Source organism: Acidovorax sp. CCYZU-2555 (assembly GCF_018413525.1).
Classification (GTDB): Bacteria; Pseudomonadota; Gammaproteobacteria; order Burkholderiales; family Burkholderiaceae_C; genus Comamonas.
The window spans coordinates 1-54,839 of record NZ_JAHCDD010000027.1 but is presented as its reverse complement, the minus strand read 5'-3'; the positions used below and the strand labels follow the sequence as shown (position 1 = coordinate 54,839).

Sequence of the window (54,839 nt, the reverse complement as noted above, 5' to 3'; positions counted from 1 at the left end):
CGCTGGAGCTGCAAAAGCAGGTGCCGGCCGACAAGCTGCTGGTCACCGAATCGGGCATTCTGACGCCCGCCGACGTGAAGACGCTGCGCGACGCGGGCGTCAACGCCTTCCTGGTCGGCGAAGCGTTCATGCGCGCCGATGACCCCGGCCTGGCGCTCGCCAAGCTGTTCTCCTGAAACCGCGCAACTACATGCAGCAACCGTTCGACACTCTTGTGCCCGACGCCGCGACCCAGTTGCAGACCGCGAACCCGGCCGACTGGCCCGTGGCCGCGGGCTGGCAGCCGCTGGTCGACGGCTTTTTCGCGAGCGCCGGCGGCCAGCAACTGCTGGCGTTCCTGCAGGCGCGGCTCGACGCGGGCGCGGCGATCTTTCCGCCCCAGCCGCTGCGCGCGCTCGAACTCACGCCGCCCGAAGCGGTGCGCGTGGTGATTCTGGGCCAGGACCCGTACCACGGCCGCGGCCAGGCCGAAGGCCTGGCGTTCTCGGTCGCGTCCGGCGTGCGCCTGCCGCCGTCGCTGCGCAACATCTTCAAGGAGATGCAGCGCGACCTGGGCACGCCCATTCCGGCCTTTCCCGTGCCAGGCGGCAGCCTGACCAACTGGGCCACGCATGGCGTGCTGCTGCTCAACACCTGCCTCACGGTGGAAGAGGGCCAGGCCGCAAGCCACAGCAAGCGCGGCTGGGAAGCCCTGACCGACGCCGTGATCCGCCATGTGGCCGAAGGCCCGCATCCCGTGGTGTTCATGCTCTGGGGCAGCCATGCGCAGTCGAAGCAGGCCTGGATTCCCACGGACCGCGGCCATCTGGTGCTGACCAGCAATCACCCCTCGCCGCTGTCGGCGCTGCGCCCGCCCGTGCCGTTCATAGGCAACGGGCATTTCGGTCAGGCGCGCGCGTTTCGCGAAGCGCGCGGCGTGAACGGGGCCTTGGGTTCAGCGTGACTCTCTCATGCTGAGCCAGATGCTGGCCATGCCGCACAGCACCACGCCGCACATTCCCAGCAGCGACAGCGGGTCGGGCACCTGGCCGAAGAACAGCCAACCCATGGCCATGGCGAAGCCGATCTGGCTGTAGAGAAACGGCGAGATCGTCGCCGGCGTGGCGACGCGGTAGGCCTGCAGCAGCAGCAGGTGGCCCACGCCGCTGCACACGCCCATCACCAGCACCGCGCCCCAGAGCTGCCAGCTGGTCACGCTTTGCCAGAACAAGGGCAGCAGCGGGGCCGTGAGCAGCAGCGGCAGCCAGGTGGTGTAGAGCTGGGTGGTCGCGGGCTCATCGAGGCGCGCGAGCCGGCTGCCCAGCAGCTGGTAGCCGGTGCCGCACAGCAGCAGCGCCATGGGCAGCAGACTGCGCCAGCCCAGCGGCTGGTCGGTGCTTTCGGGGCGCACGATCAGGATCACGCAGGCCAGGCCTATCAGCAGCAGCACCAGGCGCATGCCGCTGATGCGCTCTCTGAACAGCCAGGCCGAGGCGACGACGATCAGCAGCGGGCTCGCGGACCAGATCGCGGTGAAGTTGCCCAGCGGCATGCTCTGGATGCAGAAAAAGGCGATGCAGGTGGTCGCCATGCCAAAGGCCGAACGGCTGAGCTGAAAGCGCGGGTGCTGGGTGCGCAATATCGTCCAGCCGTAGCGCGGCAGCACCAGCGCTGTCGTCACCAGCGCCTGGGCCAGATAGCGCAGCCAGACCACCAGCAGCATGGGCAGGGCCTGGCCGCTGAACTTGGTCGCGCTGTCGAGCAGCGCGAACAGCGCGCAGGCGCATACCGTCAAGCCTATGCCCGTCAGCGCGGCGCGCACGGATGGGGACAGTCCCGCAAACCAGGAGGACATCGCGCCCACCCTCTCTTTTTTTGAATGAATCGGCCGCGATTGCGGCTGGATATGAATTTGCGCGGCCGGATGGACCGCGCAGACAAATCATTCTAGGCCCTGTGGCGTGCGCGTTTACCCGAGCGCAGACATGGCGTGTCGCGGATGGCGCAGCAGCCATGCGGGCAACCGTGGAAAAACCATGCGTATACGGATTAACCCTGAGCTTCTGGTAGGATGCAAAATGATAATTGTTCGCAAATGGAGTGCTCGCCGTGCACCGGTGCAGCGCAGACCCTGCGGATGTTTTTTGCCGTTATCGTGTGGAAGGATTGGGGTTTATGACGTTTTCCGTGACGCGCCGTCAGGCGATGGGCCGCCTGGGTCAATGGGGTGTGGTGTTGAGCATGGCCGGTGGCACTGCCGCTGGCTGGGCGGCGCAGACCGTCACCGTCAAGGACAGTTCGGGCGAAGTCAGCCTGCCCCTCAAGCCCAAGACCGTGCTGGTGCTCGATCTGTCGGCGCTGGACATCATCCAGGCGCTGGGCGGCAACGTTCAAGGCATTCCCAGCACCAACCTGCCGCCGCTGCTCGCTGCCTATTCCGACAATGCCAAGTACCCGCATATCGGCAGCCTGTTCGAGCCCGACTATGAAAAGATCAATGCGCTCAAGCCCGATCTGATCATTGCCGGCAACCGTTCGGAGCCCAAGCTCGAGGCGCTGCGCAAGTTCGCCCCCGTGCTCGACGTCACGCTCGACAACCAGAAGCAGCTCGAAGAGGTCTACCGCAACATCCGCGCGATCGCCGCGGTCTACGGCCTGGCCGAAAAGGGCGAAGCCGAGATCAAGACCATCGAGCAGGAAATCGCGGGTCTGCGCACCCAGGCCGCCAAGCAGGGCCCGGGCCTGTTCCTGATGACCAACGGCGGCAAGCTCAGCGTCTATGGTCCGGGTTCGCGCTTCGACATGCTCTACACCGTGTTCGGCATGAAGCCGCTGCCGCAGAAGATCGAAGTCTCCAAGCATGGCCAGGCCGTGTCCTTCGAATACCTGCTCAAGGCCAATCCCGAATGGCTGTTCGTGCTCGACCGCGACGCCGCGATTGGCCGCGAAGGCCAAGCCGCGCAGAAGCTGCTCGACAACAAGCTGGTGCAGGCGACCAAGGCCTGGCGCAGCAAGCAGGTGGTCTACCTGAACGCCGCCAACTGGTATCTGCTGTCCAACGCCAGCCCCGGCGCCCTGAGAACCAATATCCAGCAACTGTCGGATGCCTTCGCGCGCAAGTAAGACCCCCGCCTTCGTTGCGGCATGGTCCGGGGCCCTGGTGGCCCTTTTTGCATTGGCGCTGTGGAGCCTGTCGGTGGGCGTGAGCGACGTGTCGTGGAACACGCTGTGGTCCTCGAACGAGGACGACATGGTCGCGCAGGTGCTGCTCTACAGCCGCGTGCCGCGCACGCTGGCGCTGATTCTCGCGGGCTCGTCGATGGCGGTCGCAGGCCTGCTGATGCAGATGCTCGCGCGCAACCATTTCGTCGAGCCCTCCACGGTGGGCACGGTCGAATCGGCGACGCTGGGCATGCTGATGATGGCGCTGTGGGCGCCCGACTGGTCGGTCTGGGCCAAGATGGGCGTCTCGGCGCTGATGGCGCTGGCCGGCACGGCGCTGTTCCTCGCGGTGCTGTCGCGCGTGAAGCTGCGTTCGGCCTGGATCGTGCCGCTGGTCGGCCTGGTGCTGGCCGGCGTGATCGATGCCGGTGCGATGTTCTTCGCCTATCAGCATGACCTGATTCAGTCGCTGCGCGCCTGGTCCAACGGCGATTTCTCGGTGGTCATCGACGGCCGCTACGAAATGCTGTGGCTGTCGCTGGGCGTGACGCTGCTGGCCTGTCTGGCGGCCGACCGTTTCACGGTCGCGGGCCTGGGCGAGTCGTTCGCCACCAATCTCGGACTCAATTACAAGCGACTGGTCTGGCAGGGCCTGGTGGTCGTGGCCGTGGTCACGGCCTGCGTGGTCGTGACCGTGGGCAGCATTCCCTTCGTCGGGCTGATCGTTCCCAATGTCGTGCGCCTGATCGTCGGCGACAACGTGCGCCGCAGCGTGCTGTGGGTCGCGATCGCGGGCGCGGGGCTCACGCTGCTGTGCGATCTGGTGGGGCGGCTGGTGATCGCGCCCTATGAAATTCCCGTGGGTACGGTGATGGGCGTGGTCGGCAGCGCGCTGTTCCTGGTGCTGATCGTGCGCCGCCGTCAACGTGCAGGCTGAAATGGAAAACACTTTGCAAACCGCCGCGCCGCGCGCGCTGTCCTGGGCCGAGCGCTGGCGCCAGCCGCGCACGCGGCTGAACCTGCTGGCGCTGCTTGCCGTGCTGGCCTGCCTGGCGTTCATGACCGTGGGCGTGCAGACCGACTGGACGTTCGTGCTCGAGCACCGCGGCATCAAGCTGCTGACGATGCTGGTCGTGGCCGGCGCGATCGGCATGTCGACCGTGGTCTTCCAGACCATCACCCACAACACCATTCTCACGCCGTCGGTGATGGGGCTGGACGCGCTGTACCTGTTCCTGCAGGCGGTGCTGGTGCTGCTGCTGGGCGCATCGGGCGTCATTGCCTGGGGCGTGCTGCCCAAGTACCTGCTCGAGATCGTGCTGATGGTGTTCTTCAGCGTGCTGCTGATGCGCTGGCTGTTCACCGGCCAGGCCAGCAGCCTGCACCTGATGCTGTTGGTGGGCATGGTCGGCGGCATCTTCTTTCGCAGCCTGACCAGCTTCGCGATGCGCATGATCGATCCCAACGAGTTCGCGACGCTGCAGGACCGGATGTTCGCCAACTTCAACTCGATCCAGGTGCAGCTGCTGTGGCCTTCGCTGGCGTTGATGCTGCTGGGCGCGGGCTGGATCTGGCGCCAGCGCCATGTGCTCGACGTGCTGGCGCTGGGCCGCGACGTCGCCGTGAACCTCGGCGTGGACTACCAGCGCCAGGTGCTGCAGCTGCTGGTGGTGATGGCCTGCCTGGTCGCGGTGTCGACGGCGCTGGTCGGCCCGGTGACGTTCTTCGGTCTGCTGGTGAGCAACATGGCCTACCAGTGGATGGGAACGCGCCGCCACAACTGGGTGCTGCCCGCGGCCGTGCTGTGGGGCTGCGTGCTGCTGCTGGGCGGCCAGGTGATTCTCGAGCAGGTGTTCGCGTTCAACACCTCGCTGTCCATCGTCGTCGAGTTCCTCGGCGGCGTGGTGTTCATTTATTTGTTGATGCGCAAGGGCAAGACATGATCGACGCACGCGATGTGGTCAAGCGCCACGGCAGCACCACGGTGCTGAACGCGGTTTCGCTGCAGATTCCGAAGCAGCAGTTCACGGCCATCATCGGCCCCAACGGCGCGGGCAAGTCGACGCTGCTGTCGCTGGTCAGCCGGCTGATGCCCCTGAGCGGCGGCGCGGTGAGCGTCGACGGCCTCGATGTCGCGACCACGGCCAGCGACGCGCTGTCGCGCGTGCTGGCCATCCTGCGCCAGGACAACCAGTCGGCGCTGCGCCTCACGGTGCGCGATCTCGTGGGGTTCGGGCGCTTTCCGCACAGCAAGGGCCGGCTCACGCCCGAAGACCTGCGCCATGTCGAGGACGCGCTCGAATACCTGCAGCTGCAGCCGCTGGCCGAGCGCTTTCTCGACGAACTTTCGGGCGGCCAGCGCCAGCGTGCCTACATCGCCATGGTGCTGTGCCAGGACACGCCCTACATGCTGCTCGACGAGCCGCTCAACAACCTCGACATGGCGCATGCCGTGGCGATGATGAAGCTGCTGCGCCGCGCGGTCGACGAGCGCGGCAAGACCGTGGTCGTGGTGCTGCACGACATCAACTTCGCGGCCTGCTACGCAGACCACATCATCGCCATGAAGGACGGCGCCGTGGCCCACGAAGGCCCGCCGCAGCAGGTGGTGCAGGACGAAGTGCTGTCGGCGCTTTACGGCATCGAAGTCACGGTGCACGAGGTCAAGGGCCAGCGGCTCTGTCACTACTTCGCCTGAACCTGCCCAAAGGCCTTTCCAAGCCCAGCGCAGTCTCAGCGCTGGCGCTCCAGCAGCATGGAGTCGCCGTAGCTGAAGAAGCGGTAGTGGTGGGCGATCGCCTGCTGGTACAGCGACATCACCTGCTCGTAGCCGGCCAGTGCGCTGACCAGCATCATCAGCGTGCTCTTGGGCAGGTGGAAGTTGGTGACCAGCATGTCGACGACTTCGAACTGGAAGCCCGGCGTGATGAAGATGTTGGTGTCGCCCTGGATGTTGCCGCTCTTGGCCCAGGACTCGAGCGTGCGCACCGTGGTCGTGCCCACGGCGATCACGCGCCCGCCGCGCTGGCGGCAGCGCTCGAGCGCTGCCAGCGTGGCGAACGGAATGTCGTACCACTCGCTGTGCATCTGGTGCTCGGCGAGGTTCTCGGTCTTGACCGGCTGGAACGTGCCCGCGCCCACATGCAGCGTCACGCTTGCGCGCTCCACGCCGCGCTCGGCCAGGCGGGCCAGCACGGCTTCGTCGAAGTGCAGCGCGGCCGTGGGCGCGGCGACGGCGCCGGGCTTGTTGGCGAACACGGTCTGGTAGCGCTGGCTGTCTTCGGCGGCATCGGGATCGTTGCCTTCGGACTGCTGGCGCTCGATGTAGGGCGGCAGCGGCAGGTGGCCGTGGCGCTCCATCAGTTCGTAAGGCGTCTCGCCCGCGGGGCCCTGCAGTTCGAAGCGGAACAGCGGGCCGTTCTCGTCGGGCCAGCGGCCCAGCAGAAGAGCGTCGAAACCACCGCCGCGCAGACCTCCGCACATGTGGATGCGCGCGCCGGGCAGGGGCTTCTTGCTGACGCGCATGTGCGCAACCACCTGGCCGCCTTCGAGCACGCGCTCGATCAGCAGCTCGAGCTTGCCGCCGCTGGCTTTCTCGCCGAACAGCCGCGCCTTGAGCACGCGCGTGTCGTTGAACACCAGCAGATCGCCGGCGTTGAGCAGTTCGGGCAGTTCGCGGAAGATCCGGTGCACCGAGGGTGCGGCACGGCCGTCGAGCAGGCGCGAGGCGCTGCGTTCGGGCGTGGGATGCTGGGCAATGAGGGATTCGGGAAGCTCGAAGTCGAAGTCGCTGAGCGTGAAGGCGCGAGGGCTGGAAGACATGCAGTTCTTGAGGGCCGGACAGGGCCCGTTCCAAGGGTCAAAAAAGGAGCTGGAATTGTCGCAAAGAAACGATATGGACGCGGCCCTTGTTGTCTTTGTGACCGGCCGCCGAACGTTCAGGCGGTGGCCGCTTCCTCGCTGGGTGCGCGCCCGCGCCACAGGGATTCAATATCGTCGAACGGCCAGTCATCGGGATTCTCATGCTTGGCGATGCGCTCCTCGCAGGTGATGGCGGCGAGATCGACGACGTACGGCGTGAGCCGCTGCTGCGTCTTGATCGCGTAGAACACCTTGACCCGCGGTGCGAGCAGCGACACTTCCGACGGCTCTATCACCACGGCGAGCAGACTGGAATGCAGCCGCACCAGCGAGCCTACGGGGTACATGCCCACGGTCTGCACGAAAGCCTCGAACAGCTTGTGATCCAGGTGGGTACGGCTCCACTGCGCCATGCGGCGTATGGCCTCGGCCGGCGGCCAGCCGCGCTTGTAAGGGCGGTTGGATGTCACGGCGTCATAGACGTCGCAGATGGCGGTCATGCGTGCCAGCAGCGGAATGCTCTCGCCCGCGAGCTGGTGCGGGTAGCCCGTGCCGTCTATCTTTTCATGGTGGTAGAGGCAGGCGTCGCGCACCGCCGGGTCGATCTCCATCGACTGCAGCATCTGCCAGCCCTTGGCCGCGTGGGTGCGCATGATGGCGAACTCGTAGTCGTCCAGGGGCCCGGGCTTGTTCAGGATCTCGGGGCTGATGCTGGCCTTGCCCAGGTCGTGCAGCAGGCCCGCGAGCGCGGCCTTGCGCACGCTGTGGTCGTCGAGGCCCAGACGCCGGGCCAGTGCCGCCATCAGCGCGCAGACCGCGAGGCAGTGCAGATAGGTGTATTGATCGGCTTCCTTGAGGCGCACCAGGCTGGTCAGCGCGCTCGGGTTGCGCTCTATCGAATCGGTGATGTCCTCGACCAGGCGGTAGACCGGGTGGATGTCTATGCCCTGGGCATCGCGCGCCTGGGTGAACAGCTGGCTGATCGCCGGATGCGCGCGCTGGCACAGGCTCGCGGCGCGCTGCAATTCCTCATCGATGCTGCTGCTGTTCGCACCGTGCGCCGAGCGCGGGCGCTCGGGCCGCGAGGAGCGCGCGTTGGGCGGGTCGATGAAGGTCGCGGTGTCGGGATCGTAGATCAGGCATTCCACTTCGGGCGGCACATCGGAGCCCTTGCGCACGTCGATCCACACCTCCTGGATGGTGCCGCTGCGCAGTTTGGCCAGCTCTTCCGCTGATTTGATCAGGAAACGGCTGCGCCAGAACGGGTGCGCGAGCCAGGAGCCGCAGAATTCGTGCAGATACATGCCCTGCGAGAGGTGCTGGACATTGAGGCGCTTGAGCATGGGAGCGGGGCGTGAAAGGTAACCTGACGAAATGTGGACCGGAGCATGGTAGCCTTTTTACTCAGGCTGTCGTGCCGTGCTGCCGTGCTGCGGTGCGCGGTTTGCGCGCAAGCGATCCCCTATTGTGCCTTTTCCATATGACCCAGATTACCAGCCGTTGATGCCTGCCCCGTCTTCCTCCCCGTCCAAAGCCTCCGCCAACAGTGCACAAAAAGCACTGCTCAAGCTGGGGCTGACGCGTGACATCGATCTGGCGCTGCATTTGCCGCTGCGCTATGAGGATGAAACGCGGATCACGCCGCTGCGCAATGCCCGCGACGGCTCCACGGTGCAGATCGAGGCCACGGTGATTTCCAGTGAAGTGCAGTTGCGCCCGCGCCGCCAGCTGGTGGTGCATGTCGAGGACGACACAGGCAGCTGCGAGCTGCGCTTCTTCAGTTTTTACCCTTCGCACCAGAAGACGTTGTCCGTGGGCGCGCAGCTGCGCATTCGCGGCGAGATCAAGGGCGGGTTCTGGGGGCGGCAGATGATGCACCCGGCGTTTCGCCTGGCGGGCGGCGAATTGCCGGCTGCGCTGACGCCCATTTACCCCACGGTCGCGGGTCTGCCTCAGCCTTATCTGCGCCGCGCGATCGCCAGCGCACTGCAGCGTGCCGACCTGAGCGACACCTTGCCGCCGCAGGCCGCGCCGCCCGTGCACCAGACGTTTGGTGCCGGCGGGCTGCAGCCGCTGTTCAGCCTGCGCGACGCACTCAGATTCCTGCACAACCCCACGCCCGACGTGGCGCTGGCCACGCTCGAAGACCACAGCCACCCGGCCTGGCAACGCCTCAAGGCCGAGGAGCTGCTGGCCCAGCAGCTGTCGCAATACCAGTCCAAGCGCGAACGCGCGCGGCTGCGCGCGCCGTCGCTGACGCTGCCGTCGGGCCTGCCGGGCGAAGTGCCGCTCGACACCCAGTTTCTGGCCCAGCTGCCGTTCGGCCTGACGCGCGCCCAGCAGCGCGTGTGCGCCGAGATTGCGGCCGACATGGCGCGGCCCGTGCCCATGCACCGGCTGCTGCAGGGCGATGTGGGATCGGGCAAGACCGTGGTCGCGGCGCTGTCGGCCGTGACCTGCATTGCCGCGGGCTGGCAGTGCGCGCTGATGGCGCCCACCGAAATCCTCGCCGAGCAGCATTTCGGCAAGCTGGTCGGCTGGCTGGAAAAAATTCTCGAGCCGCTGGGCAAGAAAGTCGCCTGGCTCGCGGGTGCGCAGAAAAAGAAGCAGCGCACGGCGATGCTCGAACTCGTGGCCAGCGGCGAAGCCGCGCTGGTGGTCGGCACGCATGCGGTGATCCAGGAGCAGGTGCAGTTCCACAACCTCGCGCTCGCGGTGATCGACGAGCAGCACCGCTTCGGCGTCGCCCAGCGCCTGGCCTTGCGGCAAAAGCTCGCCCACACCGGGCTGGAGCCGCACATGCTGATGATGAGCGCCACGCCCATTCCGCGCACGCTGGCCATGAGCTACTACGCCGACCTCGACGTCTCGACCATCGACGAACTGCCGCCGGGGCGCACGCCCATCGTCACCAAACTGATTGCCGACAGCCGGCGCGATGAAGTCATAGAGCGCATCGCGGCGCAGGTGGCTTCGGGCCGGCAGGTCTATTGGGTCTGCCCGCTGATCGAAGAGAGCGAAGCCCTCGACCTGTCGAACGCCACCGCGACCCATATGGATCTGAGCGACGCGCTGCCCGGCGTGATGGTCGGCCTGCTGCATTCGCGCATGCCCACGGCCGAGAAAAAGGCGGTGATGGAACTGTTCACCGCAGGCGTGATGGGGGTGCTGGTCAGCACCACGGTGATCGAGGTCGGTGTCGACGTGCCCAATGCCTCGCTGATGGTGATCGAGCATTCCGAACGGTTTGGCCTGAGCCAGTTGCACCAGTTGCGCGGGCGCGTGGGCCGTGGCGCGGCGGCTTCGGCCTGCGTGCTGCTGTATGCCGTGGGCGACAACGGCAAGCTCGGCGAAACGGCCAAGGAGCGGCTGCGCGCGATGGCCGAAACCAATGACGGCTTTGAAATCGCGCGCCGCGATCTGGAAATTCGCGGTCCGGGCGAGTTCCTGGGAGCGCGCCAATCGGGTGCGGCGATGCTGCGCTTTGCCGATCTGGCCACCGATACCGACTTGCTGGAATGGGCGCGCGAGTGCGCGCCAGAGATGCTGGACCGCTTTCCTCAGCTTGCCGAACGCCATGTTGCGCGCTGGTTAGGTGGCAAAGCCGAGTTTCTCAAGGCATGATATGTAACCTTCGAAATAGCAGACTTGGCAACGTCGATATCAGCACTGATGCCAAAGTGCCGCGACAATAGGCGTTCCGCATGGCCCAGGACCCCAATTCATGACCCTCACTGAACTCAAGTACATCGTTGCGGTGGCCCGCGAGAAGCATTTTGGACACGCTGCCGAAGCATGCTACGTGTCGCAACCTACGCTATCCGTGGCCATCAAGAAGCTCGAGGAAGAGCTGGACGTCAAACTTTTCGAGCGCAGCGCGGGCGAAGTCTCGGTCACGCCCCTGGGCGAGGAAATCGTGCGCCAGGCGCAAAGCGTGCTGGAGCAAGCCGCTGCCATCAAGGAAATTGCCAAGCGTGGCAAGGACCCGCTGGCCGGCGCGCTGACGCTGGGTGTCATCTATACGATTGGCCCCTACCTGCTGCCCGAGCTGGTGCGCCATGCGATCCAGCGCACGCCGCAGATGCCGCTGATGCTGCAGGAAAACTACACCGTCAAGCTGCTGGAAATGCTGCGCACCGGTGAAATCGACTGCGCCATCGTTGCCGAGCCTTTCCCCGATACCGGTCTCGCGACTGCGCCGCTGTACGACGAGCCCTTCATGGCCGCCGTGCCCAGCAACCATCCGCTGGCCCAGCAGGATTCGGTCTCGACCATCGAACTCAAGAACGAAACCATGCTGCTGCTGGGTTCGGGCCACTGCTTCCGGGACCATGTGCTCGAAGTCTGCCCCGAATTCGCGCGCTATGCGAGCAATGCCGAAGGCATTCGCCGCACGTTCGAAGGCTCGTCGCTCGAAACCATCAAGCACATGGTCGCCGCGGGCATGGGCGTGACGCTGGTGCCGCGTCTGTCGGTGCCGCGCGACGCGCTCGAAGCCCCGGTGCGCCGCCGCAAGAACGACGAACCGCATATCCGCTACCTGCCTATCCGCACCGAAGACGGCCTGGTCACGCCCAGCCGCCGCGTGGTGCTGGTGTGGCGCCGCAGCTTCACGCGCTACGAAGCGATTGCCGCGCTGCGCAACGCGGTCTACGCCTGCAATCTGCCGGGCGTCGAAAGAATTTCCTGAGCCTGCGGGCATGAGGCTGGGGCCGGCGCGGCCCTGGTCCGTCTTCCTCGCCCCGCGCCCACGGCGCGCGGGTGGCTTTTCCCGGAGCCGGGTCTGCGCTACATTGTGGACGGGGCACCGCGCCCCTGTTTCTGACTTCTACCCGCGCTGGGCGGGTGTTGCGCATGGACCCTATGTCACACATTGCCGTTTCCTCCACCGAGCGCGCTACCGCGCCGCCGCCTGAAGCACCGCGTTCGCGGCTGTCGCTGTACCTCGACCTGATTCGCTGGAACCGCCCCGCGGGCTGGCTGGTGCTGGTCTGGCCCACGCTGGCCGCGCTGTGGGTTGCGGCCGAGGGTTTTCCGGGCTGGCATCTGCTGCTGGTGTTCGTGCTCGGCACGGTGCTGATGCGCAGCGCAGGCTGTTGCATCAACGACATCGCCGATCGCGATTTCGACCGGCATGTGAAGCGCACCACGCAGCGCCCCATCACATCGGGCCAGGTATCGGTCAAGGAAGCCGTGGTGCTGGGCGCCTTTCTGGCGCTGGTCGCGCTGGGCCTGGTGCTGACCACGCGCTGGGAAGCCGTCGCCTGGTCGGTGCCCGCAGTGCTGTTCACCATCCTCTACCCGTTCACCAAGCGTTTCTTCTCCATGCCCCAGGCCTTCCTGGGCATTGCGTTCAATTTCGGCATCGTCATCGCGTTTGCCGCGGTGCTGGGCACGGTCACCGCGACCGGCTGGACGCTGTGGCTGGCCAACATGTTCCTGGTGCTGGCCTACGACACCGAGTACGCGATGGTCGACCGCGACGATGACCTGAAGATCGGCATGAAGACCTCGGCGATCACGCTGGGCCGCTGGGATGTGACCGGCATCATGGCGTTCTTTGCGCTGTCCTGGCTGCTGACGCTGTGGGCGCTGTGGCCTTATCGCCTGGGCTGGCCGCTGGCGCTGGGCATGGGCGCGGCGCTGGCGCAGATCATCTGGCATTTCACGCTGATCCGCGAGCGCACGCGCGCCGGCTGCTTCGTGGCATTCAGCAAGAGCCACTGGATAGGAGCCACGCTGTTCGCGGGCGTGGCACTGGGGTTTGCTTTGCGTTGACAGGCCAGCCGCACGTCGGCACTTGAAAGGACTCGCCATGGGCCAGAACCTGATCGTCATGCGTTTTCCCGCCGCCGACCGCGCCAGCCAGGCGCTCTACGAACTCCAGGCGGCTTCGGCGGCCGGTCGTCTGCAGCTGCTGCAGGCGGCGCTGGTGCAGCGCGATGGCCAGGGCCAGCTGCGCGTGGGCCAGGGCGGGTTGTCCGAAGCCGAAGGCCAGCACCTGCTCGATGCGCTGCTCGACGCCCACGAACTGCTGGGGCAGTCCACCGACGCCGGCATGATTTCGCTGCTGGCCTGCGTGCGCGAGTTCGCCGAACAGGAAGTCGACGGCCTGGCGCAGGAACTGGGCGTGCAGGTGCTGCGCCGCCCACTGCCTGCGTCGGCGGCACGCGCAGCGGCGCAGCGCTGACGCCCGGGGTTTTTGCGCCTGCGGCTGCGCTTCCGGTCCACGGCCTTTACAGTCCGGTGATTCATTGGGAGCGCAATTTTGCAACGCAGACACCTCATGGCCGCAGCCGTTGGCGCCGCGGCCTGTACCGCCGCAGGAGTGGGAATGACCGCATGGAATGATTTTTCCACGGCCGCAGCGCAGGCCGGAATCCAGCAGCTCAAGCCTTCGGCGCGGCTGCCCGTGCTGTTTGTGGGTCATGGCAGCCCGATGAACGCGATCCAGGACACCCATTACCGCCAAAGCTGGCAGGCGCTGGGCGCCGAGCTGCTGCAAAAGCACGCACGCCCGCAGCTGATCGTCTGCATCTCGGCGCATTGGCTCACGCGCGGCGGTTGGTTCCTGACCGGCATGGCCGATCCGCGCACCATCCATGATTTCGGCGGTTTTCTGCAGGAACTGCTCGACCAGCAGTACCCGGCTCCGGGCGCGCCCGTGGTCGCGCGCTCCCTGGCCGCGCAGCTCAGGACGCCGGGCAGCGCGGCGCCGCTGGGCGTCGATGCCGATGAGTGGGGGCTGGACCACGGCACCTGGTCGGTGCTCAAGCCCATGTTCCCCGACGCGGACATCCCCGTGGTGCAGCTGAGCATGGACTACAGCCGGCCGCCGGCCGAGCATTACGCGCTGGGCCTGCAGCTGCGCGCGCTGCGCGAGCAGGGCGTGCTGCTCGTGGGCAGCGGCAACATCGTGCACAACCTGCGCGCCATGCAGCGCTCGGCGGCGCCCAACCAGGCCTATGACTGGGCGATCGAATTCGACCAGCAGATGAAAAGCGTGATCGACGCCCAGGACCTGGCCGCGCTCGCGCGCTTCCAGGCGCTGGGCGCGCTGGCGCAAATGGCCCACCCCTCGCATGAGCATTTCCTGCCGCTGCTCTACGCGGCCGGCGCGGTGCACGCCCAGGAGTCGCCGCGCTATTTCAACGCCGACTACCAGGGCGCGGCCATCGCCATGCGTTCCGTGATCTGGGGCGCATAGCGCAGGGGCGCCCTGAGCGCCGCCGCGCCGCCCCAAGGCGCGAGGGGCCCTCCTGGAGGGGCAGCGAGGCTGCCGTCCCCCTGGGGGCAAGCGGCAAAGCCGCTCAGGGGGGCTTGTTATTTGCCGAACTCTTGCGCCAGTTCCTTGGCGCGGTGTTCGGCGGCGCGCATGGCGGCGATGAACTGCTCGGGCACACCGGCCTGCTGCATATGGCTGATGGCCGCATGCGTCGTTCCGCCCTTGCTGGTCACGCGCTGGCGCAGCACGTCGACCGGCTCGCTGGAGCGCGCGGCGAGTTCCGAAGCGCCCTGGAAGGTCGCGACCGCAAGTTGGTACGACTGGTGCGCGCCCAGGCCCATGTCGACGCCGGCCTGGGTCATGGCTTCGAGGAACAGAAACACATAGGCCGGGCCCGAACCCGACAGTGCCGTGACGGCGTCGAGCTGCTCCTCCTGCTCGACCCACAGATGCTTGCCCGTGCTGGCCACCACCGTTTCGACCAACTCCTTGCCCGCGGCATCCACGGCCGGGCGCGCGAACAGGCCCGTGATGCCCTGGCCGATCAGCGCGGGCGTGTTGGGCATGGCGCGCACGATGCGCTCGCTGCCCAGCCACTGCGCGATGCTCGCCGTGGGAATGCCCGCGGCCACGCTCAGGTGCAGCGCGTCGGCGGTATGCGGCGCCGCTGCGGCGGCCGCGTCCTTGAAGGTCTGGGGCTTGACGGCCCAGACCACGAGCTGGGCGCGTGCCAGCGCGTCGCTGGCTTCGGCGCGCGCCGTGATGCCGAACTGGCTTTGCAGCGCCGCGCGCGCGGCTTCAAAGGGCTCGACCACTTCGATGCGGTCGGCGGTCACGCCCTGGCGCAGCAGGCCGCCGATGATGGCGCTGGCCATATTGCCGCCGCCGATGAAGGCAATGGTCGTGGACAGGGGAGAGGTGGTGCTCATGGTGTTTCGCTGAATGATGAAAGGGGTGGGCGTCCAACTTATTGTCGGGCTGCACTGCGACTTGGCATGCACCAGCGCGGGGGCACCGAGCAAGGGCCGCCCCGCAGCGATGGTGCCGTCCCCCTCCACCGAAGGTTGAGAGGGGGAAGCGCCGAAGGCGCTCAGGGGGTGTAGTCCAATGATGCCTGGGCCACGGCATGTTCCCAGCGGGCCATCAGTTCCTTGGCGCGCGACGGGGGCAGGGTGGGCATGAAGCGCCGTTCGGCGACCCACAGTTCGGTCAGTTCGTCGGTGCTTTGATAGACGCCCGACGACAGGCCGGCGAGATAGGCCGCGCCCAGCGCCGTGGTTTCGACCACGGCGGGCCGCACCACGGGAATGCCCAGCAGGTCGGCCTGGAACTGCATCAGCAGATTGTTGACGCAGGCGCCGCCATCGACGCGCAGCTCGCTCACGGGCGCGCCGCCGCTCTCCACCGCGTCGCGGCTCATGGCCAGCAGCAGGGCCGCGCTCTGGTAGGCAATCGATTCCAGCGCCGCGCGCGCGATATGCGCCAGCGAGCTGCCGCGCGTGAGGCCGGTGATCGTGCCGCGCGCATCGGGCTTCCAATAGGGCGCGCCCAGGCCGGTGAAGGCCGGCACCAGCATCACGCCGCCCGAGTCGGGCACGCTTTCGGCCAGCGACTGCACCTGGCCGCTGTGCTCTATGGCCTGCAGGCCGTCGCGCAGCCACTGCACCACGGCACCGCCGATGAACACGCTGCCTTCGAGCGCGAACGCGCGCGTGGCGCCGGTCTGCGCGGCGCTGGTGGTGAGCAGGCCGTTGTGCGAAGTCTGGAAGTTGGCGCCGGTATGCATCAGCATGAAGCAGCCCGTGCCGTAGGTGTTCTTGGCCATGCCGGCCTTGAAGCAGGCCTGGCCGAACAAGGCGCTTTGCTGGTCGCCGGCGACGCCGCCGATGGCGATGGCCGCGCCCAGCACGTCGGTCGCGGTCTGGCCGAAGTCGCTGGCCGAAGGCAGCACTTCGGGCATCAGCGACCTGGGAATGCGCAGCAGCGCGAGCAGCTCGTCGTCCCATTGGTTGCTGTGCACATTGAACAGCATGGTGCGCGAGGCATTGCTGACGTCGGTCACATGGCGCTTGCCCTGCGTGAGCTGCCAGATCAGCCAGCTGTCTATGGTGCCGAACGCGAGTTCGCCGCGTTCGGCCGCGGCGCGCGCGCCCGGCACTTCGTCGAGCAGCCACTGCAGCTTGGTCGCCGAGAAGTAGGCGTCTATGCGCAGACCGGTCTTCTGCTGGATGCTGTCGGCATGGCCGCCTTCGCGCAGCTGGGCGCACGCGGGTTCGGCGCGTCTGTCCTGCCAGACGATGGCATGGTGTATGGGCTGGCCGGTCTGGCGATTCCACACCACGGTGGTCTCGCGCTGGTTGGTGATGCCCAGCGCGCGCACCTGGCTGGCCGGGACGCCGGCCTGGGCCAGCGCGGCGCGCGCCGTGCTCAGCTGGGTGCGCCAGATTTCCAGTGGGTCATGCTCGACCCAGCCCGGGCGCGGATAGATCTGCGGCAGTTCGAGCTGGGCCTGGGCGACGATGCGGCCCTGGGCGTCGAAAAGAATGCTGCGGGAGCTGGAAGTGCCTTGGTCGAGGGCGAGCAGGTAGGTCATGTCGGGATCCGGGGAGTCAAACGGCCACGGTGCATTGCACGCCGGCTTCGGCGAGCAGCGGGACGATGTCGGGTGGCGGTGGGGCGTCGGTGAACAGGCGGTTGATCTGGGCCAGCGTGGCCAGCTGTACCATGGCCTGGCGCTCGAACTTGCTGTGGTCGGCGGCGAGCCAGACTTCGCGCGACTGGGCGATGATGGTCTGGGCGACCTTGACTTCGCGCAGATCGAAATCGCGCAGCGAGCCATCGGCCTCAATGGCCGAGATGCCGATCAGCGCGATGTCTACCTTGAACTGGCGGATGAAATCCACGGCCGCCTCGCCGACGATGCCGCGGTCGCGCGAGCGCACGACGCCACCGGCGACAATGACTTCGCAGTCGGTGTTGCTGCTCAGGATGGCGGCGACGTTGAGGTTGTTGGTGATCACGCGCAGGCCGCGGTGCTGCAGCAGCGCTTGGGCGATGGCTTCGGTGGTGGTGCCGATGTTGAGAATCAGCGAGCAGCCATTGGGCACGGCCTGGGCGACGGCACGCGCGATGCGCGCCTTGCCGTCGGCATGCAGGCCCTGGCGCTGCGGGTGGGCCAGGTTCTCGACCGTGGCGCTGGGCACGCGCACGCCGCCGTGGAAGCGCACCAGCAGACCGGCATCGGCGAGCTTTTGCACATCGCGGCGCACGGTCTGCAGGGTCACGCCGAGGTCGACGGCCAGTTGCTCCACCGTGGCGGATTGCTGCTGGCGCACGGCGTCGAGCAACTGGAGTTGGCGGGGGTTGGAGTGGTTCACGCTGCTTCCTGGTGCGAATTTGGCTGTAGGTTAAAAACTAATTTCGAATCAAAACGCGCTCATGTGGACATGTTATTCACAAAAACGAAACAAAAAGAGCGAAAATTACGCCATTGATTGTGACGCACATTGTTCCCGCTGCTGTTTTGCCCTCGACGGGCGCGCGGCGCCCACGGTCTGCGCCGCCCGATTTTCACCCAACCTCGCTGGTAAGCCCGCTTATGACAACTTCTTCGCTTCCCCTGGACACGGACCGCGCCGCCTTGCTGGCGCGGCTGGCCGAGCCTTGTGTCTACGACCTGGCGGTCATCGGCGGTGGCGCCACGGGCCTGGGCGTGGCGCTGGACGCGGTGGCGCGGGGCTTCAAGGTGCTGTTGCTCGAGTCGCATGATTTTGCCAAAGGTACGTCGTCGCGCGCCACCAAACTGGTGCATGGCGGCGTGCGCTATCTGGCGCAGGGAAATATCGCGCTGGTGCGCGAAGCCCTGCACGAGCGCACGACGCTGCTGCGCAACGCGCCCCATCTGGCGCAGCGCCTGGCCTTCGTCATGCCGTCGTACCGCCTGCTCGACACGCCGTTCTACGGCGCGGGCCTCAAGATGTATGACGCGCTCGCCGGCAAGGCCGGCCTGGGCGCGACCGAGTTCCTGAGCCGCGACAAGACCGTTTCGCTGCTGCCCACGGCGCGCACCCAGGGCCTCAAGGGCGGCGTCAAGTATTGGGACGGCCAGTTCGATGATGCGCGCCTGGCGCTCGCTTTGGCGCGTACCGCCGCGGCCAAGGGCGCGCTGCTGGTCAATTACTGCCCCGCCAAGGAACTGCTGCACGAAGACGGCAAGGTCACGGGCGTGGTCTGCGAAGACGCGGAAACCGGCAAGGTCTATCGCGTGCGCGCCAAGTGTGTGGTGAATGCCACGGGCCCCTGGGTCGATCTGTTCCGCCAGCTCGACGGCAAGGCGCTGGGTCGCGAAGTCAAGCCCATGGTCGCGCCCAGCCAGGGCGTGCATGTGGTCGTGGACCGCGAATTCCTGCCCACCGACCACGCGCTGCTGATTCCCAAGACCGCCGACGGCCGCGTGCTGTTCGCCGTGCCATGGCTGGGCAAGGTGATCCTGGGCACGACCGACACGCCGCGCAACGACCTGGCGCGCGAGCCGCTGCCATTCCCCGAGGAAGTCGACTTCATTCTGTCGGAAGCCGGCAAGTACCTGGTGCGCCAGCCCACGCGCAACGATGTGCGCAGCGTCTGGGTGGGCCTGCGCCCGCTGGTCAAGCCCCAGGACGACGATGGCGAGAACACCAAGAAGATCAGCCGCGAGCACACGGTGATGAGCAGCCGCTCGGGCCTGGTGACCGTGACCGGCGGCAAGTGGACCACCTACCGCGCGATGGCCGAAGATGTGCTGAGCGAATGCTTTGCCACGGGCCAGTTGCCCGAGCGCGCGGGCGGCGTCACGGTGAATCTGCCTTTGGTCGGCGCTCCGGCGGCCGGGGAAGTGCTCAAGGGCATGAACGCGCCCCAGGGCCTGCACTCGTACGGCACCGAGGCTGCGGCCGTCGCCGCGCTGCCCGGCGCCGATGTCTGGCTGGTCGAAGGCCTGAGCGAAGCCATGGTGCGCTTCGCGGTGCGCCATGAATATGCGCGCAGCGTCGAGGACGTGCTCGCACGCCGCAGCCGCCTGCTGTTCCTCGACGCCCAGCGCGCGGCATCGATCGCACCGCGCGTCGCGGCCCTGATCGAGGAAGAGCTGGGCCGCGATGCGGGATTGACCGCATTCCAGTCGCTGGCGCACCAGTATTTGCCACGTCCGCAGTGATGTCAAAAATGTGAGCGCCTCAAGTTCGATGGATTTGAGATGCTCACTTTATGCAATCGGTCAGCAAGGCTGGACAAGCCTTGCAAGCTACTGATTTCATAGCGTTTTCGCAGTCTGCAGAGGTCGCCGCCGGCCTCTGTTGCATTTGCGCCGCACATGTCGGTGCCGACCCGCAACTTTGGGCCGGCAAAATGGGCTAAGCGGTTGACGTGCAAAGGAAATCCTGCGAGAATCGAATGCTTCACGTTTAATGCGTGAGGTTTCTGCCCAGCGGGAAGCGTCGCAAAATGGTTTGCGGCGTGGACGACGGGCCCAAGACTGACTGGCTGGTCGCAGCCCTTGAGAAGTACTCTGGGGCTGTCCAAGCTGGTGCAAGTTGGGAATATTGAAATGATCCAAACAGAATCTCGGTTAGAGGTTGCCGACAACACCGGCGCTAAGTCCGTCCTGTGCATCAAGGTGCTGGGTGGTTCGAAGCGTCGCTATGCAAGTGTTGGCGACATCATCAAGGTGAGCGTTAAAGAAGCTGCTCCACGTGGCCGCGTCAAAAAAGGCGAGGTTTACAGTGCAGTGGTCGTGCGCACGGCGAAGGGTATTCGCCGCGCTGACGGTTCGCTCGTTAAATTTGACGGCAATGCAGCAGTTCTGCTCAACGCCAAGCTTGAGCCCATCGGCACTCGCATCTTCGGACCCGTGACGCGTGAATTGCGTACCGAAAAGTTCATGAAGATCGTGTCCCTGGCACCTGAAGTTCTCTAAAGGAAAGTGCAATGAACAAGATTCGCAAGGGCGACCAAGTCATCGTGCTGACTGGCCGTGACAAGGGCAAGCAAGGCGTCGTGGCGCTGCGCAAGGACGATTCTTACGTGTTGATCGATGGCATCAACCTCGTGAAGAAGCACGTCAAGCCAAACCCCATGAAGGGCACCACTGGCGGTATCGTGGAAAAGGCTATGCCTATTCACCAATCCAACGTGGCTATTTTCAATGCAGCTACTGGCAAGGCCGACCGCGTGGGCATCAAGCTCGGCGCAGACGGCAAGCGCGTTCGCGTGTTCAAGTCCAGCGGCGCTGAAATCAAGGCGGCCTAAGGGGTAAAACATGGCACGACTGCAAAAACTCTATCGCGAAAAAATCGCGGCTGAACTCAAAGAAAAGTTCGGCTACACCTCCACTATGGAAGTGCCCCGTCTGACCAAGATCACCCTGAACATGGGTGTGAGCGAAGCCGTGGCCGACAAGAAGGTGATGGACAACGCTGTGGCTGACCTGACCAAGATTGCTGGTCAAAAGCCCGTGGTGACCAAGGCCAAGAAGGCTATCGCTGGTTTCAAGATCCGTGAAGGCCAAGCAATTGGCTGCATGGTGACCCTGCGTGGCGTTCAGATGTACGAATTCCTGGACCGTTTCGTCACCGTGGCTCTGCCCCGCGTGCGTGACTTCCGTGGTATTTCGGGCCGTTCGTTCGATGGTCGCGGCAACTACAACGTTGGCGTCAAAGAACAGATCATCTTCCCTGAAATTGAGTACGACAAGGTCGACGCACTGCGCGGTCTCAATATCAGCATCACCACTACTGCGAAGAACGACGAAGAGTGCAAGGCACTGCTCGCCGCTTTCCGCTTCCCGTTCAAGAACTGAGGTAGCGCATGGCAAAAGTAGCATTGATCCAGCGCGAACTGAAGCGCGAAAAACTGGCAGCCAAGTACGCTGCCAAGTACACCGAGCTGAAGGCCATCGCCGGCGACGCAAAGCGTAGCGACGAAGAGCGTGATGCAGCCCGCCTGGGCCTGCAAAAGCTCCCGCGCAACGCAAACCCTACACGTCAACGTAACCGCTGCGCAATCACCGGTCGCCCACGTGGCACGTTCCGCCAATTTGGTCTGGCACGCGCAAAGATCCGTGAACTGGCTTTCGCAGGCGACATCCCCGGTGTCACCAAGGCCAGCTGGTAAGCAAGCAGGAGAGATTAAACATGAGCATGAGTGATCCCATCGCTGACTTGCTGACCCGCATCCGCAATGCACAAATGGTCGCAAAGACCACCGTGACGGCACCTTCTTCCAAAGTGAAGATTGCTATCGCACAGGTGCTGAAAGATGAAGGCTATATCGACGGTTTCCAAGTGAAAACCGAAGACGGCAAGGCTGAACTCGAAATCACCCTGAAGTACTACGCGGGTCGCCCCGTGATCGAGCGCATCGAGCGCGTGAGCCGTCCCGGCCTGCGCGTGTACAAGGGCCGTGATGCAATTCCACAAGTCATGAATGGCTTGGGCGTGGCAATCGTTACCACCCCCCAAGGCGTGATGACCGATCGTAAAGCACGTGCTACCGGTGTCGGTGGCGAAGTGCTTTGCTATGTGGCCTAACGTGACATTGAAGGAGAAATACTGAAATGTCTCGCGTAGCAAAAATGCCTGTGACCATCCCCGCTGGCGTGGATGTGTCCATCAATGATGCACAAATCAGTGTCAAGGGCACTGGCGGCACTCTGTCGCTGGCCCAAAACGCACTGGTCACTGTGACCAATGCCGACGGCAAGCTCTCTTTCGAGCCCGCCAACGACTCCCGTGAAGCCAACGCCATGAGTGGTACCCAGCGTCAGCTGGTGAACAACATGGTCAACGGCGTGACCAAGGGTTTCGAGAAGAAGCTGACGCTGGTAGGCGTGGGCTTCAAGGCCGCTGCCTCGGGTTCCAAGCTGAACCTGGCCATCGGTTTCTCGCACCCCGTGAACTTCGACATGCCCGCCGGCATTACGGTGGCTACCCCGATCCCGACCGAAATCGTGATCAAGGGTGCTAACCGTCAGGTCGTGGGCCAAGTGGCCGCTGAGATCCGTGCTGTTCGTCCACCCGAGCCCTACAAGGGCAAGGGTATCCGCTATGCGGACGAAAAGATCACGATCAAAGAGACCAAGAAGAAATAAGGAGCTGCAATATGTTGACCAAGAAAGAGCAGCGTCTCCGTCGTGCACGTCAGACCCGCATCCGCATTGCACAGCAAGGCGTGGCGCGTTTGAGCGTGAACCGCACGAACCTCCACATCTACGCCAGCGTGATTTCTGGCGACGGCACCACGGTGCTGGCCAGCGCTTCCACTGCCGAAGCCGAAGTGCGCACGTCGCTCGGCGGTTCGGGCAAGGGTGGCAACGCGGCCGCAGCGTCCCTGATCGGCAAGCGTATTGCTGAAAAGGCAAAGGCTGCTGGTGTCGAGAAGGTTGCATTCGATCGCGCAGGTTTCGCTTACCACGGCCGCGTCAAGGCTTTGGCCGACGCAGCCCGTGAAGCTGGCCTGCAGTTCTAAGCGGAGCGGATAAAAATGGCTAAATTTTCCCCCAAAGTGCAAGACGAAGGTCGTGACGACGGTCTGCGCGAAAAAATGATCGCGGTCAACCGCGTCACCAAGGTTGTGAAGGGCGGTCGTATCCTCGGCTTCGCTGCACTGACCGTGGTTGGCGACGGTGACGGCCGTGTTGGCATGGGCAAGGGCAAGTCGAAAGAAGTGCCTGCTTCCGTGCAAAAGGCGATGGAAGAAGCTCGCCGCAACATGATCAAGGTGTCCCTGAAGAACGGCACGATCCATCACATGGTTAACGGTCACCACGGTGCCGCTTCCGTCATGATGGCTCCCGCTCCCAAGGGTACCGGCATCATTGCTGGCGGCCCGATGCGCGCTGTGTTTGAAGTGTTGGGTATCACGGACATCGTGGCCAAGAGCCATGGTTCGTCCAACCCTTACAACATGGTTCGCGCCACGTTAGACGCCCTGACTCGTTCCACTACCCCCTCGGAAGTGGCATCGAAGCGCGGCAAGTCGGTCGAAGACATCTTCGCCTGATTGGAGTCCACATGACGACGCAACAAACTGTCAAGATTCAACTGGTGCGCAGCCCTATCGGCACCAAGGAATCGCATCGCGCCACCGTTCGCGGCCTGGGTCTGCGCAAGCTCAATAGCATCAGCGAGCTGCAAGACTCCCCAGCCGTGCGTGGCATGATCAACAAGATCAGCTACCTGGTCAAGGTCCTCTGAAAGGATTGATGATGGAACTCAATAGCATCAAGCCTGCAGACGGCTCCAAGCACGCCAAGCGCCGCGTTGGTCGCGGTATCGGTTCCGGCCTGGGCAAGACTGCCGGCCGTGGCCACAAGGGTCAAAAATCGCGTTCGGGCGGCTACCACAAGGTAGGCTTCGAAGGCGGTCAAATGCCTCTGCAACGCCGCTTGCCCAAGCGCGGTTTCAAGTCGCATCTGCTGAAGTTCAATGCAGAAGTGACTCTGACTGCTCTCGAGCAACTCGGTCTGGCCGAAGTCGATCTGGCTGCCCTCAAGCAGGCTGGCCTGGTCGGCGAAATCGCCAAAGTCGTTAAGGTCATCAAGAGCGGCGCAATCACCAAGGCTGTCAAGCTGAACGGTATTGCTGCTACAGCGGGTGCCAAGGCAGCTATTGAAGCTGCCGGTGGCAACGTGGCCTGATTAAGTTCTGAAAGAAGACATCCGTGGCTACTAGCGCAGCTCAAATTGCAAAAACCGGAAAATTCGGCGATTTGCGTCGTCGGCTGGTTTTTCTGTTGCTTGCGCTGGTCGTATACCGAATCGGGGCACATATCCCCGTGCCGGGCATCGACCCAGCGCAGCTGCAGCAGCTGTTCAATGGCCAGCAGGGCGGCATTCTCAATCTGTTCAATATGTTCTCGGGTGGAGCGCTCTCGCGTTTCACGGTGTTCGCACTGGGGATCATGCCGTACATCTCGGCATCGATCATCATGCAACTGATGACTTATGTCGTCCCGACGTTCGAACAGCTGAAAAAAGAAGGTGAATCGGGTCGTCGCAAGATTACCCAGTACACCCGCTACGGCACTTTGGCCTTGGCAATTTTTCAGTCCCTTGGGATTGCAGTGGCTCTGGAAAGCTCGGCAGGGCTGGTGCTCAGCCCAGGTATGGGCTTCCGCCTCACGGCGGTGGTCAGCCTGACAGCTGGCACCATGTTCCTGATGTGGCTCGGTGAACAGATCACTGAACGTGGTCTGGGCAACGGTATCTCGATCCTTATCTTTGCTGGTATTGCCGCAGGCTTGCCCAGCTCGATTGGTGGATTGCTGGAACTGGTGCGCACCGGTGCGATGAGCATTCTGGCTGCGATCTTCATTGTTCTCGTGGTGGCTGGCGTGACGTATTTCGTCGTGTTCGTCGAGCGGGGGCAGCGCAAGATCCTGGTGAACTACGCACGCCGTCAAGTAGGTAACAAGGTTTATGGTGGTCAGTCCTCGCACTTGCCACTGAAGCTGAACATGGCCGGGGTCATCCCTCCCATCTTCGCTTCCTCGATCATCTTGTTGCCTGCCACGGTGGTGAACTGGTTTAGCGCGGGAGAGTCGATGCGTTGGTTGCGTGACATTGCTGGTGCCCTGACCCCTGGTCAGCCGGTCTACGTGATGTTTTATGCAGCTGCCATCATCTTCTTCTGCTTCTTCTATACGGCCCTGGTCTTCAACAGCCGGGAAACAGCCGACAATCTGAAGAAGAGCGGTGCGTTCATTCCGGGCATTCGTCCAGGTGAGCACACAGCACGCTACATCGACAAGATCCTGGTTCGCCTGACCTTGGCTGGCGCGGTTTACATCACGTTTGTCTGTCTGCTGCCCGAGTTCATGATCCTGAAGTACAACGTTCCGTTCTACTTCGGTGGTACATCACTGCTGATTATTGTGGTGGTGACCATGGACTTCATGGCACAGGTGCAGAACTACATGATGTCGCAGCAGTACGAGTCGCTCCTCAAAAAAGCGAACTTCAAGGCTACGCCGGGCACTTGAGAAAAGGTTATGGAGGCTTTGGGCGATGCCCGGAGCCTCCAGCTCAGAGTTAGTAGATTTGTCCCACGTAGGGACGCCACGAGTTCCGTGCAGATTGGCCGGAACGGATGCAAAGTTTTAGGAGAATGAAATGAGAGTTTCGGCTTCGGTCAAGAAAATCTGCCGCAACTGCAAGATCATCCGCCGCAAGGGTGTGGTGCGTGTGATCTGCACAGACCAGCGCCATAAGCAGCGCCAGGGTTGATTGAAAGTATAGAGGACGCATATGGCACGTATAGCTGGCATTAATATTCCGCCGCATCAGCATGCTGAAATCGGCCTGACCGCTATTTATGGTATCGGTCGTACCCGCGCTCGCAAGATTTGCGAAGCATGCGAAATCGCATATTCCAAGAAGATCAAAGATCTGACGGATGGCGATCTCGAAAAAATCCGTGATGCGATTGCACAGTTCACCATCGAAGGTGACCTGCGTCGCGAAACAACGATGAACATCAAGCGTTTGATGGACATCGGTTGCTATCGCGGTTTCCGTCATCGCCGTGGCCTGCCCATGCGCGGCCAGCGCACTCGCACAAATGCGCGTACTCGCAAGGGTCCGCGTAAGGGTGCAGCGGCTTTGAAGAAATAAAGAGATTGAAAGATCACTATGGCTAAATCTCCCGCAAACAACGCATCACAGCGCGTGCGCAAGAAGGTTCGCAAGAACATTTCTGACGGCATCGCTCACGTGCACGCGTCGTTCAACAACACGATCATCACCATCACTGACCGCCAGGGCAATGCATTGTCTTGGGCTTCGTCGGGTGGCCAAGGCTTCAAGGGCTCGCGCAAGTCGACGCCTTTCGCAGCTCAAGTGGCTTCCGAAGTTGCTGGTCGTGCAGCGATTGAACAAGGCATCAAGAACGTCGACGTCGAAATCAAGGGCCCCGGTCCTGGTCGCGAATCGTCGGTGCGCGCTCTGGGCGCCCTGGGCATCCGCATCACTTCCATCTCGGACGTGACGCCAGTGCCGCACAACGGCTGCCGCCCTCAAAAGCGTCGTCGTATCTAATTTTTTATAAGCCCACCGCCACCTGCATGGCTTGGCCAAGCAGGTGGCTCCCGCAATTGTTTTGCGGCAGATGACACAAGGAAGATCACGTGGCACGTTATATCGGCCCTAAGGCCAAACTTTCCCGCCGTGAAGGCACCGACCTGTTCCTGAAGAGCGCACGTCGCTCGATCGCGGACAAGTCGAAGTTTGACACCAAGCCCGGCCAGCATGGCCGCACTTCTGGCCAGCGCACTTCGGACTACGGTCTGCAACTGCGTGAAAAGCAGAAGGTCAAGCGCATGTACGGCATTCTGGAAAAGCAATTCCGCCGCTACTTCGAAGCTGCTGATGGCAAAAAGGGCAACACGGGTGCAAACCTGCTGACGCTGCTGGAAAGCCGTCTGGACAACGTCGTGTACCGCATGGGCTTCGGCTCCACGCGTGCAGAAGCCCGCCAACTGGTGTCGCACAAGGCGATCACCGTGAACGGTAACTCGGTCAACATCGCTTCCTACCTGGTCAAGGTTGGTGACGTCGTTGCCGTGCGCGAAAAGTCCAAGAAGCAGGCTCGCATCGTCGAAGCCCTGCAACTGGCTCAACAAGTGGGCTTCCCCGCTTGGGTCGAAGTCAGCCTGGACAAGGCAGAAGGAACCTTCAAGAAGGCTCCTGACCGTGACGAATTCGGCGCAGACATCAACGAATCCCTGATCGTTGAATTGTATTCGCGTTGATTTTTCCGGCTAATTTTCGCTAAAACCGTCCCTGAACCGCGAGGCATCGCGGTTTAGGCGCTTCACCAGCCTTACCGGTGTAACGAGCCGGGGGTATTGAGAGGAAGTCTGCATGCAAACCAATTTGCTGAAACCCAAGGCAATCAATGTCGAACAACTTGGCCACAACCGTGCCAAGGTCGCACTTGAGCCGTTCGAGCGTGGTTACGGCCACACGCTGGGCAATGCCCTGCGCCGTGTGCTGCTCTCGTCCATGGTGGGTTACGCAGCGACGGAAGTCACGATTGCCGGCGTGCTCCATGAGTACTCCTCGATCGACGGCGTTCAGGAAGATGTGGTCAACATCCTGCTGAACCTCAAGGGCGTGGTGTTCAAGCTGCACAATCGCGACGAAGTCACTCTGAGCCTGCGCAAGGATGGCGAAGGCGTTGTCACTGCACGCGATATCCAGACCCCGCACGATGTCGAAATCGTGAACCCTGATCATGTCATCGCCAACCTGTCGCAAGGCGGCAAGCTGGACATGCAGATCAAGGTCGAAAAGGGCCGTGGCTATGTGCCGGGCAATGTGCGTCGCTATGGCGATGAGTCCACCAAGTCGATCGGCCGCATTGTGCTCGACGCATCGTTCTCCCCTGTGAAGCGCGTCAGCTACACGGTGGAAAGTGCACGTGTCGAACAGCGTACCGACCTCGACAAGCTGGTGGTCGAAATCGAAACCAACGGTGCCATCACCGCGGAAGACGCAGTGCGCGCTTCGGCAAAGATCCTGGTCGAGCAACTGGCTGTGTTCGCACAGCTCGAAGGCGGCGATCTGGAAGGCATCACGGGCAGCGCAGCTCCGCGTAACAACGCCAGCTTCGATCCTATCCTGCTGCGTCCTGTGGACGAGCTGGAACTGACGGTGCGTTCGGCCAACTGTTTGAAGGCCGAAAACATCTACTACATCGGCGACCTGATTCAGCGTACCGAAAACGAGCTGCTCAAGACCCCCAACCTGGGTCGCAAGTCGCTCAACGAGATCAAGGAAGTCCTGGCTTCCCGCGGTCTGACGCTGGGCATGAAGCTCGAAAACTGGCCGCCAGCCGGCCTGGACAAGCGTTAAAAAGAGGGGCCAAGGCGGCCCAGCAAATCGATAGATTTGCGCTTGAGACTAGGCGTGTTGCCGCAGACAGTGCAAATTGCACGGCAAGGCAACGCAACGACCTCTCAAGGGACGAATTGGACACTCTGAGCTATAATCTGCATCCCGCCTTTTGGTGGGCAGTGCCTCGGGCAGTACCTTATCCGGCTGCCCGATTTAATTAAATATCAAGGAAAAAGCACCATGCGCCACGGTCACGGCCTCCGCAAACTCAACCGCACTTCTTCGCACCGCCTGGCGATGCTGCAGAACATGATGAATTCGCTCATCGAGCACGAAGCCATCAAGACCACCGTCCCCAAGGCCAAGGAACTGCGCCGCGTGATCGAGCCCATGATCACCCTGGCCAAGGTTGACACCGTCGCCAACCGCCGTCTGGCGTTTGACCGCCTGCGCGACCGCAACAGCGTCACCAAGCTGTTCAACGTTCTGGGTCCCCTGTTCAACGCCCGTCCCGGTGGCTACACGCGTATCCTGAAGATGGGCTTCCGCGTGGGCGATAACGCCCCCATGGCCTACGTTGAGCTGGTTGAACGCAGCCCAGAAGTGCAAACTTCTGACGCAGCAGCCTAAATCTGCTGTACAATAACTAAATACCGCGCGATGGAGCAGTCTGGTAGCTCGTTGGGCTCATAACCCAAAGGTCGGAGGTTCAAATCCTTCTCGCGCAACCAAACATTCAACGCCCACTTTTCAGTGGGCGTTTTTGTTTTTGCGCCCCGCTTTCCTGCCGGGCTGCAACCGGTGTTCACCTTCTCTGCGCGCACTTATATTGCGGCCCTCTGATTGATGACTTCTTCGTTCCCCAGCACCCTTGGCATTGATTTCGGCACTTCCAACTCGGCGATGGCGCTGCGCGTCGGACCCAATCCGGCCCGCCTCATTCCGCTTGAAGGCGAAATGCTGGCCATGCCCACGGCCCTGTTTTTCCACGCCGAAGAACTGAGCACCCATTACGGCCGCGACGCGATGGGCCAATACCTCGAAGGCGAGGAAGGGCGGCTGATGCGCTCGCTCAAGAGCCTGCTGGGCAGCGCGCTGCTGCAGGACAAGACCGTGGTGCACGGCAACCTGGTCAGCTACCAGGACATCATCGCGCTGTTTCTGCGCCACCTCGCGACCCGCGCCCAGAAGGAATTGGGCCAGATGCCCGAGCGCGTGGTGCTGGGCCGGCCCGTGTATTTTGTCGATGACGACCCGGAGCGCGACGCGCTGGCCGAAAGCGCGCTGCGCGAAGCCGCGCACCGCGCGGGCTTTGCCCAAGTGCAGTTCCAGCTCGAGCCGATTGCCGCGGCGCTCGATTACGAGCAGCGCCTGGACCGCGAGTCGGTGGTGCTGGTGGTCGACATCGGCGGCGGTACGTCCGACTTCACGGTCGTGCGCCTGGGGCCGGACCGCATCGCGCATCCCGACCGCAGCGTCGACGTGCTGGCGACCACCGGCGTGCACATCGGTGGAACCGACTTCGACCAGCGGCTCAATCTGGAGTTGCTGCAGCCGCTGCTGGGCCTGCGCCACCATGGCAAGAGCGGGCGCGAAGTCCCCAGCCGGGTGTTCTTCGATCTGTCGACCTGGCATCTGATCCAGTGGCTGTATACGGCCAAGGCGGTGCGCGAAGCGCAAAACCTGCGCACCGATTACCAGGACGAGCGCCTGCATGCGCGGCTGATGACGGTGCTCGAAGAGCGCCTGGGTCACCGCCTGGCGAACACCATGGAGCAGGGCAAGATTGCGGTGTCGCAGACCGGCAGCGCGCAGACGCTGGACCTGGGCTGGCTGGAAAACCAGCTTCAGGCCGAGGCCACGCCCGAGGCGCTGGATCTGCATCTGCAGCCCGCGCTGGCGCGCGTCGTGGCCTGTGCCGAGGAATGCCTGCGCCGCGCCGGCGTCACGGCGCAGGCGCTCGATGCGATCTATCTCACGGGTGGCTCGTCGGCGCTGCGGCCGCTGCGCAGCGCACTGCGCGCGGCCTTCCCCGATACGCCGCAGGTCGAAGGCGACCTGTTCGGCGGCGTGGCTTCGGGACTGGCTTATACGCAGGCTTGAAAATTCAGCAGAGTGTGGGCGCTGCTGACCATTGACAGTATCGACCCTGAGCAGCCGGCCAGCGTAAAGCCACGAACCCGTCATCTGGCATGACCGGGACTCGTGACATGGCCCATGTGTTTTGCAAGATCTACCGTGTTTGTAACCAAGCATATGACCGAGATCTGCATCAGGGACTCTGCATCCATCGAGCGGCAAGGGTGCGCTGCGCGGTACAAGACGCAGCGATAGCCATAGCCATCGCGAGGATTCGAAATGACGCAGACCGCCTGAGCCCGCAGATGCACGCGATGATGGGTGCGGAGGTTCCCTAGGGAGCCTGTGCAACCAGCCAAGCGCTGGCACCAAAAATTGCCGCTATCAATTTTTCAGCTTAGAAGTCATCCATCTGTGGATTTTGCCCACTCAACTCCACCATTGCTGAGTCTGCTTGCAAATTCTCATCATCTTGTGGTATCTGATCACGTACTGGCTGCGCATTTAGAAGGACCGTTTCTTCTGAATCGGCGCTCGGTTCACTTTCTTCATTACCCTTCGTGTCGCCTGCAGCATTTTTCTGTGGATTAGCCCATTTTTCCAGGTCAGCAGCTTGCTTTAAAATAGCTGTTTTCCAAGTTTCAAATTGCCCGTCTTCGAAAGTATTGAGTTGTAACATGGCGTTGTAGCCGGATTTATTTTCTAAGTTGTTCTCGATGTCTTTGTCTTCTTCTAGAGGAGTTGTTTTGTCGAGTTTCATTTTTTTGAGAATAACTTTTTTTAGGTCTTCATTATTGGTTCTTTCCATCATGAAGTCTAAAGGTCGTGTTTGATCAATTTTTTCAGCAGTGGTTGTATTTTTGCATTTCAATCGTACAGAGTGAAGATGAATTAACCTGCTAAGATAACCGTAGTCAGTCGCCGTTATTCTCAACTCTTTGATAGCTGATTCGGGAAATCCACAAGGGTTTTTGTGACTCATGACCAGTAAGTAATCATATGAACGCCACGCTCCTGTTGGGGCGTCAGTCGACAGTGTTTGATCATCAAAAAAAATTTTTATATAAATTCTTTCAAATAGATTGAAGTTGAATTTTCTGTGTCTGTAACTGAGTTCAAATGCATCCAAAGATGTGAAATCACCAAAATAGTCTTTTGCATTCGGATTTTCAAAATGCGCTGGGTGTTTGGCAAATTTAATGTAGCTGTCTAAAAATAAACAGTGAAGATAACTAAATTTATCCGATTTGTCATCCTTATGATTCTCATTATTTGGATCCTGATAATATGCAGCCATGAGCTTGCCTAATTCCAAAAGATGAACTAGCGTTTCAGGCAAGCTCGCGTCTTCCTTCAAAGGTTTGTAAAGATCATATTTTTTCAGTTCATTGTTATTTTCAATTGCTGCATTACTGATGTCGATAATATATTTGATCTTTTCTTGCTTGATTTGTGCTTCCTGTGCTTCTAATAAATCTTTTTTCTTCATTCCTTTTTTTGAAAATTTAGTTGGTTTTTTCGCAGAATGATTTTCTGTTTCAGGTTTATTTTTATTTTCAGCATCATCGGCGATTTTTGTTGAAGTATTAAGCAGCTTGTTGTTTTCCTTGAATTCTTTTGACTTTAAGAATTCTAGGTTCAGCTTCAGATTTTTATTTTCCAAAAGTGTTTTTGGCTTATAAGGCTCGTTTTTTATTGCATATTTTCTATTGGATTGATCTTTGGAGTCATTGCCTTGTTGCAGCGAATCGTCACTTGTTTTACCCTTTACAAGTTTGGTTCGTTTAATATCCGTACTGTCTTGTGGTATAATCATCCCTGAAACCCTTCTGGATGAAAAAGAATCAGTATCTGCATTGCTATGCACTGTGATAGATATTCCGTTCTGTTGATTCAATTGGCTATTCTGCAAAATCTTTTCGTAGACATACGTTGAACTTATTCCATCGGAGTGGGAATTTTCGACTGTCTCATGGCGATTTTCGTGCCGCTTTTGATTTTCACTCAGTCGCTGATAGAAATCCAGCTCCGCCTGTTTTGGTTGCTGCTGGTTCTGTTGCTGAATCGGCTGATTCATCTGGGGCTGCAAATTATTCAGCAGGGGTGGAAGCTGTTGATGCGCTTGTTGCGCTTGATGCGGTATCAGATTTTTCTGAGTCAGTTGCTGCACAAGCCCCTGCAGCGACTGTGAAGTACCATGCGAAAAATGCGATACAGCGTTATTCGATGTCAGCCCCAAAGACTGAGTATTCATTGGCGAAGGGACTGTAGTCGGCTGCTGATGAGTCGGCTGATTCATCTGGTGCTGCTGATAAATCGGCTGATAAATCGGCTGATAAATCGGCTTATTCATCTGGGGCTGCTGATAAATCGGCTGATAAATCGGCTGATTCATCTGGTGCTGCTGATAAATCGGCTGATAAATCGGCTGATAAATCGGCTGATTCATTTGGTGCTGCTGATAAATCGGCTGATTCATCTGGTGCTGCTGATAAATCGGCTGATTCATCTGGTGCTGCTGATAAATCGGCTGATTCATCTGGGGCTGCTGAGGAATCGGCTGATTCATCTGGGGCTGGAAATTATTGAGCGGGGATGGAAGCTGTTGATTCGCTTGTTGCGGTATCAGATTATGCTGAGTCAGTTGCTGCACAGGCCCCTGCGGCGACTGTGAAGTAACATGCAAAGGCATGAAATGTGGAGTGGGCTGCTGTCCAGCGTTATTCAACGTCTGCCCAAAAGACTGAGCATTGTTTTGCGGATGGAATGTAGCCGGCTGCTGCTGGGTAAGCGCAGGCGTTAGCGTAACTGGAGGTTTTAGCGAGCGGCACAAGTCCAATGGGTTGATTGGTTTGCTATCGAAGTCAGACATGATGAATAAGAATTTAATCAAACAATTAGTTTAAATAAATTGAAATCTTATTTCAATAGGTTTTTGCTAAGATGCAAAAAATTACAATTTTCTCATTGACTTTTGGGTTTTGTTTTATTTGAAATGTGTTTTGTATTGCTCCCAGTGCCCAAGCGTTTCGCGCAGCAGCACGCTGGCGCCAGGGCTTGCAGAGATCGCCCCATGATTCACCGCCCCGCCCTGTCGCTTATCTTTAGAGATAGGAACAGGACTGTGCATATGACTAGAGCGGTTTCGCGCTGACTTGAGATACCCCTCTGATTGCGCTCTGAACCGCCCTTCGACGGGGTCGCTCAGACGGGGTCGCCCAGACAGGCTCAGGGCGAGCGGTAGTTGCGTGCTTGACGTGACACGCTGCTTCAGGTTCGCACGAAATTGCGCTAGGGAGTCAGTAGAGGCAGTGGTGACGGATCAGCGCCGCAGGTGTTGGTCCGTCGCTGAGAAGGCGGCGCTGGTGCGCCGCACCTACGAGCCAGGCATGAGCGTGTCGTTGGTTGCTCGCCAGGAAGGCGTCTCCGCTGGCTTGCTGTTCCAGTGGCGCAAGCTCGAGCGCCAAGGTGGTTTGACCGCTGTCTCCGCTGGTGAAGCAGTCGTATCGGCATCAGAGCTGGCCGCGGCCCGGGCGGAAATCGCCAAGCTTCAGCGCGTGCTTGGCAAGAAGACCCTGGAGAACGAAATCCTCAAGGAAGCCGTGGAGTACGCCGCAGAAATATTGGCACTTCGCCGCAGCCGGCGCAGGGCTGCGGTCAACCGGAGTACCCAGTCCAGCGCGATCGCACTGCGCTGGCTATTCGTCTTTGCAAGCGCTTTCGCGCTTGATTTGCAGCGCTGCCTCATAGAGCGCATTGCGCGCTGCACCGGTGATGTCCGCAGCCAGGCGCACTGCCGCCTTGGTCGGGAGTTCGGCAAGCAGCAGGCGCAGCACGCGCAGGCCTTCAGCGCTGTCTTCCTGCACGGCGACGGGATGCAGCACGACCACGAATTCACCGCGTGAGCGCTGGGGCGAGCCGTCCAGCCAGGCCGGCAGCTGGTCTGCGGGCTGGGTCACGATTTCCTCGAACTGCTTGGTGATCTCGCGCGCCAGCGTGACCGGGCGCGGGCCAAGCACGGCCAGGGCCTGGGCGAGTTCGCCTATGCGGTGCGGGGCTTCGAGCAGCACGCAGCAGCGCGCTTCCTGGCCCAGCTGTTGGACCTGGGTGGCGCGTTCGGCCTGCTTGCTGGCCAAAAAGCCCGCAAACAGAAAACCGCTGCTGGCCTGCGACGGTGCCACGGCACCCGCGACGCTCAGCGCGGCGGTGATGCTGCTGGCTCCGGGCAGGGGGATGGTGCGCAGGCCCGCGGCCTGCACCGCCGCGGCCAGGCGGGCGCCGGGGTCGCTGACGCCAGGCGTGCCGGCGTCGCTCACATAGGCCAGGCGCTGACCTTGCTGCAGGCGTGCAATTACCTGCTGCGCGGCCTCGGCTTCGTTATGCTGGTGCAGGGCCAGCAGCTGGCTGCCGGGGCGCTCCAGACCGTAGGAGCGCAGCAGGCCCTGGGTGTGGCGCGTGTCTTCGCAGGCGACGCTGTCGACGATCTGCAGCACATGCAGCGCGCGCAGGCTGATGTCGGCGAGGTTGCCGATGGGGGTGGCGACCACATACAGGGCGCCTTGCGGGTAATGTTGCGCCGAGGCTGCGTCGTGGGCAGCGCTCAGTGCAGAGGCGAAAGAGGCACTCAATGGGTTTCCTTAAAAATCCGGGCGCAGCGGGCGCTGCGCCGTCCACCACCCGGCAACTGGGCCAGGCCGGTGAAGACCAGGCGCTGCACTGTCTGCAGGCCGCAGGCCTGCGTCTGGTGGAGCGCAATTATCGGACGCCCGGGCGTGGCGGTGGCGAGATTGACCTCATCATGCGCGATGCCGAGGGCACGCTGGTGTTTGTCGAAGTGCGCCGCCGCCGCCGCGCGGGCTATGGCGGCGCGGGCGCCAGCATCGGCGCCGCCAAGCAGGCGCATATTGTGTGCGCGGCCCGGCATTATCTGCAACGCTGGCCTGCGCCGCCGCCTTGCCGCTTCGACGTGGTGCTGCTCGACGCCGCGGGCCTGCAATGGCTGCGCGCGGCCTTCGACAGCGACGGTCAGGTCGGGTAACCGTGCAATGGCAAAAGGTTTGTAGCCTCGCAGGTATCATCGGGCCTCCATGCTAGAGCAACGTATCCAACAGCATTTCATCGACAGCGCAGATCTGAAGTATCAGGCCGCGCAGGCGTTGAGTCTTCCCATCGCTTCCGCAGTGCAGGCCATGCTGGCCTGCGTCACCAGTGGCGGCAAAGTCCTGGCCTGCGGCAGCGGCCCTTCCGTCACCGACGCGCAGATGTTCGCATCGCTGTGCGTGACGGGGTTCGAACGCGACCGTCCCGAACTGGCCGCACTCGCCTTGAGCGCGCAAGGCGGGCTGCTGGGCAGCCTGCCGCTGTCGGGCGGCGGGGGCAATGCCCAGCACTATCTGGCGCGCCAGGTGCGTGCGCTGGGCCAGGCGGGCGATCTGCTGCTGGTGTTGTCTGTGACCGGCAATGATCCCTGCGCGCTCGAAGCCGTTGAAGCCGCGCACGAGCGCGACATGATGGCGGTGGTGCTCAGCGGCCGTACCGGCGGCACTTTGGCAGCGCGCATGCGCGAGACCGATGTGCTGATCTGCGTGCCGCATGACCGCGCGGCGCGCGTGCGTGAAGTGCATGCCCTGGTGCTGCACTGCCTGTGCGATGGCGTGGATGCCCAGTTGTTAGGTGAACAGGAGATGCCTTTATGAAGTTCAAGATCCGTCGTGCCGTTTGTTCCTCGCTGGCCGTTGTGTTGCTCGGTGGCGCTATGTCCGCCTGCGTTCCGCTGGTCGTGGGTGGCGGCATGGTCGCGGGCACGCTGGTGGCAGTGGACCGGCGCACGGCCGGCACCCAGGTCGAAGACGAGAGCATCGAGGTCAAGGCCGCGAGCCGCATTCGCGAGACGCTGGGCGACAAGGCACGCATCAACGTGACCAGCTACAACCGCCAGGTGCTGCTGACCGGCGAAGTGGGCAATGAGACCGACAAACAGACGCTGGGCCGCCTGGTCGAGTCCGTCGACAACGTGCGTGCCGTGGTCAACGAGGCCGTGGTCGCGCCGTTCACCGCGACGCTGAGCCAGCGTTCGGGCGACACCTTCATCACCGGCAAGGTGCGTGCGAGCCTGATGGACGCCAAGGATATTCAGGCGTCGGCCATCAAGGTGACGACCGAGAACAAGGTGGTCTATCTGATGGGCATCGTCACGCCGCGCGAAGCCAAGCGCGCGGCCGAAATTGCGCGCGGCGTCAATGACGTGGTCAAGGTGGTGCGCGTGTTCGAAGTGGTGTCGGAAGACGACCTGGCGCGCTACCAGCCCAAGCAGGCGCCGGTCACGACCGACAGTTCGCCCACGGTCGCGCCCTGATTCCCATCGCTCCAGAAAACAGCCGGCCATGCCGGCTGTTTTTGTTTCAGCCGGCGCCGGCCACGGACTTGGGCGTGCGCCCATAGTGGCGCTCGAACGCGGCGCTGAAGCTCGACAGGTGGCGATAGCCGACCCGGTCGGCCACCGTGGACACGCGCAGGCCGCACTCCAGCAGCTCCCAGGCCTTCTTCATGCGGATGTCGGTGAGCATGCGATGGGGGCTGGTGCCGAACAGTTCGCGAAAGCCCTGCTTGAGCTTGAATTCGTTGGTCCCCACCGTCGTGCACAGGTAGGCGATGGTCAGCGCCTGGCCGTATTGCTGCAGCAGAATATCGCGCGCCTGGAGCATGCGCTGCTGGTCTTGCGGGCGCAGCCGCCCCGGGGTGAGCGCCGGCGGCGGCAGCAGCGCCCGCGTCTGCGCCGCCAGCAGGCTCAGCGCGGCGATCTGCAGGTCGAGCATGCTGCCGTCGCGGCCATGCAGATGCACCAGCGTCTGCGCCAGTTGTCGGGTCGCGGCGTCGTGCCGGCCGAAGAACAGGTGCCGGGCGCGCTGGTCGTCGGCGACGCCATCGAGCAGGTGTTCGAGCCGGTAGCGCCGCAGCAGCGATTCATCGGCGATCAGGCGCAGCTGGCGCGTGCTGCGATTGGCGGGAAAGCGGCGCACGGCGCGCGCGCTGGCAAAGGCCGCCACGGTGCTGTGGCCGGCGATGAACTCGAAGCATTGGCCGTCGCTGCCGACGGTGCTCGATGCGCCCTCGAGCGCCACGGTGATGGTCAGCGCGCGGCAGTCGCGGTCTATGGCGCTGGTTTCGAGCAGGTCGTGGCGCGGGCGGTAGTCGGCATAGGCCAGCGCCAGACCGTCGTCGAGCCGGCAAAGGTCGTTGGTGCAAGGGCCCAGCGCATCGGGCAGCTGCGCGCGCCACCAGTTGCCCAGTCCCCGGCGCGCCGGGGCTGCGATGTCGGCGGCGTCGATGCGGTAAGTCATGGGTACTCCTTCGGGTGCATGGCGCGCTCCGGAGTGCCAAACAAAGAATCCGTATCGCCTAAGAAATGAATGATAGCCATTCGCGTCTGAATCTACAGTGAATCCAGGGCGAATAGGCGCCTGTCTTCCTGGAGTCATTGCATGAAATACGAAACCGAGGCGCTGTGTTGCGCCGGCCTGAAAGAACCTGCATGGAGGGGGCTGCAATGAACTTCCACGCCGCACATGAACTGCAGCCGTTCTGGGCCCTGGCTGCGGCACCGATGCAGAGCCGGGCATTGGAGCAGGCCTTGACGCTGGGCCTGTTCGAGCGGCTGCAGCAGCCGACCAGCGCCGCGGCCGTGGCCGCGCAACTGCAGCTGGATCCGACGGCGACCAGCGTCTGGCTGGATCTGCTGTGGAGCATGGAGCTGTTGTCGCGCCAGAGCGCGTTCGACGCTCCCGCCACGCCGCGCTACGCCGCTTCGCCGCTGGCTCTGCGGTATTTTGTCGCAGGCTCCGCGCAGAACTGCGCGCAGGCGTGGCTGTACCGCGCGCAGTTTCTCGAGCGCTTTGCGGGCCAGTGGGAGACGCTGCTGCGCCAGGGCTTCGACCCGCAGGGCGCGGCCGCGCCCCAGGGCAGCTGGGCGCAGGCGGCGCGCGTGCAGATCGGGCAGGAGCAGCGCGTGGTCACGGAGAGACGCTGGCGCTGCCCCCGACCGGGCGCCTGCTCGACCTGGGCGGCGGGCCCGGCCATGTGGGCATTGCGCTGGCGCAGCGCTTGCCGGGCTGGCAAGGCGTGCTCTGCGACCAGCCCGAGACCGCCGAGGTGGCGCAGGAGAACATTCTCGCGGCCGGGCTGCCAGGCCGGCTGCAGGCCTTGGGCTGCGACCTCAACACCGATTCGATCGGCGGCGGCTACGACCTGATCTGGTGCTCGGCGGTGCTGCATTTCATGCGCGACCCGCAGGCGCTGGTGCACAAGGCCTGCGCCGCGCTCAATCCGGGCGGCTTGCTGCTGCTGGCCCATGCCGAGCAGGTCGATGACCCGGCGGTGGCGGCCAGGGTGTTGCCGTTCTACGGCACGCTGGCGGTGCGCGGCAACCATCTGCCGCGCCCTGGCGGCATCGCCCGGATGATGGCCGAAGCCGGCTTTGTCGATATCCAGTCGCTGGGCCGCGTCGATTTCCCGATGGCCCCCGTCTGGGTGCATGCGGGGCGACGGGCCTGAGCGCGCCGCTTACTTCAAGCGCTTGATGAGGCTGGACGTATCCCAGCGGTTGCCGCCCATCTGTTGCACGTCGGCATAGAACTGGTCGACCAGGGCCGTGACCGGCAGGCGGGCACCGTTGCGCTTGGCTTCGTCGAGCACCAGGCCCAGGTCCTTGCGCATCCAGTCGACGGCGAAGCCGAAGTCGAACTGGTCGGCAATCATGGTCTTGCCGCGCGAGTCCATCTGCCAGCTTTGCGCCGCGCCCTTGCCGATCACTTCAAGCACCTGGGTCATGTCGAGGCCGGCCTTGCCGCCGAAAGCGATGGCTTCGGACAGGCCCTGGATCAGGCCCGCGAGGCAGATCTGGTTGACCATCTTCGCGAGCTGGCCCGAGCCGCTTTCGCCCAGCAGCGTGCAGGCGCGCGAGAACGCCATGGCCACGGGCTGGACGGTGGCGAAGGCCGCGGCGTCGCCGCCGCACATCACCGTGAGCTGGCCGTTCTGGGCGCCGGCCTGGCCGCCCGAGACCGGTGCGTCGATGAATTGCAGGCCCAGCGCCTGGGCTGCGGCATTGAGTTCGCGCGCGACTTCGGCCGAGGCCGTGGTGTGGTCGACGAAGATGGCGCCGGGCTTCATGCCCGCGAGCGCGCCTTGCGCGCCGAGCACGACCGAGCGCAGGTCGTCGTCATTGCCGACGCAGCAGAACACGATGTCAGCGCCGTCGGCGGCTTCGCGCGGCGTCGCGGCCTGGCGCGGCGCCGCGGTGTCCGCGTACTCGGCGCACCACTGCGCGGCCTTGGCCGGGCTGCGGTTGTAGACCGTGACGCGGTGGCCGGCGCGTGCGAGGTGACCGGCCATGGGATAGCCCATCACACCCAGGCCCAGGAAGGCCACGGAGCGTGAAAGAGTGGTATTCGAGAGATTAGACATAAGTTATCAAATTTCAGATGGGAAAAGGTCCGAACGTAGGCAAAGCGTATCCATAGTGCCAGGTCAGGGGCACCGAGCAAGGGCCGCCCCGCAGCGATGGTGCCGTCCCCCTCCACCGAAGGATGAGAGGGGGAAGCGGCGCCAGCCGCTCAGGGGGTGCCTTAAACGATAGCGAAATGCTCGGTGCCGGAAGACAGATCGAGGTTGCGCGCGCGCTGGCTGTTGAGCTTGATGTTGAGGCGCAGGTCGTTGACCGAGTCGGCATTGCGCAGCGCGTCTTCGTAGGTGATCTGCTGTGCTTCGAACAGATCGTACAGCGCCTGGTCGAATGTCTGCATGCCCAGGTCGCGGCCCTTCTTCATGATTTCCTTGATCTCGGCGACTTCGCCCTTGAAGATCAGATCGGAAATCAGCGGCGTGTTGAGCATGACTTCCATGGCCGCGACCCGGCCCTTGCTGTCCTGCTTGGCGATCAGCCGCTGCGAGACCATGGCGCGCAGGTTCAGCGACAAGTCCATCAGCAGTTGCTGGCGGCGCTCTTCGGGGAAGAAGTTGACGATGCGGTCCAGCGCCTGGTTGGCGCTGTTGGCATGCAGCGTGGCCAGGCAAAGATGGCCGGTTTCGGAGAACGCGATCGCGTGCTCCATGGTTTCGCGGTCGCGGATTTCGCCCATCAAAATGACATCGGGCGCCTGGCGCAGCGTGTTCTTCAGCGCCGCTTCCCAGCTGTCGGTATCGAGCCCGACTTCGCGCTGGGTGACCACGCAGTTCTTGTGCGGGTGCACGAATTCGATCGGGTCCTCGACGGTGATGATGTGGCCGAACGAGTTTTCGTTGCGCCAATCGACCATGGCCGCGAGCGTGGTCGACTTGCCCGAGCCCGTGGCGCCGACCAGGATGCACAGGCCGCGCTTGCACATCGCGACTTCCTTGAGCACTTGCGGCACGCCGAGCTTGTCGATGGTCGGCACCGTCATCGGGATGGTACGCATGACCATGCCGATGCGGCCCTGCTGGACAAAGGTGTTGACGCGAAACCGGCCTATGCCCGCGGGCGAGATCGCGAAGTTGCTTTCCTTGGTGCGCTCGAAATCGGCGATCTGCTTGTCGCTCATGATCGAGCGCGCGAGCGTCAGCGTGTGCAGCGGCGTCAGCGGCTGGGGTGAAACCTTGGTGATCTTGCCGTCGACCTTGATGGCCGGCGGAAACTCCGCGGTGATGAACAGGTCGCTGCCGTTGCGGCTGACCATGAGCTGCAGCAGATCGTTGATGAATTTACTCGCCTGGTCTCGTTCCATGGAATTCTCCGTTGACTGGGGCAGGGCCTGCGCCAGGGGGTGTTTGGCTAGGGGGCCTGCTGGCCCAGGCGGCTGCTGACGGCGCGCAGGCGCACCGAAAGCTTGCGCGCCAGGATGGCGACCAACTGGGCGGCCAGCGCGGGGTCGTGCACCAGCATGTCGTCCAGGGCTTCGGCGCTGAGCACCGCGAGTTCGCTGTCGACCAGCGTGGTGCAGCTGGAAAAGCGCTGACCGCTGTCGAGCAGCGACATTTCGCCCAGCAGATCGCCCGGCCCGGTCTGCGCCAGGCGCATGGTTTCGCCCCAGGGCTGGCGGCGATTGACGGCCAGCTCGCCGCTGAGCACCACGACCATGAAGTTACCGTACTCGTCTTGCAGGATGATGTCACGCCTGGCCTTGACGGCCGCGAAATGCAGATAGCGCTCCATGCGCGCCAGCGCGTCGGCCGTGAGCGTCGACAGATGGCGGTCATGCGCCCACAGCGCCTGCAAGGTGCGCAGCGCATCGCGCGGCGCCAGCGCCCGCGCGCCGACTTCGACTGCGCGGGCCTCCCAGGGCACAAGTGCCGCCAGGTCGCCCTGGTGCCAGGCGGTGGTGAAGAACGCCGACTCGGCGTCCTGGCGCGAGAGCTCGTTTTCCTGTGGCTGGCGCAGGCGCTGAAAAATGCGCATCACCACGGTCTCCCCGCGCTGTCGCGTGGGCGGCAGGCGCGTTGCGGGCGCGGGAGTGAAGTCATGGCAGCGGGCTCAACCGGGGAAGTTGTCCGGAATCTTGGCCTTGCCGCGCGCTTCGGCCGCGGTGATGATGTTGCGGCGCACCAGGTCGGTGAGGTTCTGGTCCAGCGTCTGCATGCCGACGTTCTGGCTGGTCTGTATCGTCGAATACATCTGCGCGACCTTGGCTTCGCGTATCAGGTTGCGAATGGCGCTGGTGCCCAGCATGATTTCGTGCGCGGCGACGCGGCCCGAGCCGTCCTTGGTCTTGCATAGCGTCTGCGAAATGACGGCCTGCAGCGACTCCGACAGCATGGCGCGCACCATTTCCTTTTCCTCGGCGGGGAAGACGTCGATGATACGGTCTATGGTCTTGGCGGCGCTCGAGGTGTGCAGCGTGCCGAACACCAGATGGCCGGTTTCGGCGGCCGTCATCGCCAGGCGAATGGTTTCGAGGTCGCGCATTTCGCCGACCAGGATGGCGTCGGGATCCTCGCGCAGCGCCGAGCGCAGCGCGGCCGCGAACGAATGCGTCATCGGCCCGACTTCACGCTGGTTGATCAGGCATTTCTTCGAGTCGTGTACGAACTCGATCGGGTCCTCGACGGTCAGGATATGGCCGTACTCGGTCTCGTTGAGGTAGTTGACCATGGCCGCGAGCGTGGTCGACTTGCCCGAGCCCGTGGGGCCGGTGACCAGCACCAGGCCGCGCGGCTTGAGCGCGAGCTCGGCGAAGATCTTGGGCGCGTTGAGCTGCTCCAGCGTCAGGATCTTGCTCGGAATGGTACGGAACACCGCGGCCGCGCCGCGCTGCTGGTTGAAGGCATTGACACGAAAACGCGCCAGGCCTTCGATTTCGAACGAGAAGTCGATTTCGAGCATCTCGTCGTAGACCTTGCGCTGGGCGTCGCTCATGATGTCGTAGATCATCGCGTGCACGGTCTTGTGATCCAGTGCGTCGACGTTGATGCGCCGCACGTCGCCGTGCACGCGAATCATCGGCGGCAGGCCCGCGGAAAGGTGCAGGTCGGATGCCTTGTTCTTGACGCTGAACGCAAGCAATTGGGTGATGTCCACGGAGGCCCTTTGTCGTTTGGTACGCTTGTCGGTGATTATGACAATGATTGGTAACAACCTCCACCAGATCCACGCGCGCCTTGACCAGGCTTGCGTGGACGCCGAACGCGCGCCGGGCAGCGTTGCGCTGCTCGCCGTCTCCAAGACCTTCGGCCCCGACGCAGTGCGTGAAGCCGCGCTGGCCGGCCAGCGCGATTTCGGCGAGAACTACATCCAGGAAGCGGTCGAAAAGATCGCCATCCTGCGCGAAATGGCCTGGCCGCCAGGCCATGCACCGCTGCGCTGGCACTGCATTGGGCCCATCCAGAGCAACAAGACGCGTCTGGTCGCCGAGCATTTCGACTGGGCGCAGAGCGTGGACCGGCTCAAGATCGCGCAGCGGCTGTCCGACCAGCGGCCCGAAGGCATGGCGCCGCTGCAGATCTGTCTGCAGGTCAACCCCGATGGCGGCGCGGCCAAGTCGGGCGTTGCGCCCGAGGAAGCGCTGGCGCTGGCCCAGGAAGTCGCGCTGCTGCCGAATCTCCAATTGCGCGGACTGATGGCGATTCCCGAGGAAGGCGCCGATTTCGCCGCGCAGTACGCGGTGCACCGCCGTATGCGTCTGCTGTTCGACAGCATCGCCGCGAGCGGCGCGCCGGGCCTGGCGGCGTTCGACACGCTGTCGCTGGGCATGACCGCCGACCTCGAGGCCGCGGTGCACGCGGGCAGCACGCTGGTGCGCGTGGGCCGCGGCATTTTCGGCAAGCGCTAGCGCCGAACTGGCCTAGCGTCGCGTGGGCCGCTGCATCTGGCAGGCGCTGGGCAGCGTCAGCTGCTCGGCGGGAATCACGGCATCGGTGTGAAAGCCCCATTGCGTGCCTTCCCAGCCCTGGGTCACGCGCTTGCCGTCGACCGGTGCAATGGTGTTGACCACCTGCGCCAGCAGCAGCTGATGGTCCTGGCCGCGCATGCGCACCTTGCCCACCGTGGTGTCGAGGGCCATGTCTTCCATCGCCAGCGCGAGCTTGAGTGGATCGGTCGATTGCGATTTCTGCATCGCCGCGGCCAGGAAGCGCACGGTCATGTCGATGCGCGGCGCGAGAAAGTCCTTGCCGGTCTTTGCCTTGTAGGCCTTGGCCTGGGCGTCTGCGGCCGGGCGGTCGGCCTGGCCCGGGTGCCATTCGGCGACCCAGGTCAGCTGGCCCTTGCCGGCCTGGGACACGGCCAGCACGGTGCCGGGAACGCCGCCCGCGCTGTGGTTGAAATAGCGGTAGTCGAGGCCGGCATCGCCCGCGGACTTGAGCAGCAAGGCCATGTCCTGGCCCCAGTTGCCGGTGATGATGGTGTCGGCGCCCGAGGCCTTGATCTTGGCGACATAGGGCGCGAAGTCCTTGACCCGGCCTATGGGGTGCAGCGTCTCGCCGACGAACGCGATGTCGGGGCGGGCCGCGCCGACCATGCTGCGGCCATAGGCGGCCCATTGCTTGCCGTGGGCGTAGTCCTGGTTGAGCAGGTAGACCTTCTTGATGTCCGGCTGGGTCTTGATGTAGTCGCTGATGGCCTTCATGCGCATGGCTGTGTTGGCGTCGAACATGAAATGCCAGAAGTTGCAGGCCTTGCCCGTGAGCTCGGGGTCTATCGACGAATGATTGAGCACCATCACTTCCTTGCCCGGATTGCGCTGGTTGTGGCGCGCGGCCGACTGCACCAGGGCCGTGACCACCGACGAGCCCGAGCCGCCCGTGATGATGGCGCGCGCGCCCTGGTCTATGGCCGCCTGCAGCGCGCTCTGGCTTTCCTGCGCCGAAAGCTTGCTGTCGAACTGCAGCAGCTGCAACTGCACCTTGCCCGGCAGCCCGCCCTGGGCGTTGATTTCATCGACGGCGAACTGGACATGGTTGAGCATCAGTTCGCCGACGTTGACGAAAGGCCCGGACAGTGGATCGATGTAGGCGATCTTGAACGTTTCCTGGGCCTGTGCGCTGGAGGCGCAAAGCAGGGCGGCAGCGGCCAGGGGGCGCAGCGAATGCAGGGGCATGGGGGGCATGGAAGCAGGTCTCCGGGAGGGTGAAAGCGTATGCCTGGGGGCGGGCGCGCTATTCGAGCGCCATGCCCTGGCTGCGGATCAGCGGGTGCCAGCGCGCGGTTTCCATGCGCACCAGTTCTTCGAAGGCCTGGGGTGTGCCCGCCACGGGCTCCAGGCCCAGATCGGTATAACGGACGCGCACTTCGGGGCGCTGCAGCGCGGCGGCGATCGCCTGCTGCAGCGTCGTCACGGTATCGATGGGGGTGGTGGCGCGCACGGCGACGCCGAGCAGGGCCGTGGCCTGCATTCCTGCCAGGCCCAGCTCTTCGAACGTGGGAACGTCGGGCAGCAGCGGGTGGCGCCGGGTGTCGGCCACGGCCAGCGCGCGCAGCTTGCCCGACTTGATGAAACCGCTGGCGGCCGCGTAGTCGCTCATCATGCTCGGAATCTGCCCGGCAATCAGATCGCTGAGCGCGGGCGCGGAGCCGCGGTAGGGAACATGCGTCATCAGCAATCCGGCCTGCTTCTTGAGCAGCTCCATTGCCAGGTGCTGCGGACTGCCCGCGCCGGCCGAGCCATAGCTGAGCCGGCCCGGGCCACGGCGCGCCTCGGCGAGAAAGGCGGGCATGTTGCGCGCTTGACTGCCCGGGCCGACCAGCAGGATCATGGGCGTGCGTGCCAGCAGCGTGACCAGCCGCAGGTCACGCGTCGGCGAATAGCTCAGGTTCTTGTAGAGCGCGGCGTTGAACACCAGCGTGCCGCTGTCGACGTTGAGCAGCGTGTGGCCGTCGGGCGCGGCGCGCAGCAGATCGGCGACCGCGACGGCACCGTTGCTGCCGGGCTTGTTCTCTATCACCACCGACTGCTGCAGTTCCTGGCCCAAAGGCTGGGCGACGACGCGCGCCATGAAGTCGGAGCCGCCGCCGGCCGGGTAGGGCACGACCCAGCGCAGCGGTTTCGCGGGAAAGTCCGCGGCCCGCGCCGCGGGCAGCGCCGACAGCAGAGCGGTACAGATCATCAGCGCAAGCGCCATTCGCTTCTTCATGGATTCTCCTCGGAGGGTGGGCCGGCGCGCAGACCGATGACGCGCAGGGCCAGCAGCAGCAGTTCCTGCTCCATGGCCTGGGCGTCGAGACGGCCGTCGGGACGGTACCAATGGTAGAGAAATCCGGGCAGGCTGCACGCGGCCTGGGCTGTTATTCGCGTTTCGCGGAAGTCGAAATGGCCGCTGGCGCGGCCTTGCTCGAGCAGCATGCACAGCTGCTGATAGAAATGATTGGCCAGCCGGCGCGACTGTGCGAGGTACTCGGGCCGGTAGCACTGCGGTTCGCGATAGGGGAAGAAGGCCGCGGGGTAATGGGCGATGGTCGCGCGAATCAGCTGGCGCAGGCCGTCTTGCACTTTCTCGTGCGCCGGGCGCTGGTCGCTTGCGGGAAAGTCGAGCACCGTGAAGCAGGCGACCGTGGGGCGCCACGACAGCGCCTCGAAGATTTCCTGCTTGTTTTGAAAGTAGTAGTAGACGAAAGGCTTGGTCACGCCCAGCGCGCCCACGATCTGCGCCATGGTGGTGCTGGCATAGCCCTGGGCATGGAAAAGCGTCTGCGCGGCCTGGAGAATGCGCTCGCGCTTGCCATCGGATTCGGCCGTGGGGCGGCGCTGGCGCCCGCCCGCGGGCAGCAGCGGATCGCGCTCCAGCGCGGCGTGCGGCGCGGCGGGAGAAGGCGGGGCAGTGATGGGGTGTCGCATGGGTGAAAGCTGGATTGGCTTTGTCATACCCAGCGGTATATATTGAAAAGACACCTGCCGGTATCGCGTCCTATGGCAAACCCTGATGCGGTACTGAGAACCGGTGAATCCAGACACCAAGGAGACAACGCCATGGCTGATTCCACTGAGCAGCAGCCGCTGCATGAATACCTGCGCGCCAACGCGCGCCACCACCCCGATGCCACGGCCTACCAATGGTACGGACAGGCGCTGACCTGGGCCGAGATCGACGCCGGCAGCGAGGCCTTCGCGGCGCGGCTGCAGGCGCTGGGTGTGGCCAAGGGCGAGCCCGTGGCGCTGTTCATGAACAACTGCCCGCAGTACGTGATGGCGCACTACGGCATCCAGAAAATCGGCGCCATCGTGTGCCCCTGCGGGCCGCTCAACAAGGAGCATGAGCTGGCCTACCAGCTGGGCGACCTGCAGGCGCGCGTGATCGTCAGCGCGGCCACGCTGCTGCCCGTGGTCGACAAGGTGCGCGCGACGACGGCGCTGGCCCATGTGTTCGTCGTGCATTACGCCGACCTGCTGCCCGAAGCGGCGACGCTGGCGCTGCCGGCCGAACTCGCGCAGCTGCAGTCTGCACCGCGCGTCGTGCCCGAAGGCTGCGAAGATTTCCTGCAGGTGGCGCGTTCCGGTGCGCAGGCCGCGCCCGTGGACATCGCCATGGACGACGTGGCGCTGATGACCTATACCTCGGGCACCACGGGCCTGCCCAAGGGCGCGATGCTCAGCTATCGCAACGCCTGGTTCAAGACCCGGGCCTCGGCCCAGACCAATGGCGTGGGCGGCGAGGACGTGCTGCTGGCGATCGCGCCGCTGTACCACATTGCCGGCATGCTGATGGGCGTGAACCTGCCGGTGCTCACGCGCGCGACCACGGTATTGCTGTTCCGTTTCGATGCGCTGGCCACGGCCCAGGCGATAGAGCGCTACCGCGTGAGCTGGTGGTACAGCATCGCGCCGATGAATGTGGCGCTGATGCAGCTGCCCGGCGTGCGCGACATGGATCTGTCATCGCTGCGGCGCAATGCGGTCACGAGTTTCGGCATCACGTTCACCGAGGCGCTGGCCGCGCAGTGGCGCACGCTCGCGCCCGACTGCATCGCCTGCGAAGCCGCCTATGGCCTGAGCGAGACGCACACCATCGACAGCACCATGCCCGCGCACGCGATCCGCTGGGGCACGCATGGCAAGCCCGTGCCCGGCAACGAGATTCGCATCATCGACAGCCTCACGGGCGAGGCCTTGCCGGCCGGAGACGTCGGCGAGATCACCATCCGCGGCCCGGGCAATTTCCTCGGATACTGGAACAAGCCCGAGGCCACGGCGCAGACCTTGCGCGACGGCTGGGTGCATACCGGCGACATGGGCTGCATGGACGCCGACGGCTACCTGACGTTCATGGGGCGCTTCAAGGAAATGATCAAGGTCTCGGGCTACAGCGTGTTCCCCGAGGAAGTCGAGACCATTCTGATTCGCCACCCGGCGATCGCCCAGGCGGCGGTGATCGGCGTGCCCGATGCCGAGAAAGGCGAAGTGGTGCGCGCTTTCATCGTCGCCAAGCCGGGCCAGGCGCTCGATGCCGCCGCGCTGGTGCAATGGGCGCGCGACAACATGGCGCCCTACAAGGCGCCGCGCGAAGTGCGCATCATCGACGCGCTGCCCGCCACGGGCGCGGGCAAGGTATTGCGCCGCCTGCTCAAGGACCTTGCCTGAACGGATGCTGCCATGTTCCACAAAGTACTGATCGCCAACCGCGGTGAAATTGCGCTGCGCATCGTGCGTGCGCTGCGCGACCTGGGCATTGCCAGCGTCGCCGTGCATGCCGACGACGACGCCGACGCGCCGCATGTGCGCGCCGCTGACCAGGCCCAGGCCCTGCAGGCCACGGGCCCGGCCGCCTATCTCGATGGTGGGCGGCTGCTGGCGATTGCGCGCGAACTGAGCTGCGACGCCGTGCATCCCGGCTACGGCTTTTTGAGCGAGCGCGCCGATTTTGCCCAGGCCTGCGCCGATGCCGGCCTGCGCTTCATCGGTCCCACGCCCGCGCAGCTCGCGCTGTTCGGCGACAAGGCCCAGGCGCGCGCGCTGGCCCAGCGCTGCGGCGTGCCGTTGATGCCCGGCAGCCAGGGCGCGGTGACGCTGCAGGAGGCCCAGGCGTTCTTCGCGGCCCAGGGCGGTGCCGGCGTGATGATCAAGGCGCTGGGCGGCGGCGGCGGGCGCGGCATGCGCGCCGTGCGCAGTGCGCAGGAGCTGCCCGCGGCCTATGCGCGCTGCCGCAGCGAAGCGCTGGCGGCGTTCGGCGTCGACGGCGTGTATGTCGAGCGGCTGATGCACAACGCGCGCCATATCGAGCTGCAGTTGCTGGGCGACGGACGGCAGGTGATGTCGCTGGGCGAGCGCGAATGCACGCTGCAGCGGCGCTTCCAGAAGCTGGTCGAGATCGCGCCCAGCCCCTCGCTCACGCCCGCGCTGCGCGCCCGGCTCACGCAGGCGGCGCTGCGCATGGCAGGCGAAGTCGCGTACCAGGGACTGGGAACGTTCGAGTTCCTGGTCGACATGGCATCCGTCGATCTGCCTTTCGTTTTCATCGAAACCAATCCGCGGCTGCAGGTGGAGCACACGGTGACCGAGGAAGTGACGGGCCTGGACCTGGTGCAGACGCAGATCCTGCTGGCCGCGGGCCAAAGCCTGGCGGCGCTGGGGCTGGACCCCGCGGCGGCGCCAGCCAGCCAGGGGTATGCGGTGCAGTGGCGCATCAATGCCGAAACGCTCACGGCGTCGGGCGAAGCCCGGCCCGGCCATGGCCGGCTCACGCGCTTCGAGCTGCCCGCGGGCCCGGGCGTGCGCGTCGACACCCACGGCGTGGCCGGCGTTGCGCCGTCGCCGCATTACGACACGCTGCTGGCCAAGCTGATCGTCAGCCACCGCAACGGCACCTGGGCCGATGTGCTGCGGCGCTCGCAGCGCGCGCTCGCCGAATGCCATATCGAAGGCGTGGCCAGCAATCTCGATCTGCTGGCCGCGCTCGCGCACCGGCCCGAAATGGCGAGCCAGGCGGTGCATACGCGCTGGCTCGAAGAAGTGCTGCCCGAGCTGCTGGCCCAGGCCCAGGCATGCGCTTCGGCGCGGCGCGTGGAGCAGGCGGTGCACAGCGTGCCGGCCGCAGCGGCGCGCGCGCCGCTGGTCAGTGGTTCGGTCTGCGCGCCCATGCCTTCGCGGCTGGTGCAGTTCAGCGTGGCCGTGGGCGACGAAGTGGCCGCGGGCGCCGAACTCGCGGTGCTTGAAGCGATGAAGATGGAACATGTTCTGCAGGCGCCGCATGCGGGCCGCGTGACGGCCTTGCCGGTGGGCGTGGGCGACTACCTGGCCGATGGCGAATGCGTGCTGGTGCTGGAGCCGCTTTCGGCGGCCGCTGAACTGCAGGCCGTGGTCGGCGCAATGATAGATCCCGATGCCATACGCCCCGACCTGCAGCGCCTGCGCGAGCGCCAGGCGCTGACGCTGGACGCGGCCCGGCCGTTGGCCATGGACAAGCGCCACGCGCAGGGCGGGCGCTCGGCGCGCGAGAACATTGCCGACCTCTGCGACGAGGGCAGCTTTCTCGAATATGGCGCGCTGGCGATCGCCGCGCAGACGCGCCGGCGCAGCGTCGCCGATCTGGTGGCGAACACGCCGGCCGACGGCATGGTCACGGGCGTGGGCAGCATCAATCGCGCGCTGTTCGGCGCCGAGCAGTCGCGCGCCGTGGTCATGGCCTATGACGCGACGGTGCTGGCCGGCACCCAGGGCGCGCGCAACCATGCGAAGACCGACCGCATGCTGGGCGTGGCGCTGGCGCAGAAGCTGCCCGTGGTGTTGTTCGCCGAAGGCGGCGGCGGGCGCCCCGGCGACACCGACATGCCCGTGGTCGCGGGCCTGCATGTGCACACTTTTGCCGCCTATGCGGCGCTGTCGGGCCAGGTGCCGGTGGTGGGCATCACGGCCGGGCGCTGCTTCGCGGGCAATGCCGCGCTGCTGGGCTGCAGCGACGTGATCATCGCCACGCGCGCCAGCAATATCGGCATGGGCGGGCCGGCGATGATCGAAGGCGGCGGCCTGGGCGTGTTCCGCCCCGAGCAGATCGGGCCCAGCAGCGTGCAGCACGCGAACGGCGTGATCGACATCCTGGTCGACGATGAAGCCGAAGCCGTCGCGGCCGCGCGCCATTACCTGTCGTTCTTCCAGGGCCGGCTCGCGCAATGGGAAGCGCCCGACAGCCGCGCGCTGCGCCAGGTGGTGCCCGAAAACCGGCTGCGCGTCTACGACACGCGCGCCGCGCTGCGCGGCCTGGTCGATGAAGGCAGTCTGCTGCTGCTGCGCACCGGCTTTGGCGTGGGCATCCATACCGCGCTGGCGCGCATCGAGGGCCGGCCCGTGGGGCTGCTGGCCAACAACCCACTGCATCTGGGCGGCGCGATAGACGCCGACGCCGCCGACAAGGCCGCGCGCTTCATGCAGCTGTGCAATGCGCACGGCATCGCGCTCGTGAGCCTGGTCGATACGCCGGGTTTCATGGTCGGGCCCGAAGTGGAGCAGACCGCGCAGGTGCGCCATGTGAGCCGGCTGTTCGTCGCCGCGGCGAATCTGAACGTGCCGTTCTTCAGCGTGGTGCTGCGCAAGGGCTATGGCCTGGGCGCGATGGGCATGACGGCCGGCAGCTTTCACGCGCCGCTGTTCAACGTCGCCTGGCCCACGGGCGAGTTCGGCGCGATGGGCCTCGAAGGCGCGGTGCGGCTGGGTTACCGCAAGGAACTCGAAGCGCTGGCCGAAGGCCCCGAGCGCGACGCATTGTTCGCGCAGCTGCTGGCGCAGCAGTACGCGCACGGCGAAGCCATGCACATGGCGAGCACGCTCGAAATCGACGCCGTCATCGACCCCGCCGACACGCGCGCCTGGCTGGTGCGCGGGCTGGCCGGCGCGCGCATCACCCCTGCGCGCGGGCGCTTTGTTGATACCTGGTGATTACTGCGGCGTGAGCGTGAGCAGCGCCGCGCTGTGGGTGCCCATGGCCAGCAGCAGCATGCCGTCGGCGTCGGCTTCGAGGATTTCGCCGTAGGCCGTGCCTATGGGCCGGCCGTCGCGGCTGCCGTCGAAGGTCTGGCCCGCGAGGCGCAGCGGCTCGGAGCTGCCCAGGCGCGTGACCACGGCCTGGCGCAGGCCTTCAGGCAGCTGTACGGCGACCGTGCCCGAAGTGCTGGCCTCCTGGTTGATGACCGCGACGCGCACGGTCTGGCTGCGCGCGTCGCGCACCGCCCAGGCCTTGATCTGCGCGCTGCTCTCCAGCTGCAGCGGCAGCCACTGGCCTTGCGCGCCCGCGAAATGCGCGAAGAACAGCATGCCGTAGTAGCGCGGCGCAACGGTCTGCGGCGTGGCCGCGGCATTCCAGAGGCCGCCTTGCAGGTGCACGCCGGCCGCGCCCCACTGGGCGTAGTCCAGCAGCGAGCGGGCGGTGTCGAGCGCGGTGTCTGTTCCTTGGGCCAGCGTGCAGCGCAGGCCGGGCTGGGGCGCTTGTGCCCCGGCTTGCACGGCGGGGCAGTCGCTCGCGTTGCGCGCGGTCTCCAGCGTCACGGTGCCCGGCGGCAGGCCGGCGAACAGCTTGCGCGCCTGCGCGGCCTGGCCGTCGGCCAGGCGTATGGACAGCGGTCCGCCGCCGTAGTTCTGCAGGTTGCGCAGCAGCTGGCCGTCGCGCGCGTTGATCGGGCCTGCGGCCTGGCTTTGCACCAGGCCGAGAAAGCCCGCGGCAATGCGGGCGCCCGTGGGCTGGTCGCCTATGCGCAACTGGGCCAGCGGGGCGTCGGCGGGCTGCACTTCGACGGTGATGCTGGCGCTGATCGGTGCGCCGCTGGGCGCGGGGCCGCCCAGCGTATAGGTGGTGGTCTGGGCCGGGCGTACCAGCACGGCGCCGGGCGGCGTGGCCGTGAGGCCGCTCATGCGCAGGCTGGTGCCCAGCGGCGCGTCCCACGACAGCCGCACGCTCTGGCCGGCCTCGATGCGCTGCGGCTGGGCCGTGAGCGCGGGCGTGGTGTAGATGGGCGGCTGCGGCAGCTGCTGGCAGCCGCTCAGCAGCGCCGCGGCGGCCAGCGTCCAGCCCAGGCCATGGCGTGTGATGAAGGTCCGCGGCGCACGGGCCGAGGTCTGCAGGGGGAGGGTGTTCGACATGGTCTATCCGATGGTCCAGTCGCCGTGGGCCGCGGGGCCGCAAGGCGATGGACGATGATCACAAAGCGCGCAGTGACGCAAGAGTTTGCGCAGGGCTGACTGGCATTGTGGGCAGAGTGGCGCACGCAGTCTGTACGACAGCGCCGCATCTGCAAGCTGGCTGGCCGGCGCCCCCGGAGGCTGGCGCGCGCAAGGGCCCATGCTAAGCTGTGATTCCACTTTTTGCCGCCTTGCGCCTGCATGGCCGCCCTGCGCGCAGGGAGACGGCAAGGCCCACGGAACTACTTCAGGAAACTTTCATGCCAGGACTTCTGCCCGAGATCGATCCCGACGGTCTGCTCGAATTTTCGGTCGTCTACACCGACCGTGCGCTCAACCACATGTCCCAGCGTTTCGTCGGCGTGATGCAGGACATTCTCGGCACGCTCAAGGAGGTCTATTCGGCCCACACCGCGGTGCTGGTGCCGGGCAGCGGCACCTTCGGCATGGAAGCCGTGGCGCGCCAGTTCGCCAATGGCGAGAAGGTGCTGATCGTGCGCAACGGCTGGTTCAGCTACCGCTGGACGCAGATTTTCGAGGCCGGCGGCTTCGGCCTGGGCGGCGGCGCCGTGGTCTGCAAGGCGCGCAAGCAGGGCGAAGGCGCGCAGGATCCCTGGGCGCCGTGCGCGGCCGAGGTGGTGGCCGAAGCCATCCTGCATGAAAAGCCCAAGGTGGTGTTCGCGCCGCATGTAGAGACGGCCAGCGGCATCCTGCTGCCCGACGACTATCTGCGCACCATTGCCGATGCCGCGCATGCGGTAGGCGCGCTGTTCGTGCTCGACTGCGTGGCCTCGGGCGCGATGTGGGTCGACATGCGCAAGACCGGCGTCGACGTGCTGATTTCGGCGCCGCAAAAAGGCTGGAGCAGCTCGCCTTGCTGCGCCATGGTGATGCTCAGCGAAGGCGCGCGCGAAGCCATCGAGAACACCCAGAGTTCGAGCTTTGCCTGCGATCTGAAGAAATGGATGCAGATCGCCGAAGGCTACGAAAAAGGCCAGCATGCGTACCACGCGACGCTGCCCACCGACGCGCTGCTGCGCCTGCGCGACGTGATGCTCGAGACCCGTGCCTATGGCTTCGAGGCCGTCAAGCAGGAACAGATCGCGCTGGGCGCCAAGGTACGCGAACTGCTGCAGTCGCGCGGTTTTCCCAGCGTTGCGGCCCCAGGTTTCCAGGCGCCGGGCGTGGTCGTCAGCTACACCACCGACCCGGGCATACAGAGCGGCAAGAAGTTCCTTGAAGTCGGTCTGCAGACCGCCTCGGGCGTGCCGCTGATGTGCGATGAAGGCCCGGACTTCAAGACTTTCCGCATCGGTCTGTTCGGCCTCGAAAAGTGGCACCATGTCGACCGTACGGTGGGCCACTTGAGCAGCGCGCTCGACAAGCTCGGCATTCCTGCCGTCTGATACGTTTTCAAGGAATTCTGATGAACCGACTGATTCCCGCCGCGCTGATCGCGGCGGCACTTTTCGCCACGGCCGCCCAGGCCGCCGAGCCCGTCACCACGGCCAGCGGCCTGGTCTATCAAAGCCTCACCGAAGGCACGGGCGCGAGCCCCGCGGCGCGCGATACGGTGCGCGTGCACTACCGCGGCTACTTTCCCGACACGGGCAAGGAGTTCGACAGCTCGATCGCGCGCGGCCAGCCCATCGACTTTCCGCTCAACGGCGTGATTCCCTGCTGGACCGAAGCGCTGCAGAAGATGAAGGCCGGCGGCAAGGCCAAGCTGACTTGCCCCCCATCGATTGCCTACGGCAGCCGCGGCGCGGGCGGCGTGATTCCGCCGAACGCGACCTTGAACTTCGACGTCGAACTGATCTCGGTCAAGGGCAAATAAGCCGTCAGGGCAGCGTGCAGCCAAGGCGTTTCGCCAGGCGCTGTAAGTTGGCCCTGTCCATCTGCAGCGCGCGCGCGGCCGCCGCCCAGTTGCCCTGGTGGCGCGCCAGGCTCTGCTCTATGCTGCGGCGCTCGAATGCTTCGACGGCGGCGCGCAAGCCCGAGCCTTCGCTCGCATCTACCTGCAGCGCGCCGGACGCGGCCTGCAGCGCGGGCGGCAAGGCCTCGATGCCGTGGGGCCAGAGGTCTTGCGTGGTCACCG

Annotated in this window: 57 protein-coding genes, 1 tRNA gene and 2 pseudogenes (1 of these 60 running past the window's edge); 42 read left to right on the top strand and 18 right to left on the bottom strand. The window is 64.1% G+C overall.

Features of this window, described 5'->3' with window-relative positions; translation table 11 throughout:
- Positions 1 to 176: the 3' end of an indole-3-glycerol phosphate synthase TrpC gene (gene trpC, locus KHY18_RS11610; RefSeq protein ID WP_213299640.1), read on the top strand. 625 nt of this gene lie to the left of the window's left edge; only the last 176 of its 801 coding nucleotides appear in the window; the start codon falls outside the window, past its left edge; the stop codon is at positions 174 to 176.
- Between the two features lie 14 nt (positions 177 to 190).
- Positions 191 to 943: a uracil-DNA glycosylase gene (locus tag KHY18_RS11605; RefSeq protein WP_213299637.1), complete on the top strand. Its 753-nt coding sequence runs from the start codon at positions 191 to 193 to the stop codon at positions 941 to 943.
- Here KHY18_RS11605 and KHY18_RS11600 read toward each other — a convergent pair.
- A complete protein-coding gene (locus KHY18_RS11600) occupies positions 935 to 1,834 on the bottom strand; it encodes a DMT family transporter (protein WP_213299635.1) in 900 nt (299 codons plus the stop codon). The genes KHY18_RS11605 and KHY18_RS11600 overlap by 9 nt on opposite strands.
- A 320-nt stretch (positions 1,835 to 2,154) precedes the next feature.
- Here KHY18_RS11600 and KHY18_RS11595 point away from each other — a divergent pair, with 320 nt between their 5' ends.
- The 4 genes from KHY18_RS11595 to KHY18_RS11580 are packed head-to-tail and all read left to right on the top strand — an operon-like array spanning position 2,155 to position 5,839.
- On the top strand, positions 2,155 to 3,102 hold the full coding sequence (locus KHY18_RS11595) for a siderophore ABC transporter substrate-binding protein (protein ID WP_213299632.1): 948 nt from the start codon (positions 2,155 to 2,157) through the stop codon (positions 3,100 to 3,102).
- Positions 3,083 to 4,078: an ABC transporter permease gene (locus KHY18_RS11590; RefSeq protein WP_213299629.1), complete on the top strand. Its 996-nt coding sequence runs from the start codon at positions 3,083 to 3,085 to the stop codon at positions 4,076 to 4,078. The genes KHY18_RS11595 and KHY18_RS11590 overlap by 20 nt, the downstream gene beginning before the upstream one ends.
- A gap of 1 nt (position 4,079) precedes the next feature.
- Positions 4,080 to 5,084 carry an iron chelate uptake ABC transporter family permease subunit gene (locus KHY18_RS11585; RefSeq protein ID WP_213299626.1) on the top strand — a complete coding sequence of 335 codons (1,005 nt, stop codon included), beginning with the start codon at positions 4,080 to 4,082 and terminating at the stop codon, positions 5,082 to 5,084.
- Positions 5,081 to 5,839, top strand: a complete 759-nt coding sequence (locus KHY18_RS11580; protein WP_213299623.1) for an iron ABC transporter ATP-binding protein — start codon at positions 5,081 to 5,083, stop codon at positions 5,837 to 5,839. Before KHY18_RS11585 ends, KHY18_RS11580 begins: the two co-directional genes overlap by 4 nt.
- 35 nt (positions 5,840 to 5,874) lie before the next feature.
- On the opposite strand, the gene queA is transcribed toward KHY18_RS11580, so the two are convergent.
- Entirely contained in the window at positions 5,875 to 6,963 is a 1,089-nt protein-coding gene (gene queA / locus KHY18_RS11575; protein ID WP_213299620.1) for a tRNA preQ1(34) S-adenosylmethionine ribosyltransferase-isomerase QueA, read from the bottom strand.
- A gap of 116 nt (positions 6,964 to 7,079) precedes the next feature.
- Entirely contained in the window at positions 7,080 to 8,345 is a 1,266-nt protein-coding gene (locus KHY18_RS11570) for an HD-GYP domain-containing protein (protein WP_213299617.1), read from the bottom strand.
- Positions 8,346 to 8,505: 160 nt separating this feature from the next.
- Between KHY18_RS11570 and recG the strand changes: the two genes are divergently transcribed.
- The 5 genes from recG to ygiD all read left to right on the top strand — a co-directional run bounded on the left by recG (position 8,506) and on the right by ygiD (position 14,209).
- Complete coding sequence (gene recG, locus KHY18_RS11565) at positions 8,506 to 10,626, top strand: ATP-dependent DNA helicase RecG (RefSeq protein WP_213299614.1); 2,121 nt, start codon at positions 8,506 to 8,508, stop codon at positions 10,624 to 10,626.
- Between the two features lie 100 nt (positions 10,627 to 10,726).
- Positions 10,727 to 11,692, top strand: coding sequence for a LysR substrate-binding domain-containing protein (locus KHY18_RS11560; protein WP_213299610.1), 966 nt, complete (start codon positions 10,727 to 10,729; stop codon positions 11,690 to 11,692).
- A 173-nt stretch (positions 11,693 to 11,865) separates the two neighbouring features.
- Entirely contained in the window at positions 11,866 to 12,780 is a 915-nt protein-coding gene (gene ubiA / locus KHY18_RS11555; RefSeq protein ID WP_213299607.1) for a 4-hydroxybenzoate octaprenyltransferase, read from the top strand.
- Positions 12,781 to 12,817: 37 nt separating this feature from the next.
- Positions 12,818 to 13,192: a hypothetical protein gene (locus tag KHY18_RS11550; protein ID WP_213299604.1), complete on the top strand. Its 375-nt coding sequence runs from the start codon at positions 12,818 to 12,820 to the stop codon at positions 13,190 to 13,192.
- Positions 13,193 to 13,336: 144 nt separating this feature from the next.
- A complete protein-coding gene (gene ygiD, locus KHY18_RS11545) occupies positions 13,337 to 14,209 on the top strand; it encodes a 4,5-DOPA-extradiol-dioxygenase (RefSeq protein WP_249729065.1) in 873 nt (290 codons plus the stop codon).
- A 116-nt stretch (positions 14,210 to 14,325) separates the two neighbouring features.
- Here ygiD and proC read toward each other — a convergent pair whose 3' ends face one another.
- The 3 genes from proC to KHY18_RS11530 all read right to left on the bottom strand — a co-directional run bounded on the left by proC (position 14,326) and on the right by KHY18_RS11530 (position 17,604).
- A complete protein-coding gene (gene proC, locus KHY18_RS11540) occupies positions 14,326 to 15,156 on the bottom strand; it encodes a pyrroline-5-carboxylate reductase (RefSeq protein WP_213299599.1) in 831 nt (276 codons plus the stop codon).
- A gap of 161 nt (positions 15,157 to 15,317) precedes the next feature.
- The gene (glpK, locus tag KHY18_RS11535; protein WP_213299596.1) at positions 15,318 to 16,820 is read right to left on the bottom strand and encodes a glycerol kinase GlpK; all 1,503 of its coding nucleotides are present in this window, start codon (positions 16,818 to 16,820) and stop codon (positions 15,318 to 15,320) included.
- Positions 16,821 to 16,836: 16 nt separating this feature from the next.
- A complete protein-coding gene (locus tag KHY18_RS11530; protein ID WP_213299593.1) occupies positions 16,837 to 17,604 on the bottom strand; it encodes a DeoR/GlpR family DNA-binding transcription regulator in 768 nt (255 codons plus the stop codon).
- Positions 17,605 to 17,825: 221 nt separating this feature from the next.
- Between KHY18_RS11530 and KHY18_RS11525 the strand changes: the two genes are divergently transcribed.
- The 20 genes from KHY18_RS11525 to KHY18_RS11430 all read left to right on the top strand — a co-directional run bounded on the left by KHY18_RS11525 (position 17,826) and on the right by KHY18_RS11430 (position 30,200).
- A complete protein-coding gene (locus KHY18_RS11525) occupies positions 17,826 to 19,421 on the top strand; it encodes a glycerol-3-phosphate dehydrogenase/oxidase (RefSeq protein ID WP_213299590.1) in 1,596 nt (531 codons plus the stop codon).
- 390 nt (positions 19,422 to 19,811) lie between these two features.
- Positions 19,812 to 20,180: a 50S ribosomal protein L14 gene (gene rplN / locus KHY18_RS11520; RefSeq protein WP_119558617.1), complete on the top strand. Its 369-nt coding sequence runs from the start codon at positions 19,812 to 19,814 to the stop codon at positions 20,178 to 20,180.
- An 11-nt stretch (positions 20,181 to 20,191) separates the two neighbouring features.
- Positions 20,192 to 20,512 carry a 50S ribosomal protein L24 gene (gene rplX / locus KHY18_RS11515; protein WP_213299587.1) on the top strand — a complete coding sequence of 107 codons (321 nt, stop codon included), beginning with the start codon at positions 20,192 to 20,194 and terminating at the stop codon, positions 20,510 to 20,512.
- A gap of 10 nt (positions 20,513 to 20,522) precedes the next feature.
- Entirely contained in the window at positions 20,523 to 21,062 is a 540-nt protein-coding gene (gene rplE / locus KHY18_RS11510; protein ID WP_159911542.1) for a 50S ribosomal protein L5, read from the top strand.
- Between the two features lie 8 nt (positions 21,063 to 21,070).
- Complete coding sequence (gene rpsN / locus KHY18_RS11505) at positions 21,071 to 21,376, top strand: 30S ribosomal protein S14 (RefSeq protein ID WP_119558614.1); 306 nt, start codon at positions 21,071 to 21,073, stop codon at positions 21,374 to 21,376.
- A 20-nt stretch (positions 21,377 to 21,396) separates the two neighbouring features.
- Positions 21,397 to 21,792, top strand: a complete 396-nt coding sequence (gene rpsH / locus KHY18_RS11500; protein ID WP_159911544.1) for a 30S ribosomal protein S8 — start codon at positions 21,397 to 21,399, stop codon at positions 21,790 to 21,792.
- A gap of 26 nt (positions 21,793 to 21,818) precedes the next feature.
- The gene (gene rplF / locus KHY18_RS11495; RefSeq protein WP_213299583.1) at positions 21,819 to 22,352 is read left to right on the top strand and encodes a 50S ribosomal protein L6; all 534 of its coding nucleotides are present in this window, start codon (positions 21,819 to 21,821) and stop codon (positions 22,350 to 22,352) included.
- Positions 22,353 to 22,363: 11 nt separating this feature from the next.
- A complete protein-coding gene (rplR, locus tag KHY18_RS11490; RefSeq protein WP_213299580.1) occupies positions 22,364 to 22,729 on the top strand; it encodes a 50S ribosomal protein L18 in 366 nt (121 codons plus the stop codon).
- 15 nt (positions 22,730 to 22,744) lie between these two features.
- Positions 22,745 to 23,263: a 30S ribosomal protein S5 gene (gene rpsE / locus KHY18_RS11485; protein WP_119558610.1), complete on the top strand. Its 519-nt coding sequence runs from the start codon at positions 22,745 to 22,747 to the stop codon at positions 23,261 to 23,263.
- Between the two features lie 11 nt (positions 23,264 to 23,274).
- On the top strand, positions 23,275 to 23,457 hold the full coding sequence (gene rpmD, locus KHY18_RS11480; protein WP_213299577.1) for a 50S ribosomal protein L30: 183 nt from the start codon (positions 23,275 to 23,277) through the stop codon (positions 23,455 to 23,457).
- A gap of 11 nt (positions 23,458 to 23,468) precedes the next feature.
- A complete protein-coding gene (gene rplO / locus KHY18_RS11475; RefSeq protein ID WP_159911547.1) occupies positions 23,469 to 23,900 on the top strand; it encodes a 50S ribosomal protein L15 in 432 nt (143 codons plus the stop codon).
- A 23-nt stretch (positions 23,901 to 23,923) separates the two neighbouring features.
- On the top strand, positions 23,924 to 25,243 hold the full coding sequence (gene secY, locus KHY18_RS11470; protein ID WP_213299574.1) for a preprotein translocase subunit SecY: 1,320 nt from the start codon (positions 23,924 to 23,926) through the stop codon (positions 25,241 to 25,243).
- Between the two features lie 130 nt (positions 25,244 to 25,373).
- Positions 25,374 to 25,487 carry a 50S ribosomal protein L36 gene (gene rpmJ, locus KHY18_RS11465; protein WP_003050535.1) on the top strand — a complete coding sequence of 38 codons (114 nt, stop codon included), beginning with the start codon at positions 25,374 to 25,376 and terminating at the stop codon, positions 25,485 to 25,487.
- 21 nt (positions 25,488 to 25,508) lie between these two features.
- Entirely contained in the window at positions 25,509 to 25,874 is a 366-nt protein-coding gene (gene rpsM, locus KHY18_RS11460; protein WP_159911549.1) for a 30S ribosomal protein S13, read from the top strand.
- A gap of 18 nt (positions 25,875 to 25,892) precedes the next feature.
- Positions 25,893 to 26,297 carry a 30S ribosomal protein S11 gene (gene rpsK / locus KHY18_RS11455; RefSeq protein WP_159911550.1) on the top strand — a complete coding sequence of 135 codons (405 nt, stop codon included), beginning with the start codon at positions 25,893 to 25,895 and terminating at the stop codon, positions 26,295 to 26,297.
- A gap of 89 nt (positions 26,298 to 26,386) precedes the next feature.
- A complete protein-coding gene (rpsD, locus tag KHY18_RS11450; protein ID WP_213299572.1) occupies positions 26,387 to 27,010 on the top strand; it encodes a 30S ribosomal protein S4 in 624 nt (207 codons plus the stop codon).
- Between the two features lie 112 nt (positions 27,011 to 27,122).
- Complete coding sequence (locus KHY18_RS11445) at positions 27,123 to 28,115, top strand: DNA-directed RNA polymerase subunit alpha (protein WP_159911552.1); 993 nt, start codon at positions 27,123 to 27,125, stop codon at positions 28,113 to 28,115.
- Between the two features lie 222 nt (positions 28,116 to 28,337).
- Entirely contained in the window at positions 28,338 to 28,727 is a 390-nt protein-coding gene (gene rplQ, locus KHY18_RS11440) for a 50S ribosomal protein L17 (RefSeq protein WP_213299570.1), read from the top strand.
- Positions 28,728 to 28,751: 24 nt separating this feature from the next.
- A tRNA-Met gene (locus KHY18_RS11435) sits at positions 28,752 to 28,828 on the top strand.
- Positions 28,829 to 28,943: 115 nt separating this feature from the next.
- On the top strand, positions 28,944 to 30,200 hold the full coding sequence (locus KHY18_RS11430) for an Hsp70 family protein (protein WP_213299567.1): 1,257 nt from the start codon (positions 28,944 to 28,946) through the stop codon (positions 30,198 to 30,200).
- A gap of 373 nt (positions 30,201 to 30,573) precedes the next feature.
- Here the strand turns inward: KHY18_RS11430 and KHY18_RS11425 are convergent, their stop codons facing one another.
- Complete coding sequence (locus KHY18_RS11425; RefSeq protein WP_213299564.1) at positions 30,574 to 33,048, bottom strand: hypothetical protein; 2,475 nt, start codon at positions 33,046 to 33,048, stop codon at positions 30,574 to 30,576.
- A gap of 439 nt (positions 33,049 to 33,487) precedes the next feature.
- Here KHY18_RS11425 and KHY18_RS11420 point away from each other — a divergent pair.
- Positions 33,488 to 33,796 (top strand): annotated as a pseudogene (locus tag KHY18_RS11420) (transposase); the annotation flags it as partial.
- A gap of 78 nt (positions 33,797 to 33,874) precedes the next feature.
- Here KHY18_RS11420 and rsmI read toward each other — a convergent pair.
- Positions 33,875 to 34,804 (bottom strand): 16S rRNA (cytidine(1402)-2'-O)-methyltransferase, encoded by a 930-nt coding sequence (gene rsmI, locus KHY18_RS11415; protein ID WP_213299562.1) that lies wholly within the window; start codon positions 34,802 to 34,804, stop codon positions 33,875 to 33,877.
- Between rsmI and KHY18_RS11410 the strand changes: the two genes are divergently transcribed.
- From KHY18_RS11410 to KHY18_RS11400, 3 genes are read left to right on the top strand one after another with little or no spacing between them, the layout of a single operon-like run.
- Positions 34,804 to 35,214 (top strand): YraN family protein, encoded by a 411-nt coding sequence (locus KHY18_RS11410; protein ID WP_213299559.1) that lies wholly within the window; start codon positions 34,804 to 34,806, stop codon positions 35,212 to 35,214. The genes rsmI and KHY18_RS11410 overlap by 1 nt on opposite strands.
- A 49-nt stretch (positions 35,215 to 35,263) precedes the next feature.
- A complete protein-coding gene (locus KHY18_RS11405) occupies positions 35,264 to 35,872 on the top strand; it encodes an SIS domain-containing protein (RefSeq protein ID WP_213299556.1) in 609 nt (202 codons plus the stop codon).
- A complete protein-coding gene (locus KHY18_RS11400) occupies positions 35,869 to 36,531 on the top strand; it encodes a BON domain-containing protein (protein ID WP_213299553.1) in 663 nt (220 codons plus the stop codon). The genes KHY18_RS11405 and KHY18_RS11400 overlap by 4 nt, the downstream gene beginning before the upstream one ends.
- Positions 36,532 to 36,577: 46 nt before the next feature.
- Here the strand turns inward: KHY18_RS11400 and KHY18_RS11395 are convergent, their stop codons facing one another.
- Positions 36,578 to 37,516, bottom strand: coding sequence for a helix-turn-helix domain-containing protein (locus KHY18_RS11395; protein WP_213299549.1), 939 nt, complete (start codon positions 37,514 to 37,516; stop codon positions 36,578 to 36,580).
- A gap of 191 nt (positions 37,517 to 37,707) precedes the next feature.
- Here KHY18_RS11395 and KHY18_RS27080 point away from each other — a divergent pair.
- Positions 37,708 to 37,941 (top strand): annotated as a pseudogene (locus KHY18_RS27080) (methyltransferase family protein); the annotation flags it as partial.
- Positions 37,914 to 38,726 (top strand): class I SAM-dependent methyltransferase, encoded by an 813-nt coding sequence (locus KHY18_RS27355; RefSeq protein WP_349630282.1) that lies wholly within the window; start codon positions 37,914 to 37,916, stop codon positions 38,724 to 38,726. The pseudogene KHY18_RS27080 and the gene KHY18_RS27355, both read left to right, overlap by 28 nt.
- A gap of 9 nt (positions 38,727 to 38,735) precedes the next feature.
- Here KHY18_RS27355 and KHY18_RS11385 read toward each other — a convergent pair whose 3' ends face one another.
- The 4 genes from KHY18_RS11385 to KHY18_RS11370 form a co-directional block, all read right to left on the bottom strand.
- The gene (locus KHY18_RS11385; RefSeq protein ID WP_213299543.1) at positions 38,736 to 39,638 is read right to left on the bottom strand and encodes an NAD(P)-dependent oxidoreductase; all 903 of its coding nucleotides are present in this window, start codon (positions 39,636 to 39,638) and stop codon (positions 38,736 to 38,738) included.
- Between the two features lie 161 nt (positions 39,639 to 39,799).
- Positions 39,800 to 40,936, bottom strand: a complete 1,137-nt coding sequence (locus tag KHY18_RS11380) for a PilT/PilU family type 4a pilus ATPase (RefSeq protein WP_213299540.1) — start codon at positions 40,934 to 40,936, stop codon at positions 39,800 to 39,802.
- A 47-nt stretch (positions 40,937 to 40,983) separates the two neighbouring features.
- Entirely contained in the window at positions 40,984 to 41,607 is a 624-nt protein-coding gene (locus tag KHY18_RS11375) for a Crp/Fnr family transcriptional regulator (protein ID WP_213299667.1), read from the bottom strand.
- A gap of 75 nt (positions 41,608 to 41,682) precedes the next feature.
- The gene (locus KHY18_RS11370; RefSeq protein ID WP_213299537.1) at positions 41,683 to 42,726 is read right to left on the bottom strand and encodes a type IV pilus twitching motility protein PilT; all 1,044 of its coding nucleotides are present in this window, start codon (positions 42,724 to 42,726) and stop codon (positions 41,683 to 41,685) included.
- Positions 42,727 to 42,763: 37 nt separating this feature from the next.
- Between KHY18_RS11370 and KHY18_RS11365 the strand changes: the two genes are divergently transcribed.
- Entirely contained in the window at positions 42,764 to 43,477 is a 714-nt protein-coding gene (locus KHY18_RS11365) for a YggS family pyridoxal phosphate-dependent enzyme (protein ID WP_213299535.1), read from the top strand.
- A 12-nt stretch (positions 43,478 to 43,489) separates the two neighbouring features.
- Here KHY18_RS11365 and KHY18_RS11360 read toward each other — a convergent pair whose 3' ends face one another.
- From KHY18_RS11360 to KHY18_RS11350, 3 genes are read right to left on the bottom strand one after another with little or no spacing between them, the layout of a single operon-like run.
- Complete coding sequence (locus KHY18_RS11360) at positions 43,490 to 44,752, bottom strand: branched-chain amino acid ABC transporter substrate-binding protein (RefSeq protein WP_249729063.1); 1,263 nt, start codon at positions 44,750 to 44,752, stop codon at positions 43,490 to 43,492.
- 49 nt (positions 44,753 to 44,801) lie between these two features.
- On the bottom strand, positions 44,802 to 45,776 hold the full coding sequence (locus KHY18_RS11355; protein WP_213299532.1) for a Bug family tripartite tricarboxylate transporter substrate binding protein: 975 nt from the start codon (positions 45,774 to 45,776) through the stop codon (positions 44,802 to 44,804).
- The gene (locus KHY18_RS11350; RefSeq protein WP_213299529.1) at positions 45,773 to 46,477 is read right to left on the bottom strand and encodes a TetR/AcrR family transcriptional regulator; all 705 of its coding nucleotides are present in this window, start codon (positions 46,475 to 46,477) and stop codon (positions 45,773 to 45,775) included. The genes KHY18_RS11355 and KHY18_RS11350 overlap by 4 nt, the downstream gene beginning before the upstream one ends.
- 132 nt (positions 46,478 to 46,609) lie before the next feature.
- On the opposite strand from KHY18_RS11350, the gene KHY18_RS11345 reads away from it, so the two are divergent.
- Complete coding sequence (locus KHY18_RS11345) at positions 46,610 to 48,217, top strand: AMP-binding protein (RefSeq protein WP_213299526.1); 1,608 nt, start codon at positions 46,610 to 46,612, stop codon at positions 48,215 to 48,217.
- A 12-nt stretch (positions 48,218 to 48,229) separates the two neighbouring features.
- Positions 48,230 to 51,505 (top strand): acetyl-CoA carboxylase family protein, encoded by a 3,276-nt coding sequence (locus KHY18_RS11340; RefSeq protein WP_213299523.1) that lies wholly within the window; start codon positions 48,230 to 48,232, stop codon positions 51,503 to 51,505.
- Here the strand turns inward: KHY18_RS11340 and KHY18_RS11335 are convergent, their stop codons facing one another.
- Positions 51,506 to 52,702 (bottom strand): hypothetical protein, encoded by a 1,197-nt coding sequence (locus KHY18_RS11335; protein ID WP_213299520.1) that lies wholly within the window; start codon positions 52,700 to 52,702, stop codon positions 51,506 to 51,508.
- Positions 52,703 to 53,001: 299 nt separating this feature from the next.
- Between KHY18_RS11335 and KHY18_RS11330 the strand changes: the two genes are divergently transcribed.
- Positions 53,002 to 54,147 carry an aminotransferase class V-fold PLP-dependent enzyme gene (locus tag KHY18_RS11330; RefSeq protein WP_213299517.1) on the top strand — a complete coding sequence of 382 codons (1,146 nt, stop codon included), beginning with the start codon at positions 53,002 to 53,004 and terminating at the stop codon, positions 54,145 to 54,147.
- A gap of 20 nt (positions 54,148 to 54,167) precedes the next feature.
- Positions 54,168 to 54,578: an FKBP-type peptidyl-prolyl cis-trans isomerase gene (locus KHY18_RS11325; RefSeq protein WP_213299514.1), complete on the top strand. Its 411-nt coding sequence runs from the start codon at positions 54,168 to 54,170 to the stop codon at positions 54,576 to 54,578.
- 4 nt (positions 54,579 to 54,582) lie between these two features.
- Here KHY18_RS11325 and KHY18_RS11320 read toward each other — a convergent pair.
- Positions 54,583 to 54,839: helix-turn-helix domain-containing protein (locus KHY18_RS11320; RefSeq protein WP_283771317.1), on the bottom strand; the 257-nt coding region annotated here is incomplete at its 5' end.

Bases quoted from the DNA above. Each gene is read 5' to 3' on its own strand.
- rpsE (WP_119558610.1), top strand. From the start codon at position 22,745: ATGGCTAAATTTTCCCCCAAAGTGCAAGACGAAGGTCGTGACGACGGT.
- KHY18_RS11395 (WP_213299549.1), bottom strand. From the start codon at position 37,516: ATGACTTACCGCATCGACGCCGCCGACATCGCAGCCCCGGCGCGCCGG.
- rpsM (WP_159911549.1), top strand. From the start codon at position 25,509: ATGGCACGTATAGCTGGCATTAATATTCCGCCGCATCAGCATGCTGAA.
- KHY18_RS11570 (WP_213299617.1), bottom strand. From the start codon at position 8,345: ATGCTCAAGCGCCTCAATGTCCAGCACCTCTCGCAGGGCATGTATCTG.
- rplE (WP_159911542.1), top strand. From the start codon at position 20,523: ATGGCACGACTGCAAAAACTCTATCGCGAAAAAATCGCGGCTGAACTC.
- KHY18_RS11560 (WP_213299610.1), top strand. From the start codon at position 10,727: ATGACCCTCACTGAACTCAAGTACATCGTTGCGGTGGCCCGCGAGAAG.
- KHY18_RS11400 (WP_213299553.1), top strand. From the start codon at position 35,869: ATGAAGTTCAAGATCCGTCGTGCCGTTTGTTCCTCGCTGGCCGTTGTG.
- KHY18_RS11430 (WP_213299567.1), top strand. From the start codon at position 28,944: ATGACTTCTTCGTTCCCCAGCACCCTTGGCATTGATTTCGGCACTTCC.
- KHY18_RS11360 (WP_249729063.1), bottom strand. From the start codon at position 44,752: ATGCCCCCCATGCCCCTGCATTCGCTGCGCCCCCTGGCCGCTGCCGCC.
- KHY18_RS11590 (WP_213299629.1), top strand. From the start codon at position 3,083: ATGCCTTCGCGCGCAAGTAAGACCCCCGCCTTCGTTGCGGCATGGTCC.
- rplX (WP_213299587.1), top strand. From the start codon at position 20,192: ATGAACAAGATTCGCAAGGGCGACCAAGTCATCGTGCTGACTGGCCGT.
- glpK (WP_213299596.1), bottom strand. From the start codon at position 16,820: ATGACCTACCTGCTCGCCCTCGACCAAGGCACTTCCAGCTCCCGCAGC.
- KHY18_RS11525 (WP_213299590.1), top strand. From the start codon at position 17,826: ATGACAACTTCTTCGCTTCCCCTGGACACGGACCGCGCCGCCTTGCTG.
- KHY18_RS11350 (WP_213299529.1), bottom strand. From the start codon at position 46,477: ATGCGACACCCCATCACTGCCCCGCCTTCTCCCGCCGCGCCGCACGCC.
- KHY18_RS11330 (WP_213299517.1), top strand. From the start codon at position 53,002: ATGCCAGGACTTCTGCCCGAGATCGATCCCGACGGTCTGCTCGAATTT.
- rplN (WP_119558617.1), top strand. From the start codon at position 19,812: ATGATCCAAACAGAATCTCGGTTAGAGGTTGCCGACAACACCGGCGCT.
- KHY18_RS11580 (WP_213299623.1), top strand. From the start codon at position 5,081: ATGATCGACGCACGCGATGTGGTCAAGCGCCACGGCAGCACCACGGTG.
- KHY18_RS11340 (WP_213299523.1), top strand. From the start codon at position 48,230: ATGTTCCACAAAGTACTGATCGCCAACCGCGGTGAAATTGCGCTGCGC.
- KHY18_RS11585 (WP_213299626.1), top strand. From the start codon at position 4,080: ATGGAAAACACTTTGCAAACCGCCGCGCCGCGCGCGCTGTCCTGGGCC.
- KHY18_RS11365 (WP_213299535.1), top strand. From the start codon at position 42,764: ATGACAATGATTGGTAACAACCTCCACCAGATCCACGCGCGCCTTGAC.
- KHY18_RS11410 (WP_213299559.1), top strand. From the start codon at position 34,804: ATGGGTTTCCTTAAAAATCCGGGCGCAGCGGGCGCTGCGCCGTCCACC.
- KHY18_RS11600 (WP_213299635.1), bottom strand. From the start codon at position 1,834: ATGTCCTCCTGGTTTGCGGGACTGTCCCCATCCGTGCGCGCCGCGCTG.
- KHY18_RS11550 (WP_213299604.1), top strand. From the start codon at position 12,818: ATGGGCCAGAACCTGATCGTCATGCGTTTTCCCGCCGCCGACCGCGCC.
- queA (WP_213299620.1), bottom strand. From the start codon at position 6,963: ATGTCTTCCAGCCCTCGCGCCTTCACGCTCAGCGACTTCGACTTCGAG.
- KHY18_RS11595 (WP_213299632.1), top strand. From the start codon at position 2,155: ATGACGTTTTCCGTGACGCGCCGTCAGGCGATGGGCCGCCTGGGTCAA.
- ubiA (WP_213299607.1), top strand. From the start codon at position 11,866: ATGTCACACATTGCCGTTTCCTCCACCGAGCGCGCTACCGCGCCGCCG.
- rpsH (WP_159911544.1), top strand. From the start codon at position 21,397: ATGAGCATGAGTGATCCCATCGCTGACTTGCTGACCCGCATCCGCAAT.
- KHY18_RS11405 (WP_213299556.1), top strand. From the start codon at position 35,264: ATGCTAGAGCAACGTATCCAACAGCATTTCATCGACAGCGCAGATCTG.
- KHY18_RS11335 (WP_213299520.1), bottom strand. From the start codon at position 52,702: ATGTCGAACACCCTCCCCCTGCAGACCTCGGCCCGTGCGCCGCGGACC.
- KHY18_RS11605 (WP_213299637.1), top strand. From the start codon at position 191: ATGCAGCAACCGTTCGACACTCTTGTGCCCGACGCCGCGACCCAGTTG.
- KHY18_RS11445 (WP_159911552.1), top strand. From the start codon at position 27,123: ATGCAAACCAATTTGCTGAAACCCAAGGCAATCAATGTCGAACAACTT.
- KHY18_RS11380 (WP_213299540.1), bottom strand. From the start codon at position 40,936: ATGGAACGAGACCAGGCGAGTAAATTCATCAACGATCTGCTGCAGCTC.
- KHY18_RS11355 (WP_213299532.1), bottom strand. From the start codon at position 45,776: ATGAAGAAGCGAATGGCGCTTGCGCTGATGATCTGTACCGCTCTGCTG.
- rpsN (WP_119558614.1), top strand. From the start codon at position 21,071: ATGGCAAAAGTAGCATTGATCCAGCGCGAACTGAAGCGCGAAAAACTG.
- rpmD (WP_213299577.1), top strand. From the start codon at position 23,275: ATGACGACGCAACAAACTGTCAAGATTCAACTGGTGCGCAGCCCTATC.
- ygiD (WP_249729065.1), top strand. From the start codon at position 13,337: ATGACCGCATGGAATGATTTTTCCACGGCCGCAGCGCAGGCCGGAATC.
- rplO (WP_159911547.1), top strand. From the start codon at position 23,469: ATGGAACTCAATAGCATCAAGCCTGCAGACGGCTCCAAGCACGCCAAG.
- KHY18_RS11345 (WP_213299526.1), top strand. From the start codon at position 46,610: ATGGCTGATTCCACTGAGCAGCAGCCGCTGCATGAATACCTGCGCGCC.
- rpsK (WP_159911550.1), top strand. From the start codon at position 25,893: ATGGCTAAATCTCCCGCAAACAACGCATCACAGCGCGTGCGCAAGAAG.
- rpmJ (WP_003050535.1), top strand. From the start codon at position 25,374: ATGAGAGTTTCGGCTTCGGTCAAGAAAATCTGCCGCAACTGCAAGATC.
- rplF (WP_213299583.1), top strand. From the start codon at position 21,819: ATGTCTCGCGTAGCAAAAATGCCTGTGACCATCCCCGCTGGCGTGGAT.
- recG (WP_213299614.1), top strand. From the start codon at position 8,506: ATGCCTGCCCCGTCTTCCTCCCCGTCCAAAGCCTCCGCCAACAGTGCA.
- rplR (WP_213299580.1), top strand. From the start codon at position 22,364: ATGTTGACCAAGAAAGAGCAGCGTCTCCGTCGTGCACGTCAGACCCGC.
- KHY18_RS11385 (WP_213299543.1), bottom strand. From the start codon at position 39,638: ATGTCTAATCTCTCGAATACCACTCTTTCACGCTCCGTGGCCTTCCTG.
- KHY18_RS11375 (WP_213299667.1), bottom strand. From the start codon at position 41,607: ATGCGCATTTTTCAGCGCCTGCGCCAGCCACAGGAAAACGAGCTCTCG.
- KHY18_RS11425 (WP_213299564.1), bottom strand. From the start codon at position 33,048: ATGTCTGACTTCGATAGCAAACCAATCAACCCATTGGACTTGTGCCGC.
- proC (WP_213299599.1), bottom strand. From the start codon at position 15,156: ATGAGCACCACCTCTCCCCTGTCCACGACCATTGCCTTCATCGGCGGC.
- KHY18_RS11325 (WP_213299514.1), top strand. From the start codon at position 54,168: ATGAACCGACTGATTCCCGCCGCGCTGATCGCGGCGGCACTTTTCGCC.
- rplQ (WP_213299570.1), top strand. From the start codon at position 28,338: ATGCGCCACGGTCACGGCCTCCGCAAACTCAACCGCACTTCTTCGCAC.